This is a genomic window from Streptomyces sp. A5-4 (assembly GCF_051131715.1).
Taxonomy (GTDB): Bacteria; Actinomycetota; Actinomycetes; order Streptomycetales; family Streptomycetaceae; genus Streptomyces.
In genome coordinates this window covers 6,006,893-6,064,443 of record NZ_CP178591.1, presented here as the reverse complement: position 1 = coordinate 6,064,443, position 57,551 = coordinate 6,006,893, and the positions used below count along the sequence as shown (strand labels likewise).

The 57,551-nt window shown below is 65.7% G+C and carries 52 protein-coding genes and 2 pseudogenes (2 of these 54 running past the window's edge); 37 read left to right on the top strand and 17 right to left on the bottom strand.

The annotated features are described in order from the left end of the window. Positions 1–540: the beginning of a DEAD/DEAH box helicase gene (locus ACLLJJ_RS28560; protein ID WP_267838838.1), read on the bottom strand. The gene continues 1,080 nt to the left of window position 1, outside the view; 540 of the gene's 1,620 nt are visible here — the first part of the coding sequence; its start codon is at positions 538–540; its stop codon lies beyond the left edge, outside the window. 462 nt (positions 541–1,002) lie between these two features. Between ACLLJJ_RS28560 and ACLLJJ_RS28555 the strand changes: the two genes are divergently transcribed. From ACLLJJ_RS28555 to ACLLJJ_RS28530, 6 genes are all read left to right on the top strand, one after another. Further along, positions 1,003–2,172, top strand: a complete 1,170-nt coding sequence (locus ACLLJJ_RS28555; protein WP_434596634.1) for a cysteine desulfurase family protein — start codon at positions 1,003–1,005, stop codon at positions 2,170–2,172. Positions 2,173–2,228: 56 nt separating this feature from the next. Further along, a complete protein-coding gene (locus ACLLJJ_RS28550; protein WP_267838840.1) occupies positions 2,229–3,329 on the top strand; it encodes a DUF4007 family protein in 1,101 nt (366 codons plus the stop codon). Then, entirely contained in the window at positions 3,326–6,889 is a 3,564-nt protein-coding gene (locus ACLLJJ_RS28545; RefSeq protein ID WP_434596632.1) for an ATP-binding protein, read from the top strand. The genes ACLLJJ_RS28550 and ACLLJJ_RS28545 overlap by 4 nt, the downstream gene beginning before the upstream one ends. Positions 6,890–6,891: 2 nt before the next feature. Then, complete coding sequence (locus ACLLJJ_RS28540) at positions 6,892–7,728, top strand: phosphoadenosine phosphosulfate reductase family protein (protein ID WP_267838842.1); 837 nt, start codon at positions 6,892–6,894, stop codon at positions 7,726–7,728. 145 nt (positions 7,729–7,873) lie between these two features. Next, entirely contained in the window at positions 7,874–8,476 is a 603-nt protein-coding gene (locus ACLLJJ_RS28535; RefSeq protein ID WP_267838843.1) for a hypothetical protein, read from the top strand. A gap of 32 nt (positions 8,477–8,508) precedes the next feature. Continuing rightward, positions 8,509–9,801 (top strand): DNA sulfur modification protein DndB, encoded by a 1,293-nt coding sequence (locus ACLLJJ_RS28530; protein WP_267838844.1) that lies wholly within the window; start codon positions 8,509–8,511, stop codon positions 9,799–9,801. Positions 9,802–9,990: 189 nt separating this feature from the next. Here the strand turns inward: ACLLJJ_RS28530 and ACLLJJ_RS28525 are convergent, their stop codons facing one another. After that, positions 9,991–10,728 carry a class I SAM-dependent methyltransferase gene (locus ACLLJJ_RS28525; RefSeq protein ID WP_434596628.1) on the bottom strand — a complete coding sequence of 246 codons (738 nt, stop codon included), beginning with the start codon at positions 10,726–10,728 and terminating at the stop codon, positions 9,991–9,993. 82 nt (positions 10,729–10,810) lie between these two features. Between ACLLJJ_RS28525 and ACLLJJ_RS28520 the strand changes: the two genes are divergently transcribed. Beyond that, entirely contained in the window at positions 10,811–11,314 is a 504-nt protein-coding gene (locus ACLLJJ_RS28520; RefSeq protein ID WP_434596626.1) for a GNAT family N-acetyltransferase, read from the top strand. Positions 11,315–11,420: 106 nt separating this feature from the next. Here the strand turns inward: ACLLJJ_RS28520 and ACLLJJ_RS28515 are convergent. Next, a pseudogene (locus ACLLJJ_RS28515) lies at positions 11,421–11,645 on the bottom strand (IS701 family transposase); the annotation flags it as partial. 309 nt (positions 11,646–11,954) lie between these two features. Next, the gene (locus ACLLJJ_RS28510; protein ID WP_434587130.1) at positions 11,955–13,415 is read right to left on the bottom strand and encodes an NF041680 family putative transposase; all 1,461 of its coding nucleotides are present in this window, start codon (positions 13,413–13,415) and stop codon (positions 11,955–11,957) included. 210 nt (positions 13,416–13,625) lie between these two features. Between ACLLJJ_RS28510 and ACLLJJ_RS28505 the strand changes: the two genes are divergently transcribed. After that, positions 13,626–14,108: a hypothetical protein gene (locus ACLLJJ_RS28505; protein ID WP_434587132.1), complete on the top strand. Its 483-nt coding sequence runs from the start codon at positions 13,626–13,628 to the stop codon at positions 14,106–14,108. Between the two features lie 283 nt (positions 14,109–14,391). On the opposite strand, the gene ACLLJJ_RS28500 is transcribed toward ACLLJJ_RS28505, so the two are convergent. Then, positions 14,392–15,852 carry an NF041680 family putative transposase gene (locus ACLLJJ_RS28500; protein ID WP_434587130.1) on the bottom strand — a complete coding sequence of 487 codons (1,461 nt, stop codon included), beginning with the start codon at positions 15,850–15,852 and terminating at the stop codon, positions 14,392–14,394. Positions 15,853–16,062: 210 nt separating this feature from the next. On the opposite strand from ACLLJJ_RS28500, the gene ACLLJJ_RS28495 reads away from it, so the two are divergent. Continuing rightward, positions 16,063–16,545 carry a hypothetical protein gene (locus tag ACLLJJ_RS28495; RefSeq protein WP_434587132.1) on the top strand — a complete coding sequence of 161 codons (483 nt, stop codon included), beginning with the start codon at positions 16,063–16,065 and terminating at the stop codon, positions 16,543–16,545. Between the two features lie 17 nt (positions 16,546–16,562). On the opposite strand, the gene ACLLJJ_RS28490 is transcribed toward ACLLJJ_RS28495, so the two are convergent. Further along, complete coding sequence (locus ACLLJJ_RS28490; RefSeq protein ID WP_434596624.1) at positions 16,563–17,678, bottom strand: IS701 family transposase; 1,116 nt, start codon at positions 17,676–17,678, stop codon at positions 16,563–16,565. A gap of 1,028 nt (positions 17,679–18,706) precedes the next feature. Between ACLLJJ_RS28490 and ACLLJJ_RS28485 the strand changes: the two are divergent. Further along, positions 18,707–19,057: pseudogene (locus ACLLJJ_RS28485) on the top strand (phytanoyl-CoA dioxygenase); the annotation flags it as partial. 67 nt (positions 19,058–19,124) lie between these two features. Next, the gene (locus tag ACLLJJ_RS28480; protein WP_434600544.1) at positions 19,125–19,610 is read left to right on the top strand and encodes an HIT family protein; all 486 of its coding nucleotides are present in this window, start codon (positions 19,125–19,127) and stop codon (positions 19,608–19,610) included. Between the two features lie 313 nt (positions 19,611–19,923). Here ACLLJJ_RS28480 and ACLLJJ_RS28475 read toward each other — a convergent pair whose 3' ends face one another. Then, positions 19,924–20,727 (bottom strand): class I SAM-dependent methyltransferase, encoded by an 804-nt coding sequence (locus ACLLJJ_RS28475; RefSeq protein ID WP_267838848.1) that lies wholly within the window; start codon positions 20,725–20,727, stop codon positions 19,924–19,926. Positions 20,728–21,111: 384 nt separating this feature from the next. Here ACLLJJ_RS28475 and ACLLJJ_RS28470 point away from each other — a divergent pair, with 384 nt between their 5' ends. The 12 genes from ACLLJJ_RS28470 (at position 21,112) to ACLLJJ_RS28415 (ending at position 34,726) form a co-directional block, all read left to right on the top strand. Next, the gene (locus ACLLJJ_RS28470) at positions 21,112–21,555 is read left to right on the top strand and encodes an HIT family protein (RefSeq protein ID WP_267838849.1); all 444 of its coding nucleotides are present in this window, start codon (positions 21,112–21,114) and stop codon (positions 21,553–21,555) included. Between the two features lie 284 nt (positions 21,556–21,839). Then, positions 21,840–22,631, top strand: a complete 792-nt coding sequence (locus ACLLJJ_RS28465) for a methyltransferase domain-containing protein (protein WP_434600543.1) — start codon at positions 21,840–21,842, stop codon at positions 22,629–22,631. A gap of 1,089 nt (positions 22,632–23,720) precedes the next feature. Further along, positions 23,721–24,236 carry a hypothetical protein gene (locus ACLLJJ_RS28460; RefSeq protein ID WP_434596621.1) on the top strand — a complete coding sequence of 172 codons (516 nt, stop codon included), beginning with the start codon at positions 23,721–23,723 and terminating at the stop codon, positions 24,234–24,236. Positions 24,237–24,565: 329 nt separating this feature from the next. Then, on the top strand, positions 24,566–25,603 hold the full coding sequence (locus tag ACLLJJ_RS28455) for a beta-ketoacyl-ACP synthase III (RefSeq protein WP_434596619.1): 1,038 nt from the start codon (positions 24,566–24,568) through the stop codon (positions 25,601–25,603). A gap of 53 nt (positions 25,604–25,656) precedes the next feature. Beyond that, positions 25,657–25,887: an acyl carrier protein gene (locus ACLLJJ_RS28450; RefSeq protein ID WP_267838852.1), complete on the top strand. Its 231-nt coding sequence runs from the start codon at positions 25,657–25,659 to the stop codon at positions 25,885–25,887. A gap of 237 nt (positions 25,888–26,124) precedes the next feature. Beyond that, positions 26,125–26,862 (top strand): phytanoyl-CoA dioxygenase family protein, encoded by a 738-nt coding sequence (locus ACLLJJ_RS28445; protein WP_267838853.1) that lies wholly within the window; start codon positions 26,125–26,127, stop codon positions 26,860–26,862. Between the two features lie 14 nt (positions 26,863–26,876). Next, positions 26,877–28,880 (top strand): carbamoyltransferase family protein, encoded by a 2,004-nt coding sequence (locus ACLLJJ_RS28440; protein WP_267838854.1) that lies wholly within the window; start codon positions 26,877–26,879, stop codon positions 28,878–28,880. Next, positions 28,877–29,770, top strand: coding sequence for an acetaldehyde dehydrogenase (acetylating) (locus ACLLJJ_RS28435; RefSeq protein WP_434596616.1), 894 nt, complete (start codon positions 28,877–28,879; stop codon positions 29,768–29,770). Before ACLLJJ_RS28440 ends, ACLLJJ_RS28435 begins: the two co-directional genes overlap by 4 nt. Further along, entirely contained in the window at positions 29,767–30,846 is a 1,080-nt protein-coding gene (dmpG, locus tag ACLLJJ_RS28430) for a 4-hydroxy-2-oxovalerate aldolase (RefSeq protein WP_420833849.1), read from the top strand. Before ACLLJJ_RS28435 ends, dmpG begins: the two co-directional genes overlap by 4 nt. 79 nt (positions 30,847–30,925) lie before the next feature. Beyond that, positions 30,926–32,971, top strand: a complete 2,046-nt coding sequence (gene argS, locus ACLLJJ_RS28425; protein ID WP_267838856.1) for an arginine--tRNA ligase — start codon at positions 30,926–30,928, stop codon at positions 32,969–32,971. Between the two features lie 19 nt (positions 32,972–32,990). Continuing rightward, entirely contained in the window at positions 32,991–33,752 is a 762-nt protein-coding gene (locus ACLLJJ_RS28420; RefSeq protein WP_267838857.1) for an SDR family NAD(P)-dependent oxidoreductase, read from the top strand. Then, entirely contained in the window at positions 33,749–34,726 is a 978-nt protein-coding gene (locus ACLLJJ_RS28415) for an ornithine cyclodeaminase family protein (protein WP_434596613.1), read from the top strand. The genes ACLLJJ_RS28420 and ACLLJJ_RS28415 overlap by 4 nt, the downstream gene beginning before the upstream one ends. A 17-nt stretch (positions 34,727–34,743) precedes the next feature. Here the strand turns inward: ACLLJJ_RS28415 and ACLLJJ_RS28410 are convergent, their stop codons facing one another. The 7 genes from ACLLJJ_RS28410 to ACLLJJ_RS28380 form a co-directional block, all read right to left on the bottom strand. Continuing rightward, a complete protein-coding gene (locus ACLLJJ_RS28410) occupies positions 34,744–35,253 on the bottom strand; it encodes a MaoC family dehydratase (RefSeq protein WP_267838859.1) in 510 nt (169 codons plus the stop codon). Next, the gene (locus tag ACLLJJ_RS28405; protein ID WP_434596611.1) at positions 35,250–36,155 is read right to left on the bottom strand and encodes an HpcH/HpaI aldolase/citrate lyase family protein; all 906 of its coding nucleotides are present in this window, start codon (positions 36,153–36,155) and stop codon (positions 35,250–35,252) included. Before ACLLJJ_RS28405 ends, ACLLJJ_RS28410 begins: the two co-directional genes overlap by 4 nt. After that, positions 36,152–37,405 (bottom strand): aminotransferase class I/II-fold pyridoxal phosphate-dependent enzyme, encoded by a 1,254-nt coding sequence (locus ACLLJJ_RS28400; RefSeq protein WP_434596609.1) that lies wholly within the window; start codon positions 37,403–37,405, stop codon positions 36,152–36,154. The genes ACLLJJ_RS28405 and ACLLJJ_RS28400 overlap by 4 nt, the downstream gene beginning before the upstream one ends. Beyond that, positions 37,402–38,277: a cupin-like domain-containing protein gene (locus ACLLJJ_RS28395; protein ID WP_434596607.1), complete on the bottom strand. Its 876-nt coding sequence runs from the start codon at positions 38,275–38,277 to the stop codon at positions 37,402–37,404. The genes ACLLJJ_RS28400 and ACLLJJ_RS28395 overlap by 4 nt, the downstream gene beginning before the upstream one ends. Next, on the bottom strand, positions 38,274–39,548 hold the full coding sequence (locus ACLLJJ_RS28390; RefSeq protein WP_434596605.1) for a glycosyltransferase family 4 protein: 1,275 nt from the start codon (positions 39,546–39,548) through the stop codon (positions 38,274–38,276). Before ACLLJJ_RS28390 ends, ACLLJJ_RS28395 begins: the two co-directional genes overlap by 4 nt. After that, complete coding sequence (locus ACLLJJ_RS28385; protein ID WP_267838864.1) at positions 39,545–40,570, bottom strand: hypothetical protein; 1,026 nt, start codon at positions 40,568–40,570, stop codon at positions 39,545–39,547. Before ACLLJJ_RS28385 ends, ACLLJJ_RS28390 begins: the two co-directional genes overlap by 4 nt. A gap of 282 nt (positions 40,571–40,852) precedes the next feature. Further along, the gene (locus ACLLJJ_RS28380; RefSeq protein ID WP_434600542.1) at positions 40,853–41,860 is read right to left on the bottom strand and encodes a phosphotransferase; all 1,008 of its coding nucleotides are present in this window, start codon (positions 41,858–41,860) and stop codon (positions 40,853–40,855) included. A gap of 913 nt (positions 41,861–42,773) precedes the next feature. Here ACLLJJ_RS28380 and ACLLJJ_RS28375 point away from each other — a divergent pair. After that, a complete protein-coding gene (locus ACLLJJ_RS28375; protein ID WP_434596603.1) occupies positions 42,774–44,006 on the top strand; it encodes an XRE family transcriptional regulator in 1,233 nt (410 codons plus the stop codon). A 28-nt stretch (positions 44,007–44,034) separates the two neighbouring features. Here ACLLJJ_RS28375 and ACLLJJ_RS28370 read toward each other — a convergent pair whose 3' ends face one another. Both ACLLJJ_RS28370 and ACLLJJ_RS28365 read right to left on the bottom strand, forming a co-directional pair. After that, complete coding sequence (locus ACLLJJ_RS28370) at positions 44,035–44,763, bottom strand: HAD family hydrolase (RefSeq protein WP_267838866.1); 729 nt, start codon at positions 44,761–44,763, stop codon at positions 44,035–44,037. 2 nt (positions 44,764–44,765) lie between these two features. After that, positions 44,766–46,082, bottom strand: a complete 1,317-nt coding sequence (locus ACLLJJ_RS28365; RefSeq protein WP_434596601.1) for a helix-turn-helix domain-containing protein — start codon at positions 46,080–46,082, stop codon at positions 44,766–44,768. A gap of 493 nt (positions 46,083–46,575) precedes the next feature. Between ACLLJJ_RS28365 and ACLLJJ_RS28360 the strand changes: the two genes are divergently transcribed. The 9 genes from ACLLJJ_RS28360 (at position 46,576) to ACLLJJ_RS28320 (ending at position 54,141) form a co-directional block, all read left to right on the top strand. After that, positions 46,576–46,770 carry a hypothetical protein gene (locus tag ACLLJJ_RS28360; protein ID WP_434596599.1) on the top strand — a complete coding sequence of 65 codons (195 nt, stop codon included), beginning with the start codon at positions 46,576–46,578 and terminating at the stop codon, positions 46,768–46,770. 199 nt (positions 46,771–46,969) lie between these two features. Further along, positions 46,970–47,986, top strand: coding sequence for a hypothetical protein (locus ACLLJJ_RS28355; RefSeq protein WP_434596597.1), 1,017 nt, complete (start codon positions 46,970–46,972; stop codon positions 47,984–47,986). 78 nt (positions 47,987–48,064) lie between these two features. Further along, positions 48,065–49,600, top strand: coding sequence for an amino acid permease (locus tag ACLLJJ_RS28350; RefSeq protein ID WP_434596594.1), 1,536 nt, complete (start codon positions 48,065–48,067; stop codon positions 49,598–49,600). Beyond that, positions 49,600–51,045, top strand: coding sequence for a glutamine synthetase family protein (locus tag ACLLJJ_RS28345; RefSeq protein ID WP_434596592.1), 1,446 nt, complete (start codon positions 49,600–49,602; stop codon positions 51,043–51,045). The genes ACLLJJ_RS28350 and ACLLJJ_RS28345 overlap by 1 nt, the downstream gene beginning before the upstream one ends. 106 nt (positions 51,046–51,151) lie before the next feature. Further along, positions 51,152–51,625, top strand: coding sequence for a hypothetical protein (locus tag ACLLJJ_RS28340; protein ID WP_267838872.1), 474 nt, complete (start codon positions 51,152–51,154; stop codon positions 51,623–51,625). Positions 51,626–51,842: 217 nt separating this feature from the next. Continuing rightward, positions 51,843–52,871, top strand: a complete 1,029-nt coding sequence (locus ACLLJJ_RS28335) for a phosphotransferase enzyme family protein (RefSeq protein WP_434596590.1) — start codon at positions 51,843–51,845, stop codon at positions 52,869–52,871. A 22-nt stretch (positions 52,872–52,893) separates the two neighbouring features. Then, positions 52,894–53,328 (top strand): endonuclease/exonuclease/phosphatase family protein, encoded by a 435-nt coding sequence (locus tag ACLLJJ_RS28330; RefSeq protein ID WP_267838874.1) that lies wholly within the window; start codon positions 52,894–52,896, stop codon positions 53,326–53,328. Then, positions 53,325–53,462: a hypothetical protein gene (locus tag ACLLJJ_RS28325; protein ID WP_434596588.1), complete on the top strand. Its 138-nt coding sequence runs from the start codon at positions 53,325–53,327 to the stop codon at positions 53,460–53,462. Before ACLLJJ_RS28330 ends, ACLLJJ_RS28325 begins: the two co-directional genes overlap by 4 nt. Positions 53,463–54,006: 544 nt before the next feature. After that, positions 54,007–54,141 (top strand): hypothetical protein, encoded by a 135-nt coding sequence (locus tag ACLLJJ_RS28320; protein ID WP_434596587.1) that lies wholly within the window; start codon positions 54,007–54,009, stop codon positions 54,139–54,141. A gap of 72 nt (positions 54,142–54,213) precedes the next feature. Here the strand turns inward: ACLLJJ_RS28320 and ACLLJJ_RS28315 are convergent, their stop codons facing one another. Continuing rightward, positions 54,214–55,071, bottom strand: a complete 858-nt coding sequence (locus ACLLJJ_RS28315) for a GNAT family N-acetyltransferase (protein WP_434596585.1) — start codon at positions 55,069–55,071, stop codon at positions 54,214–54,216. 284 nt (positions 55,072–55,355) lie between these two features. Here ACLLJJ_RS28315 and ACLLJJ_RS28310 point away from each other — a divergent pair, with 284 nt between their 5' ends. The 4 genes from ACLLJJ_RS28310 to ACLLJJ_RS28295 all read left to right on the top strand — a co-directional run. After that, the gene (locus ACLLJJ_RS28310) at positions 55,356–56,051 is read left to right on the top strand and encodes a tetratricopeptide repeat protein (RefSeq protein WP_434596581.1); all 696 of its coding nucleotides are present in this window, start codon (positions 55,356–55,358) and stop codon (positions 56,049–56,051) included. An 88-nt stretch (positions 56,052–56,139) separates the two neighbouring features. Continuing rightward, complete coding sequence (locus ACLLJJ_RS28305) at positions 56,140–56,538, top strand: hypothetical protein (RefSeq protein WP_267838879.1); 399 nt, start codon at positions 56,140–56,142, stop codon at positions 56,536–56,538. Beyond that, entirely contained in the window at positions 56,535–56,969 is a 435-nt protein-coding gene (locus tag ACLLJJ_RS28300) for a hypothetical protein (protein WP_434596579.1), read from the top strand. Before ACLLJJ_RS28305 ends, ACLLJJ_RS28300 begins: the two co-directional genes overlap by 4 nt. A gap of 128 nt (positions 56,970–57,097) precedes the next feature. Continuing rightward, a protein-coding gene (locus tag ACLLJJ_RS28295) for a class I SAM-dependent methyltransferase (protein ID WP_434596577.1) crosses the window boundary here: on the top strand, positions 57,098–57,551 show its 5' portion. The gene runs 323 nt beyond the window's last position; the window shows 454 of its 777 coding nt (coding positions 1–454); it begins with the start codon at positions 57,098–57,100; the stop codon falls past the right edge of the window.

Here is a 57,551-nt window from a genome sequence, read left to right as displayed (position 1 = left end):
GTCGCAGATGATGTTCATGGCGGTTCGGGTCTTGCCGACACCCGTAGGCAGGTGCAGCACGACCCGGCGTTCTCCGGAGTAGAGCATGCGCTGGGCGCGGCCAGCAGCGAGCCGCTGGTGAGGGAACATCCCATATTGCGGTGTGATGAAGCTGCGGGAGGTGACTGGCACCTCGGGGGCCCTATCGACGACGAGGCCGAGGAAACCGAGAAGCGCGCGACGCTGCTCGAGCGACCAGGGGAGGGCCCCGAGGAAATCGCCCGGCCTCTCAGGCCCTTCGTGGCCGAGGCGCTGGGCGAGTTCTGTGCGCTTGCCCTCCGGTATGAACTCCAGGAGCTGCGCCCGCTCCAGCGGATCACCGATAAGCCGTTCGGGAGAGACGGCCGAGGCTGCGACCTTGCGCAGCGTCTCGTCCGTGCCCTGCCCCTGGTGTAGAAGGTCCAGCAGGTCACATGCGTGCTCGCCGAGAAGGTTCCGTACGTAGGAAAGTGGTGCGCTGGTCAAGACGGCCGCGAAGGCGATGCCCGGGGATTCGGTCATGTCGTGGCCCGGCCTGTCCGCATTGCGACGGCACCGTCAAGTTCTTCGACTCCCACCCTCAGCCCCTGATCCTCTACCCGCCCGTTGGAGCCGCAGCGCGCATCCAGCTCGCACCGCACATCGTGATCAAACTCTAGCCTCGCCCGCCCTCTGCGGGGGGCGGGTCCCCCAGAATTGCGGCCTCCTCGCCTCCCGAGTCGTGAGCCGCTCGAGGCTCCCATGCCGAACTCACCCGTCACGCAGGGTGGTTCGCGCCCGCAGGGAGATCCGCTACCACATGGGAACTAGTGTTCTATTCTGCCGTAGAGGGCTTTCTGCGACTACCTCAGTTCATGCCACCGCTCCACTCGCCCCCCTGCTCCGGTTAGGATCTCCATGCACTACTGGTGAAAGATCTCGCGCCGGACGAGATCCGCCACCAGTTGATGAAGAGTGATCAAGTCGAGCGAAGCGGGGTAGAGCGTGACGTACCAGACACCTGTCTCGGATCTGGCCTACCTTGATTACAACGCGACCGCGCCGACTCGCCCCGAAGCACTCGACGCCACCCTCGCCGCGATGCGCACTGTTGGTAACGCATCCAGTACGCACCGCTCCGGGCGGGACGCCTCCGACCGGGTCGACCTGGCACGCCGTCAGATTGCCGACCTTCTGAACTGCTCCCACGGTGAGATTGTCTTCACCTCTGGAGCAACCGAAGCAAACAACCTCGCTCTTCGGGCAGCGTTCGCCGCCGGGGGCAAGGTTGTGACGAGCGTGGTCGAGCATCCGGCTGTGCTGGAGACCGCCAAGGCCCTCACAGCCGAGAGGCCCGGCTCTCTGGTACTGCTGCCCGTCGACGAGGACGGCCTGGTGAACCTGGGAGCCTTCCGAGCGGCTCTGGCGACGGACGAAGTCGCGATCGTCTCATTGATGGCCGCCAACAACGAGACCGGTGTGCTCACGGATCTCGCTCCTATCGTCGAGGCCGCCCACGAGCTGGGAGTGCTTGTCCACACGGACGCCACGCAGCTCGTCGGCCGTCTCCCGATCGATCTCGCCGAGACGGACGTAGACCTCCTCTCCCTCTCCGCGCATAAATTCGGTGGCCCGCAGGGAGTGGGGGCACTGTTCGTGCGACGCGGCATCTCGCTGCCGTACCGCCCGCTGATCTTCGGAGGCGGTCAGGAGCGGGGCTGGCGGGCCGGGACCCTGAACGTGGCGGGTATCGCAGGCGCGGGTGCAGCCGCCGAGGCAGTTCGGGGAGCTCTGACCACCGAGGCGTCACGCATCGCTCAGCTGCGTGACGCACTGGAAGGCTCGCTCGTTGAACAGGTCAACGACTGCCGGATCAATGGCGTGCTCGGTCGGCGGCTGCCGGGAGTGACCAGCATCACTTTCCACGGAGCCCCGGCAGACGCGGTGCTCGCTGCAATGCCAGACGTGGCTGCGTCAGAGGGGAGTGCTTGCTCGTCCGGCGCGCCTAGCCCTAGCCATGTACTCCTGGCGATGGGGCGCAGCCGGGAAGAGGCCGACTCGACGGTCCGTTTCTCCCTCGGGTACGCCACGACCCCTCGCGACATCGACCGGGCTGCTTCATCAGCGGTGCGAGCCGTCCGGCAAGTGCGAGCCGCTCTCACGGCTCCGCTGTAGTACGGGCCCCGGCCTGAAGACCATCCACGCATTTACGGACACGGAGAAAGCCTCGCATGTCAGACAGCCGGCTCGCGGAAGCCGCCCATTCCTCCTTCGCGCGCCACGAGACGTTTGCGCCGCGGTTCGGGTGGCTCCATAAGGCGTACATGCAGGTGAAGTATCGCCCGGATACGTTTCTCACGGACGACGCCCCGGTTCTCCTCGGCGTCGGCAAGAACATGGCCATCTCCATGCGCTACTGGTCGCGGGCCTTCAAGCTGACCCGTGAGTTCTACGGTGACGACGGCAACTCCCGAGCGATGTTCTCGTATCCCACGTGGGAGGCGCGGTGGCTGCTTGATGAGGACGGAGCGGACCCGTACCTCGAGGAGCATGGCAGTCTGTGGCTGCTGCACTGGTGGCTGCTGTGCTCGCGGCCTGGGGCCAAGAGCTGGGCGCCTTCTTGGTACGTAGCCTTCCAGCTTGCGCCATTCGCGCGCTTTACGGCTCCGGATCTCACCCAGCTGATCGTTCGCCACGTGAACATGTCCTACGCCGAAGCGCCGGCTGAGACATCCATCGCGAAGGACGTCGATTGCATCACCAAGATGTACGTCCCCGCGAAGCGCTCCAAGGGTGGCGCCCCCGGCGCATTCGAGGACCTGCTTGCCTGCCCCTTCCGTGAGCTCGGCCTGATGGAGGCTGTGGACCACCCGACCTCTGGGCGCTCCGAGTGGGAGTTCACCACCGGATCGCGTATCTCCCTCCCGGACCGAGTGGTGGCGTACGCGTGTCTGGACTATGCCGCTCGCACCACGCGCGGCGCCGGGTCGATTTCTCTCGCCCGGCTCGCCAACGAGCACGGCGCGCCCGGCCGGGCGTTCCGCGTGCGTGAGCCCGACATCGCCGCGGCCCTGGAAAGGGTCGCTGCCACCACCCAGGGATTGCAAGTAGTCGAGGCAGTCGGTCAGCGCAGCCTGGCATTCACCTCCAACCCGATCGAGCTGGCCTGGGACGTCCTGGATGCCCAGTACGACAACGTCCGCCAGCGACCGGGCTTCCCTACCCGGGATGAATGGGCGCGCGCCTACCCCAAACTCGCCGAAGCTGAGGCGCGAGAACTCAAGCTTCAGGACGCCGTTGAGCAGCAGCTCACCCTCGAGGAGACCCAGTGACCACCGAGACCCCCACGCGGCCCGTTGCTGCCCGCAAGGGCACCGGCGGCCCTCAGTTCCCTGCCGGTGTCGAGCTGCTCGGCTCCCGTATGCGCTCCACCAACGTGGAGCGCGACGTGCTGGACGAACTGCACTCCCCCTACATCGGCGCGCGGGCCGTCGACGTGTTCGACCGCGTGGCCAACGCCCTCGGTGACCTGCGCCGGCCCCGGTCATGGTCGTTCACCGGCCCTTACGGTTCCGGCAAGTCCACCCTTGCCAACCTCATCGACGCGATCCTCGGTCACGATGAAAGCCGTCGGGCCGAGGCCCACGCAGCGCTGGCACAGGTCAGCCCCGGCCTGGCTATGCGACTCGCCGCCTCCCGGGACCAACTGGCGCCGAATGGCTTCCTGGGCGCTGTCGTGATGGCCCACCGTGAACCCCTTGTCACCACGCTGTCCCGAGCCTTGCAGACAGCAGCTCGGCGCCGCTGGCCGAACAGGACGCCCAAAGCGGTCTCCGCGGCGCTGGCACAGTGCGCCGATCCTTCTACCGCCACCCGCAAGGAAGTCCTCGCCGCCGTCACCGCGCTCTGCGCACAGCAACCGTTGCTGCTGATCATCGATGAGTTCGGCAAGACGCTTGAACACCTCGCCGGGCACAGTGAGTTCAGCGCCAAGAACGACCTGTTCTTGCTGCAGGATCTCGCGGAACAGAGTGCCGGCGACCGCGGCCTGCCGCTCTTCATGATGACGTTGCAGCACCTGTCGTTCATGGACTACGTGGCTCAGTCCAGTCAGCTGCAGACCCGCGAATGGGCAAAGATTCAGGGCCGGTTCGAAGACATCACCTTCGCCCCCCACTTGGGCGACTCGGTCCAGCTGATGCGCCGCCGGCTTGACCAGTCGGCGGTGGCGGAACCCGGCCGCAAGCTGATCCAGGCCCATGCCGAGGCGTCGGAAAAGGCTTGGCGTAATCACGGCCTGAACGACGTGGTGGACCTCAAGGTGCAGGACTTCGCAGACCTGTACCCGCTGCATCCGCTAACCGCAGTCGCAGCCCCATTCCTCGCGGCGCAGATCGGTCAGCATGACCGAAGCCTGTCCGGCTTCCTCAACAACGACGAACCTCACACGGTCCGCCGCTCGCTTGCATCCTTCTCTGCTGTCAAGCCACGCCGGGCCACGACCATCCAGCTACCCCAGCTGTACGACTTCTTCCTCGACTCCGGCCGGACCTCGCTCCTCGCTTCGACCAACGCCAGCCGTTGGATCGAGATCGAATCCCGGGTCACCGAGGCCAACGGCCTGTCCACTGCTGAACAGAACCTTCTGCGCACCGTGGGCATGCTGAACCTGATCGACTCCGACGGTGCGCTGCGAGCGACCGCAGCGATGATCTACTTTGCGCTGCATGAGCCGGCCGACGCCTCCAGTCCCGAGGCTTTCGCCGCTCTGGAGCAGCAGCTCAACGGCTTGGTGGAACGCGGCCTCCTGGTGCACCGCGTCTTCAATGGCGAGTACCGGGTTTGGCGCGGAAGTAATTTCGACATCGACACACGCCTCAAGGAAGCACTCGCCCACCTCGATGAGGCAGCCGTACTCCAGCGGCTCGGTGACTACCTTCCGCTGGCTGTCGCGGCAAGTCGGCACAGCCAGGTCACCGGGATGCTCCGCGCCTTGTTCGTCCGGATCACAGGTGCACAGACGAAGTCCGTTGACGGCCCGGACGAGCTCAGCGATCAGGCCGACGGTCTGCTTGTCTTCCATCTCGGCACCATCGAGGACCGCCCGCGCGTCGCTTCCTCGCTGCCCGTCGTCCTCGGAGTGACAGAGGAGCCGGATCTGGTTCTCCGGGCCGCGTTCCACCTCGTGGCGCTGGAGGAGCTGCAGGGCGACAAGACGCTGGACCCAGTGGCTCGACGAGAGATCTCCGAACGTACATCGGCTGCCAAGCGCGAGCTGCTCGAGCTGCTCAGCGCAGCATTCTTTCCCCTCACCCAGCGGGCCACTTGGCGTCTGTGGCGTTCAGGCTTCCCCGCTGACGCCGGCGACGGAGAGGTGATCGAGAGCCGTAGCCTGAGCGGCCTCGCATCCATCGCCTGTGACCGGGTGTTCTCCGCGACCCCGCACATCCGCAACGAGATGCTCGGCCGCCACGAGCTGACCAGCCAGGGGGCCAAGTCCCGCCGGGAACTCCTGACTGCCATGTTGACGAAGTCCGGGGAACGGCACCTGGGCATCGACAAGTACCCGGCCGAGCGGGCCATGTACAGCGGCGCACTGGAATACATGGGCCTGCACCGCGAGAACAGCGCTGTCACGGACGATTCCGCGACCTCTCTGCTGCCCTACGGCTTTTCACGGCCTGGCGCCTCTCACCCCCATGTTCTGGCGGTCTGGGATGCCTTGGAGACAGCGCTCTCGGATGCCCATACGCGCACCGATCTCGACAAGATCCACCGTGTGGTCATGGTGCCCCCCTATGGCGTCAAGGCCGGCGTCGTGCCCCTCCTGGTGGTGACCGCGCTCATCCTGCGCAGTCAGGACGTCGCTCTGTTCGAAGAAGGCTCCTACCTGCCGCGCCTGACAGCCGATGTGGTGGAGCGGATGGTCAAAGCTCCAGGCCGTTTCTCTGTGAAGGCAACGCCCCTTGGAGATGGCCTGCGGCAGAGCGTCGTCAAGAAGCTTTCGCTGGCGCTCGATGTCGAGGCGCCCCGCTCACAGGCGCTGCGCAACCCGGCCATCCTCGCCGTCACGCGGGCTCTGATCGAGCGGGTCATGGTGCTGACGCCCTATGCTCGCCGCACGCAGCGGATCAGCAAGGATGCCGTCGCGGTCCGCTCAGCGCTGTTCACCGCGCAGGACCCAGACGAGCTGCTCTTCCACACCCTGCCCAAGGCCCTTGGGCTGGACCCGATCGGTCCGGACGCGCGCAAGACCACCAGCGGCAACAAGGACTACGCTGAGCGACTCGCCGCCGCGGTCGAGGAGATCTCCGGCGCCGACCTGGCCCTGCGCGCTGAGGTCGTCGAGACCATCAGCCATGAGTTTCGACTGCCTTCCTCTCTGCCAGAGCTTCGACGGGCGCTCGCTTCCCGCCTCCAGGGGTTCGCTAGCGTTTCCCTTAGCCTTGAGCTGCGTGGGTTCGTCGCCATAGCGCTTAACGAGGGCCTCCCGGATTCGGACTGGCTCGACCCGATGATCGTGCGGCTGTCGCACTCCGCCCTCGGAGACTGGACCGACAACGACGTCTCCCTTTTCGCCCGACGGGTCAAGGAGATGGCCGCCGCTCTTGACCGCGTCAGCCACCTGTACAAGAACGGCGTGCCGTCCGACCAGGCGGACGAAGAGCTCGAAGCCCGTCTGCTCACCCTGACCGACAAGGACGGCGCCGAGCAGCGCACGCTGATCTACCTTCCCGAGCAGTCCCGGAAGGAAGCGGAAAGTCTGGCTGTCAGTGTCGTGGTGCAGGCTGAGAAGATGCTTGGCCCCGACGGCGCTCGGATCCTGCTCGCCGCCCTCGCACAGCGGGTGTCCGAGCCCGTTGCCGCTACTGCACTTGAGAGGACGGAGTGACCATGACCGATGCAACCACCCCGGTGAAGAAGGTCCGGCACGTTCTAGGTCTGTCCGGCGGAAAGGATTCCTCCGCCCTCGCCATCTATATGCGCGACCGCGTGCCGGAGATGGAGTATTTCTTCTGCGACACCGGCGCCGAGCTGCCGGAGACCTACGAGTACCTCAATAAGCTCGAGGCAGCTGTCGGAAAGCCGATCACGCGGCTGAACACTGACCGCGATTTCGACCACTGGCTCGAGGTCTACCAGGGCACTCTGCCGAGCCCTCAGATGCGCTGGTGCACCAAGAACCTGAAGATCAAGCCACTTGAGGAATGGGTCGGCGACGACGAGGTCATCTCCTACGTGGCCATCCGCGCCGACGAGAACCGGCTCGGATACGTCAGCACCAAGCCCAACATCACCGCGGTCTTCCCGTTTCGCGAGGATGGCATTGACCGTGAGGGCGTCGGCCGCATCCTCGACGAGGCCGGCACCGGCCTGCCGGGCTACTACGAGTGGCGCACCCGGTCAGGGTGCTACTTCTGCTTCTTCCAGCGCAAGCACGAGTGGGTCGGGCTCAAGGACCGGCACCCCGAACTCTTCGACAAGGCCGTGGCCTACGAGGAGAAAGTCCGCCACCAGGACACCGCCATGCAGGGCCGTGACTACACCTGGTCTCAAGGGGAGTCCCTACACCAGCTGATAGAACGCCGGGAAGACATTCAGGCCAAGCACGAAGCCAACCTCGCCCGGGCCGCCAAGCGGGTCAAGCCCAACCGACCGCTGCTGGAGGTCCTCTCGGATGCGCTCGACGCTGATGACGACGAGGCCGGCTGCTCCGTCTGCCACCTCTGACTGAGCCGTTCCTCGCAAGGGGTCCGGTTGATGACGAACCGTCATCAACCGGACCCTTTTTCGTCTCATCGCACCCGTTGTCAGTGCTGCGTGTAAAGATGTGTGCACTCATCACACACCGTCACCCAGCCGGAGCGCATCAGGAATGGCGACACCAGACACCGTCGCGCGGGCGGTCATCCGTCACCGCCTGGACGCCAGCCCTGCCCTGGAGATACAGCTCGGAATCACCCCGATGCTGGATGTGCCGGCCCACCAGCTTCTACAGGACGACCTGAAGCGCCACGCCTCCCCCTGGGAGAGGCTCACCGCGGTTGAGAGCATCGCCGATTCGATACCCGACGAGCCTGGTCTCTACATGTTCGTCTGGCGTCCGGCGATCAAGCTCGCCATGGCTGACGGATCCGAGGGTGGCTTCCACCACGTCCTCTACATCGGGCACGCGGGCGGAGCCGGCCAATTGGGCAACACCCTCAGGAATAGATTCAGGGACTACAGGAAGCACTTGCGGGGCAACCCTGAGGATCTCTGGACCAGGGAGCCACCGACGACCCGAGCAGGCCGACTCACTCACTATCTGGCCCTGCACCCGCTGGAGTTCTGGTTCGCCACCGTCGATGACCGGTCGAGGATCAAAAACCTGGAAGACCGCCTGATTCACCTGTACAACCCACCAATCAACATCCAAGGCGGCCCCAGGTTGCGCGGTCGGCTCAGCAGCATCCCCAAACCGGCACTTCGCTCCTAGTTTGAACCCGTTCCCTGACATCGAGGTACCTCATGCCGTCCAAGACGTTCGTTCCCGCTTTCGAAGCCAAGGTGGGTAACTGGACTTACTACTCCTGTCTGATGAGCTACGCCCAGGTGGCCCGCGAGATTAACTTCGCGCACGAGCTCGGGGGGAACCGCGATCTTGGCACGATGATTCAGCGTGGCGTCGGCACCCGCACGGAGAAGATCACCGACTACCTGCTCACTAACGAGAACCGTTTCCTCGGAGCCATCATCATCGCGGTGTGGGGTGGAGACCCCAACTACCTGTCCGTGGAGATGGATTCCGAGAATCAGGCTGTTCTCCAGGGGCTTGATCGAAACTTCGGCGTCCTCACCTTCGACGGCACCCAGCAGTTCTTCGCCCTCGACGGGCAGCACCGACTCAAAGCCATCAAGGACGCGATCAAGCAGAATCCGGAGCTGGGGAGCGAGGACATCAACGTCATCGTCGTGCCGCACTTCGACACCCCAGACGGACGGCGACGAACCCGACGTCTCTTCACCAACATCAACCGGAACGCCAAGAGCACCAACTCCCAGGAGAACATTGCTCTTGACGAGGATGACAGCTTCGCCATCCTCACTCGTCGCCTGCTCGACGATGACCCGTTCTTGAACCGCGACAAGGTCGTCCTCGTGTTCAGCAAAGTGGGCCAGGACGGTGAACTAGTCCTGGCACAGCGGTCTATCACCGCGACGAGCCCCGCGTGGAGCACCATCGGCGTGCTGTACGACATCACTAAGGAGATCGGTTTCGACCTTCCCTGCGCTAACGAGCAGTCGACGCAACGGGTCACCGACGAGCTTCTCGACCAAAGCTTCGAGCTCCTCTCTGCCCGCGTCCTGGAGCTCCTCGATGCGTGCGGCAATCTGCGACAGCGCTACCTCGCTTCTGTGACACCCAAGGACCTCCGAGCCCCGAAGGGCCGAGACGGCGCTGGACACCCGTTCATGCGGCCCGCAATCCAGGTCCAGGTGGCTCGGGCCGTGCGACACGTCCTGGAGCAGGAAACCTTGACGTGGCCCGAGGTCATGAAGCGCCTGGCGGCACTCGACTGGAAGATGACCTCAGCACCGTTCTCCTCCATGTGGATCGAGACGCCCGAGGGCACGAAGGCGAAGGGGAAGATGGCCAGTGGTAACACCCAGCTTCTTTACGATCTTCTTCTCGTTCACCTCGCCCCGCGCTCCAAGGCTCAGATCAGCAGGGCGTTGCGCTCATACGCAGACGTGATGAAGGCCAAGTACCCGGTGCCGGCTGAGGAACTGTTCGCGCTCCTCCCGGTCGATGCTGACTGAGTGAAGCACTGCAGCACCTGATGCCGACTTCCGAGGCGGGCCTGGTGCTGCCGTCGTCCACACCGGCTGATCTCACTCTTGGTCATACCGTGTCCGTGCTTGCGTCTAACAAGACGATCACGTGTCGCGGCTTGTGTGCGTCGGGGCGCGCAGCCGACGCACAATGACGCACGCCGACAACGCAGTTGCCTACGAAGAGAGTGCGATTAGCCGGTAGATCGGGTCGGGCCGGAGCACGTCCTGGTTCGGCAACGAAGACAAGCCCCTGCACAGCTTTGCGACCTGTGCGGGGCTGGCTTTACGGCTCCACGAGATGCGGCCTTCGGTGATCTGCTCACGCCACTGGCGTGGGCTCCAGCCCTGGCCGATCCCGGCGAACGTTGTATCGCCGGACATACTTAGTCCATGGTCGGCTGCAAGCGTCACCACGCGCTCGAAGCGGTCAGATGCGCCTGCTGCGTGCTTGTGCCTCATAGATGCTGTCATCGCGGCCACATCGCTCTCAGCATTGAAGGCGGCCTCGTCCTTATTCACGGTGGTGACCAGTACACCTCCGGCCCGCAGGACGCGGGCGCCCTCGGCGAGCACCGGCGCCACATCATCGAGGAGATGGAGCAACCAGATGAGCACTACCGCGTCCACCTCGGCCGACTTGATCGGCAGGCGCGTCGCGTCACCGAGCACCACACCGTGCGGCACCCGGGGCGAGGCCAGTGCGACCATGCCTCGCGAGCGGTCCACGCCGAGGACCGTTCGACCGTGGCGACCCAGCCGCCTCGTCACGATTCCCGTACCGCACGCAACATCCACCAGGGCAGACGTTCCAACGGGCAGCAGTCGCTCAACGGCCTCAGCAGTGGCCGCCGCCCGCGCTTCGCCGCCTCGGGAGGCGTCGTAGCCCCTAGCTTCACCGTCGTAGTCGATCACGGCCACAAACTTAACGAGATGCGCGGTTCGGCTCTAGTACTCCAGCTGTAGATCGTGATGATCAGTGGGGCAAAGTGGCAGTATGACTACGTACGAGACGATGCCGTTCCACCTTGAGACCGAGCGGCTGATACTGCGGCCGTGGGCCGAGTCGGACGCCGCTGAGTTCTGCGCCCTCCTCTCCGAACGCGGCAAGGGGACTCCCACGGTTGAGAACATCCGGACGTCCATCGCGGAGTTGCTCACCGCGACGGCGACCACGGGGATCGCCCTGCTGCCCATCCAGCGCCGCGACGAAGGCGACTTCATCGGCTACTGCGGGCTGATCATCGGTCGCTCCACGCTAGAGCAGCCTGAAATCGCGTACGAGCTGTTCCAGCATGCGCATGGGCGTGGCTACGCCACCGAGGCGGCCAGCGCGGTGCTCGATGCCGCTATCGCGACCGGGCGGGAACGGCTCTGGTCGACCGTCGGCGCGTGGAACACGCCGTCGCTCCGTGTCCTTGAGAAGCTCGGGTTCGAGCGGGATCACGTTTCCACGGAAGATAACGGTGAAGTGGTTTGGCTTACACGCTCGTTGCCGTAACGCGAGAGCACGCTCCCGGAGCTTCATGCTCACGTGATCGAGTACGCTCCGGCGGAGCGCCAGGCACGCCAAGACCGGTTGGTACTCCAGGTGTAGATCGTGATCTTCATGTCTGGGCTGCGGCTTGTCGACGGTAATGGCTAGCCTGTGATCGTGCCTGATGGCGGCGTCGCCAGTCGGACCAGCCGATCCGGTGCGCGAGGTCGTGCAGTGGCCGGACGGCGATGGTGAGGAACAGGTGCTGGATCTCGTTGCAGGTTAGTGGGGCCAGGTCGTCCGGACCAGCGCGCCGTGCGTGCTCGTCTGCGCGGACGACGGCGAGGAAGGCGTGAGTGCCTGTTTCTGAACCCAGAAGCCGCAGGTCAGCCCGCCAGTGTCCGAAACGCGAAGTTCGTCGAAGCGTTCGCCGAACGGTCACCGTGACCGTTCGGCGAACGGAACTGCTGGGGCGAGTGGGACGGGCGGGGCGTTGTCCATGGAGAACAAGCCCCAGAGGGCCGGCGAGTCGGTCGGCGGACCGACCCTGCTTGATCATTCTCAAGGTGGTGGCCACCACCTCGGCCCAGAACCCACCTTGGAGTCAGGCTACCGAAGCCGCCAGCTCCGAGGTTCAGAAACAGGCACTGAGCTTGGTCTTTATCTACCAAGATCTTCCAGGCTTGCCGATGGCCTTGAGGGTCTCGGGGCGTTTGACGGTCTTGCCGACGTCGTAGCGGGGTGCCCGGTGTTTGTTCTTCGCGCCGGGTGGCCGACCGGGGCCGACGCCTCGGGGTTTGGGAACACGGGCCGGGCAGGCGAGGTGAGCGCGGATGTTCCTGAACCCCCGGCGGACCCGGGCCGGGGTGAGCCGGTCGGAGATGGCGGGTTTCTCCCAGGGCCGGCGGAGGTCCGCGGCGAGGGGGCGAGCGAGCCGGAGCTGGGTGTGAGCGACGATCAGGAGCCAGGTCCAGCGGTCAGCGGCCTCGGGAGTGCGGAGTTTCGGCGTGGTCCAGCCGAGGGTTTGTTTCGCGAAGCGGAAGGTGTGCTCCAAGTCGAAGCGGCGGAGAAACACCTGCCAGAAGCGGTCCACGTCGTCGGGGGTGGCGTCGGTCTTGGAGGACCATAACCACACCGGCGGAGCATCCCGTTCCTTCGATAGATGCTCGACCTTCAAGCGCATCAACGTTCCCTCTACCAAAGGTAGTTCGCCATCATGGTCGAGCCAGGAGGAACGGTGGGTGAGCCTGGGATGGACCCGGTCCCAGGCCTGGGTTTCGGCCTTGCCGTAGTTGGTGGTGTGCGTGACTGTGGTGATCGCGGGCTCGGGCCAGGTCTCCGGCTTGGTGAAGCGGAATTCCGGGCCGTGCTTGGGCGGCCGACCGTTGACGCCGTGCATTCTCGGTGGTTTCGGCAGGCGCATCACGCGGTCGGAGCGGACTCGGCCGACCAGCTCGACCGGCAGATCGCGCAGGGCCCAGGCCAGGCGTGTGACGTCGTAGCCGGCATCACTCACGATCACGATGGCCGGGTCCCCGGCCCGCCACTGGCCTGCGGTGATGAGCTGCTCGACCACTCCTCGGAGCTGGGCGGCGGTGATTGCTGTCGCGTCGTCCGCTGGTCCGAGCCGGACTGCGTCCAGGATCGCGGTCCATGACGTGGCGCCCGGCTCCAGCACGGCGACGAAGGAGTAGGGCCAGCCCGGAATGAACTGCGAGGCCGTCTTCGCGCGGCCGTAGACGTGGCAGAACAGACGGTCCGCCGAGCACGGCGCGTCCGAGCGGAGCCACGGTGACACATCGACCGCTAGGACCAGGCGCCCGCCGTCGAAGCGCGGCAGCGGCAGTCCGGCCAGCGCGGCCCGCAGCCGTTCGGTGTCGATCCGGCCGTGGTTCAGGCCGCCGTACATCGCTCCGTGCCCACGACGGTGCTCGGGCAACAACGTCAAGTCCACCGGGGACTTCACCGCACCGTCCGCACACAGCACCGCGTCCACCAGCTCGAACAACGCGTCGCGCCGGGCGGTCAGACACTCGTAGAACTCACCCCGGAAGCGTGACGCTTCTGCGAACGCTTCCCTCCGGACAGCATCAGCCAGCAGACTCACCCTCACGGCCTTCGTCATGGTCACGTGCACCTTGGTCGGATCACATGATCAGACGAAGGCCGCCCCCACGTCCGGCGAATACCCAGGTGAGCGGTCCAGTTCGAGATGCCGTTCGAAGCTGGAACGGCCCGTCTCGTCCGATGTGTGGTGGACATGCCGGGCTGGCAGGTTTTCCCGAAGGGCGCTGAGACAGGTGAAGTAGGGTGCCGCCAACCAACTGGGGGCGGCATGAAGCAGCAGGCATCGACAGGTCCGCTTGCCCAGGACGGGGAAGGGCGACCGAGTCGCCTGCCGCGACGGGTGCTGTTCGTTGTGACGGTGTACCTCATCTGTTTCCTCTGGGGAACCGCCATGCACCTCGTGGATCTGGCAAGTGGTGGTCACAACAGCTATGCCTCTCCTGCACCAGCTCCCATCCGGGTCTACTTCGTCGCTCTGGTCCTGCTCGACCCTCTGGCGGCCGTTCTGCTGGCACGACTTCGGCCATTCGCCGTGATTGTGGCGTGCGCGGTCATGACCGTGGACGTGTCCGCCAACTACTACGTCAACTGGCCGCAGATCTCACAACACCCGGACTACCTGCTCCGGCCCCTCGGGTTGCTGCCGTTCACCCTGTTCGCGCTCTTCGTCGCTGGGACAGCGTCGCCCCTCTACCGGCACCTGGCCCGGATTGCCGGAGCACGGAAGCCGATAGACGACAACGCCGGTTGATGCAGTCCGTCCCATGCTCACCGCGAGCGACGACACCTAGTCTGGCAGCGAACTCCACAAGTCCCGAGAGAAGAGGCAACGACCGTTGCGACGGGGCGCGGAAGATAAAGAACAAGCTGAGCTTGAGATTTAACCCAGCGAATTCGAACACCTCTGACCGGCGGTTTCAGGCGTGATCAACGCACCCGAGACAGGTTCGAATCGGGCGAAAATGCCCGTCTGACCCGGCGGCAGGTTCTGTTCGATCGGCGAGGTTAAATCTCAAGCTCAGCTTGGTCTTTATCTACCAAGATCTTCCAGGCTTGCCGATGGCCTTGAGGGTCTCGGGGCGTTTGACGGTCTTGCCGACGTCGTAGCGGGGTGCCCGGTGTTTGTTCTTCGCGCCGGGTGGCCGACCGGGGCCGACGCCTCGGGGTTTGGGAACACGGGCCGGGCAGGCGAGGTGAGCGCGGATGTTCCTGAACCCCCGGCGGACCCGGGCCGGGGTGAGCCGGTCGGAGATGGCGGGTTTCTCCCAGGGCCGGCGGAGGTCCGCGGCGAGGGGGCGAGCGAGCCGGAGCTGGGTGTGAGCGACGATCAGGAGCCAGGTCCAGCGGTCAGCGGCCTCGGGAGTGCGGAGTTTCGGCGTGGTCCAGCCGAGGGTTTGTTTCGCGAAGCGGAAGGTGTGCTCCAAGTCGAAGCGGCGGAGAAACACCTGCCAGAAGCGGTCCACGTCGTCGGGGGTGGCGTCGGTCTTGGAGGACCATAACCACACCGGCGGAGCATCCCGTTCCTTCGATAGATGCTCGACCTTCAAGCGCATCAACGTTCCCTCTACCAAAGGTAGTTCGCCATCATGGTCGAGCCAGGAGGAACGGTGGGTGAGCCTGGGATGGACCCGGTCCCAGGCCTGGGTTTCGGCCTTGCCGTAGTTGGTGGTGTGCGTGACTGTGGTGATCGCGGGCTCGGGCCAGGTCTCCGGCTTGGTGAAGCGGAATTCCGGGCCGTGCTTGGGCGGCCGACCGTTGACGCCGTGCATTCTCGGTGGTTTCGGCAGGCGCATCACGCGGTCGGAGCGGACTCGGCCGACCAGCTCGACCGGCAGATCGCGCAGGGCCCAGGCCAGGCGTGTGACGTCGTAGCCGGCATCACTCACGATCACGATGGCCGGGTCCCCGGCCCGCCACTGGCCTGCGGTGATGAGCTGCTCGACCACTCCTCGGAGCTGGGCGGCGGTGATTGCTGTCGCGTCGTCCGCTGGTCCGAGCCGGACTGCGTCCAGGATCGCGGTCCATGACGTGGCGCCCGGCTCCAGCACGGCGACGAAGGAGTAGGGCCAGCCCGGAATGAACTGCGAGGCCGTCTTCGCGCGGCCGTAGACGTGGCAGAACAGACGGTCCGCCGAGCACGGCGCGTCCGAGCGGAGCCACGGTGACACATCGACCGCTAGGACCAGGCGCCCGCCGTCGAAGCGCGGCAGCGGCAGTCCGGCCAGCGCGGCCCGCAGCCGTTCGGTGTCGATCCGGCCGTGGTTCAGGCCGCCGTACATCGCTCCGTGCCCACGACGGTGCTCGGGCAACAACGTCAAGTCCACCGGGGACTTCACCGCACCGTCCGCACACAGCACCGCGTCCACCAGCTCGAACAACGCGTCGCGCCGGGCGGTCAGACACTCGTAGAACTCACCCCGGAAGCGTGACGCTTCTGCGAACGCTTCCCTCCGGACAGCATCAGCCAGCAGACTCACCCTCACGGCCTTCGTCATGGTCACGTGCACCTTGGTCGGATCACATGATCAGACGAAGGCCGCCCCCACGTCCGGCGAATACCCAGGTGAGCGGTCCAGTTCGAGATGCCGTTCGAAGCTGGAACGGCCCGTCTCGTCCGATGTGTGGTGGACATGCCGGGCTGGCAGGTTTTCCCGAAGGGCGCTGAGACAGGTGAAGTAGGGTGCCGCCAACCAACTGGGGGCGGCATGAAGCAGCAGGCATCGACAGGTCCGCTTGCCCAGGACGGGGAAGGGCGACCGAGTCGCCTGCCGCGACGGGTGCTGTTCGTTGTGACGGTGTACCTCATCTGTTTCCTCTGGGGAACCGCCATGCACCTCGTGGATCTGGCAAGTGGTGGTCACAACAGCTATGCCTCTCCTGCACCAGCTCCCATCCGGGTCTACTTCGTCGCTCTGGTCCTGCTCGACCCTCTGGCGGCCGTTCTGCTGGCACGACTTCGGCCATTCGCCGTGATTGTGGCGTGCGCGGTCATGACCGTGGACGTGTCCGCCAACTACTACGTCAACTGGCCGCAGATCTCACAACACCCGGACTACCTGCTCCGGCCCCTCGGGTTGCTGCCGTTCACCCTGTTCGCGCTCTTCGTCGCTGGGACAGCGTCGCCCCTCTACCGGCACCTGGCCCGGATTGCCGGAGCACGGAAGCCGATAGACGACAACGCCGGTTGATGCAGTCCGTCCCATGCTCACCGCGAGCGACGACACCTAGTCTGGCAGCGAACTCCACAAGTCCCGAGAGAAGAGGCAACGACCGTTGCGACGGGGCGCGGAAGATAAAGAACAAGCTGAGCGAGCATGGCGAGGGTGACCCAGCGGCTCCAGGACGGGTAGCGCCGGACCTGGTGTTCATCGAGTCCGGCCAGCCCCTTCCCGGTCTGGAAGGTCTCCTCCACCCGCCACCTGGATCCCGCCGTCCTGACCAGCGTGCGCAACGGAGCCGGCCCAATGGAATGGCAGCGATAGTAGGCGAGTTCGCCGGTGGTGCGGTTGCGCCGGATCAGCAGCTGACGGTGGCCCGGCGTCGGGTCGGTGAGGTCGATGACGGCCCAGTCGTAGTAGCGGTGCCCCTTCGCGCCGGGGCCGGCGGACAGCTTCTGCCAGGCCCGCTTCGGGATCTGGCCAGCCAGTACGCCGGCGCGAAACCTTCCCGCACCGGTGGCCACTTCGGCCGAGCAGGCAACTGCGAGGACATAGCCCAGGCCGCGTTCTTCCAGGGCCGCCCGCAGTTTCGGGTTGCCGCCGTAGACCTCATCGCCCGTCACCCAGTCGATATGGTGCCCGGCGTCCAGGAACCGTTCGATCATCGTGCGGGCCAGCTCCGGCTTGGTCGCGAAGACGGTGTCCTCGGCCAGCCCGGCCGCCCGACAGCGGTCCGGGTCCGAGGTCCATGAGCGTGGGACGTACAGCTCCCGGTCCACGGCCGCGTGTCCCCGTGCCCCGGCGTAGATGAGATAGACGGCGACCTGGGAGTTCTCGATCCGGCCGGCGGTTCCGGTGTACTGGCGCTGGACCCCTACGGTGCGGGTGCCCTTCTTCACGTCGCCGGTCTCGTCCACGACCAGGACCGCCTCCTCGTCGTGGAGATGCTCCACGACGTACTCGCGCACATCGTCACGCACCGCATCGGCGTCCCAGGATGCCCTGCACAGCAGATGCTGCATGCCGTGCGGGGACTTCTCCCCCGCCCACTCCGCGATCGTCCAGCAGTTCTTGCGGGGCAGGTCCGACAGCAGCCCCAGTATCAAACGCCCGGCCCGCAGCCGGGGTTCGACCCGGGCGAAGCGGCCCGCGATACGGCTCATGGTCACCTCGAACGCATCCCGCCAACGGCCTGGATCTATGCTGTGGCCTGCGGCCACCGTCTCATCGTCAGTCCACACAACACACGATGATCAACGGTGGCCGCACCCGTATCCGCACCGGCCCCGACCAGCAAGATCACGATCTACAGCTGGAGTACTAGCCGGGCGTTCGCGAAGTTCCCCATCTCGGCCTCCTTCGCCCCCACGTACCGACCTGGATACGACGGTGCCGACATGAGTGGGCCTCCCGATCTCGAAGTGTACGGCCGAGCCGAGCCGTCAAGGACGCCTTTGGCGTCGCCAAGGCGATGAGCTGTGCTCATCCTTGACTGCCCACCCCGTCCCTGAAGCTCGGCTGGCTATCGGGCTGCCGGCGAGGTGTGGCCTCTCCATGGGGACGACAGCGTCAACCCCGCCGTCCCCATGGCCCATTCCGTGACGCTGAGGGTGGGGAATAACGGCGTCGTTCACAACGGCGCCTCGTACGAACTCGCCCGTGCCATGCGGGATATCGTCCTCGGGCAGGATCCCCCGGTCCAGCTCACCGAGCGCGCCGTCACCTACCTCGCACAGCTCCGCGAAACCGCCGTCGACACCACCCACCCCGGCGGGACCGTCATCACGCGCGCCGGCGATGATGTCCGCTGGTGGACCTGGGCTGGGTTTCGCGCCAACGCCACACTGACCGCGACACTCGCCGGACTCACCGATGAAGGGCAGCGCTTCAACGAGCCGTATGTCCGCATGCGCCCCGACCTGACACCCCAGATGTGTGGGCGCCCTTCCGCCTCACCTGGCCCGCACGACCGTGGCCCAGCGCCTGACCGCCACCGATCGAGCCGCCTCCGTCCTGGGCGAACCCGTCCGCTTCTCTTCTTCTCTGGGCCACTAGACCGCGCTCGCGGCCAGCCGGGCGAGCTAGCACCGGGGAGGCCGTGGCCGAAGGAACAGTCCGAGGCCCGCAGACAGTCGTCGGCTCTCCGCCGGCTTCCGTCAGGGCTGTCGCAGCTCGCTCGGCTCGTATCGGAGTTGATAGTGTCGATGCTCCGACTCGAATCCGCGTGGGGTCGCATCTGACCGCGCCCTCTCACCTTGAGGCCGCCGGCGAGGCGGGGTTGGCCTCCGACCAACTCGGCGCCACGGACCTGTTCGAGGCGGCGGCAGAACTCCCGCAGGCCCTGGCGACAGGATGCGCGGGGGACGTCTATCTATGCCATCCGTTCCTGGTCCACGCAGCCCAGCCGCACCAGGGTCGGACACCGCGATTCATGGCGCAGCCACCGCTCTACCCGGCCGAGCCGTATCGGCTCACGCGTGAAGCCGGCGACTACTCACCGGTGGAGGTAGCAATCCGGCGTGGTCTGCAGCGGGGCGCATGACCGCCGACGAGTCAGGACAGCAGTTGCAGCGGTGGAGGAAGGGGCCCCCGTCCGGGCGGCCGACGAGATGCCGCACGATCGCTTCATGAATCGGTTGGCGGGCTCCGTCCCACCTCTGACAGGGTCAGACCCCATGGACTGCATCTTCTGCTGCCTGATCCGTGACGACTCAGCCCGGTGGGTGATCCGCGGTCCCGTGGCCACAGCATTCGCTCCGCTGAACCCCCTCGCGCCAGGGCACACCCTGGTGATTCCCACATCCCACTACGCGGACATCTTCGACACTCCGCCGGAGGTCCTGGCCCAAACCATGGGGCTGGTCCAGCGCCTTGCCGGGAAGATGCGGACCGCATTGAACGCCGGAGGCGTGAACATCCTCAGCGCCAGCGGCCCCGGCTCGGAGCAGTCAGTACCCCATTTGCACTTCCACGTGGTTCCGCGCTGGTCAGACGACAGTTTCTCCACCTGGCCGACGCAGCAGTCCCGGCACCGGATCGCCGACGACCCTGTCACACAGCTTGCCAACGCCATGACGGCCAATCACGCAACATGACCGCACCACAGAAGTTGGCTCTGTCGCTGATGTCGGGGCCACCGGGCCCTCACTCTGACGGCGCCTCGCCCCACAAATGAGTGGGTGGGACGAGGCAAAGCCCGCATACGCAGACAGCGATCTGCCTCGGTGACACGCGGCCGAGCCTGCTGTCAGGCATGGATGCGGGCGATCTGGCGGCCCACTTTGGGGTAGAGGTCGGCGTCCGCCGGCCGCGCCGGTCTCGGTCAGGACCACGGTGAGCGTCTTCTGGATAGCCGTCTCGATGAACTGCGTGGTGCGCTGCTCACCGTCGGATTCGCAACGAGGCGGCTCATGCTGTGCCGACCACGAGGATGTGCGCCGAGGCGTCGGTGAACACCCCGTGCTCGTCCGCGAGGCGGGCCGTCGCGATCGCGTCCGCGAAGAGCGCTCCCGCTGCCTCCTGGTCCGCGAAGCGGCCAGCCGCGACTACGTACGCCCACCCCGGGCCCTCGATTCCATGCACGCTCACACCGCTGAGCCCCGCCTCGCCAGCCTCCTGGGCAAGCTCGGCTGCGGTGTGGAAGTGCACCACCGTGAACCCCCTGCTGCCGTCGTAGGAGCCGGTACGGACCACCTGCGTGACCTCACCGGCCAGCAGCTCCGGGGACAGGCCCGCGCTGACGGTGTAGTCCTGCATCAAGGAGTAGCGGGAGATCCCCGCGGCTGCCACCACACCGCCCGGTGCCGCGACCCGACGAGCCTCCCGAAGCGCCGTGAGCCGGTCCGCGCGGTCCGCCAGGTGGTACAGCGGACCCAAGAGCAGGACCGCGTCGAAACTGTGGGACGGGAAGGCCAGATTGCGGGCGTCCCCGAGCTCGGCCGAACATCCCGGCGCGTGCGCGCGCGCCTGTTCCACATGCTTCGGTACAGGGTCCACGAGTATCACCTCGTAGCCGTCCTCGGTGAGCCAGCGGGCGTGCGTACCCGGGCCGCCGCCCACGTCCAGTACCCGGGCCGGCGCTGGAGGTAAGCGTCGGCGCAGCAGCTCCCGCGTCCGCTCGAACTCCAGGCGACCCGTCGCGGTGGCGTACAACCGGGACGCCTCGTCGTACTCCGTGTAGAAGTCGGTGATCCGCTCGTCGATGCTCGCCATACCTTGCGAGAGTAGGGCCCGGCCAAACGTCCTGCACCCGGATATCAGACTGCTGCGGGGCAAGAGCCGGGGCAGAGGATCCGGTGGCACCTGTACACCAGTACCCAGGACAGATCTCGGCGCCAGCGCCAATACTGGCTGTGACGTTGTTCAGCGGCTCCAGCATGCTGGCTTCGAGCGGCCCCACTTGGCGGGTCGCGCGGACGCATTGAGGGGTGGTGACGGGGCGAAGTGGCCCCGCCCTGGCTCTTGTGGTGAGACGGTTCCCGTGGTATCCGGCAGGGGTGGTGCTGTGCCAGACGCCGGGTGAAATTTGCTCGCGACTGTGTGCCGCTTCTGATGTTGTGAGCGGCACGAGGTACTCGGGCCTTGAGGGGGCAGGCTGTGACGGACGACGGATGCATCTTTTGTGCAATAGCGAGAGGTCAGGCGGACGCCAGCATCGTCCACGAAGATGAATCGGTGATCGCTTTCATGGATCTCCAGCCCGTCACCCCAGGCCACTTGCTGATCATCCCCAAGGCGCACGCTGTGGGACTGGAGGATCTCCAGGAGGACGTCGGCGTCCAGGTCTGGAAAGTGGCGCATCAGCTCGGACGTGCACTACGCCGATCAGGCTTGCCATGTGAGGGCGTCAACTTGTTCCTTGCGGACGGCGAAGCAGCCTTCCAGGAAGTTTTCCACGTTCACCTGCATGTCTTCCCCCGCTTCACAGGTGACCCATTTCGCATTGATGCTGACTGGCGCGTGCAGGAGCGAGACCAGCTTGACAAGACGGCTGCTGCCGTCCGTGGCGGCCTCGCTGCCCTCGACGCCAGGCAACGCTGACGACCATCGCTCTCCGGGCGGGACACAGTCTTCAGCCTGAGGCCAAGGAAGTTCATCGAGTGGTCCCTACACACGCCAATTCCCGGGGCCACTTCAAGACGCCTCGATGACAAAGGATCTTCACCAACCGGGGCCGTTTGGAGCCAATACGCCGGAGCCACGGAACGACGTCTCGGGCCAGCCAATATCCCGGAGCCGCGGAACATCGCTGCGCCCTATGGTGTGCAGCACCTGGCGCGTACATGCACTGGCGTGTCGTACGAGAAGGAGAGGCTTGCGTGCTGATGACCAACGAGACGCTGCACGACCGGTTTATAGAACTCGCTGAGCTTCCGGAGCGGGGCCGAGCGGTCGACTTAGGCTGTGGCGCGGGCCCGGCTTTGGCCGCCTTCGCGAGGCGTTTTCCGCAGGCGCACCTCACGGGCTTCGACCGGTCCGAGCAGGCTCTGGCCACGGCTCGCGAGCGTCTACAGAGCCACGCTGGCACAGTGAAGTTGGGCTCCGTGGATCTACGCGAGAAGCTCCCTCTCGCGGACGGCAGCGTAGACGCGGTCGTCTCATCCAACCTTCTCGAGTGCCTGCCCGACCCGGCTCAGCTCCTGAACGAGGTGTGGCGGGTGCTGCGGCCGGGTGGTCGCGCGGTGCTGTCCCATTCCGACTTCGACTCGCTCGTGATCGCCGGTGCTCCCGTCGACCTCGACCGCAAGATCGGCCACGCCTTCGCCGATGACGCGCCCTCATGGATGGATAGCTCGGATGGGAGGATCGGGCGCAAGCTGCCCGGTTTGATCCAGGCATCACCGCTTGCCCGGACCCATGTAGAGACCGTAGTGACCTCCTCAACTGAATTGTCCGGCCATGCCGCTCGCCGGGTAGGCGATATCCGTGGAGCGTTGCAGTCGACCGCCAAGCGAGGACACGGCACATTGAGTCCGGACGAGATCGACGACTGGTACACCGCGGTTCAACAGGCCGCCGCCACTGGGCGCTTCTTCTTCGCCGAAACGGCAGTGCTTGTTGCAGCTCACCGCATGTCGGGGGCGCCTGAACTTGGGCTCAGTCAAGATTTCCGTTAAGCCGATCACGCTTCAGTGCGCCGGTGACGCTCTGTCGCTGGCAGCGCGACACTCGCTGAGTGTGACGAACTGCTGAAGACGGTGCCGCACCTGAGCGAGGTGTTGCGCATCGTGACCGCAACCCGGAGGGGGCGGCTCCGGTGCTGTGTCCGGACTGCGGAGCGCCGGCGATACGGCGTCACAGCGGGTACCGGCGCCGCCTTGCGGACGGCGCCATCTGCGGCCGACGAGCAGACTGGGCTCGAGCACCGTCTGGACCGGCGGTTCCTCGACGTGCGGCTCCGCCCGCAGGGGCAGCTGTTGTTCGCCCTGCAGACCACCCTCGAGCAGGGCATGCCCGAGCGGTCCTATGCGGTGTCTGCCTGCAGCTTGCAGGTGGCCTTCCGTCTGCGGCGTGGTCCGTCACCGGCCCGTTGAGTGGGAGTAGTGACTCGAGGGGCACGCCGCCGTTCCAGGCACCGAACAGGTCACGGTTGATCGCGATAATGTCGTGCTTCGACGGGGATGTTGGCCCACTTCACCAAGTCTCGGGCTGAGGCGATGGCTTCTCCGAAGATGTCGAGTTCGACTGCTCTGGCACCTCGTTGGGCGAAGGCGATCGTCGCGCCGAGGGTGACATTGCAGGTGGTGGACCTCGCAGCGTTCCAGGTCTCCCAAGTCTTCCCATTCGACAGGAGCGAGCCAGCGGGATGGGGCGGCGGCTTCGTCGCCCAGGAGGCCGTAGTACCTGCTGGCGATGGGGCAGGTGCGCACGCGTCCCAGTCGAGCTCGTTGGTGCGCATCACGCCCCGGTGCTCGATGTCGAGTTCACCTGATGTCTCAGTCACGCAGTCATCCGATCGCCGGCCCACGACTGCGCGTATTACCTCGGTGATATAACACTTGAAATGGTGCGCTTGCGCTCAACTGTGCACCCTTACCGGCATGTTCATTGCACTACCGAAGTTGAACGTTGGATGGATTGGCGCCCTGCAGACAACACCACGGCAAGTGGGGCGTGGACATCCGTAGCAATGTGGGCCACCTCGATCGGCCTGATCGCGTCAGCACCCGTGACACTTCTGGCCGACTCTCGAGAAGGAGCACAGCGTGATCACGTTGACGCACCAGTGGCTTCCGCGCCGCATACCGGACGACATCGACGTGCGAAGAATCTACGGCTTCTGCTTTGACGCTGTTGGCCGCGTACTACTCGGAGTTGAGGGCAGCGGCGAGAGCAGCGAAGAGCACCATATGCCCGGAGGCACACCTGAACCCGAGGGGTATGACTGCCTTGCAACGCTAGTCAGCGAGTGCCGGCGCGAGTTTCGGGTCAGCATTGACAGACCCGTCTATCTGGGTTATCGGAAGGTGCGCGACGAGGCAGCGCGCTTGACGTACGCCGAGTTGTTGCTAGCTGCGCGCATCACGACCTTTCACCGCCAAGGCCCCGATTCCGGCCGCTGTCGTAGATTGCGGAGATTGCTAACTCCTCTGAACTCCGCTTCTGGCCGCCTTGGTTGGGGCTCGACGGGACTCCAGGAGATCGCTGCCGCTACGGCTGTCGCAACGAGTGTCTTCGGCCTCGACCTGACGGTTCCGCAGGGCGAGGTCTATCGGAACTGAGCCGTCCGCCCCCACAGCCGCGAAGCTGCGTCAGTCACAGTGATCCACTTCACAATCACAACGAGTGCGGGATGGACTACGGAGAGGTGCGTATGGGGAGTTCTTCTTCGCAGAGACAGCGGTAACCGTCTCTGCTCAGCGCTTATGACGCCCTCGCCGTACCCCAGGGGCATGGAGGGTGGCAGGTGCTGTTTGAGCGAACTTCACGATTGCACGGTGCTAGAGAGAACGCGCACATACACTGACTCGCGCGATCACCAACTGACCAGCGGAGGAAGCGTCTTGCGGCTGCTCTTTGGGAAGGTTCACTACTCGGACACGAGCCTCTGATGGCTGACATAGTGCCGCAGGCCGGACGACCAGGCCACGCAGCGGTCATCTGCGGCCTTGGCTACTGGTTGCCGCCGAAGGTTGTGACTAACGAAGACCTCCACGCCCGTTTGGGCACCTCGGCAGAGTGGATCTACAGCAGAACCGGGATCTCCTCTCGTCATGTGGTGCCCCCAGGCATGGCTACATCCGACCTGGCCGTGGAAGCGGGTGCCCGAGCCTTGACGTCTGCTGGCGGCGTTGAGGTTCAAGCACTGATACTGGCCACAACGACCCCTGACCGATCATGCCCAGCCACAGCTCCCGAGGTCGCATCGCGGTTGGGGATGACCGGGATCGCCGCCTTCGACGTCTCTGCAGTCTGCACTGGATTCTTATACGGGCTTGCGACAGCCGCAGGATTCATCGCCGCCGGCCTTGCTGAACGAGTCCTACTCATCGCAGCAGACACCTTTTCAACTCTCCTGGATCCCACAGATCGCACCACTGTTCCGATCTTCGGAGACGGCGCCGGCGCGCTCGTGCTGCGCCGAGGCACCGACGATGAGCCTGGAGCAATCGGGAAGATGGTGCTGGGCAGCGATGGCGAGCTCAGCGACCTGATTGCCGTCGAGGCAGCCGGATCTCAACAGCGGTCCACCGCCGTGCGGGAGGGGTACTTCCGGATGCAGGGACGTGAGGTCTTCCGTCATGCCGTGGAGCGGATGAGCATTGCGGCGACCGGCGCCGTTGAAGCCGCTGGATGGCGACTCGACGAGATCGACAGACTGGTCGCGCATCAGGCCAATGCACGGATTACTTCATTCGTCGCATCAGAGTTGGGCATCCCCCCGGACCGCCAAGTCCAGAACATCGAGCATGTGGGCAACACCGCTGCGGCATCGGTCCCCGTCTTGTTGGCCGAAGCGACGACCAGAGGCCACCTAGCCCCAGGGCACCGAGTCCTGCTCACTGCCTTTGGCGGCGGGCTGACATGGGGTGCCACCACTGTGGTGTGGCCCAAACTCGAGTGCGTCCCCCTTGGCAGCGAGTTGTAGTCGTCCCGCCCGACACTCACACATCTGTCACCGTCAGCCCCCGGGAGAAGCCCGTGTACGACACCCTCAAGAACATCTTGATTCATGATCTCCACCTCATGGAGGAGGACATACGGCCAGAGGCCAGCCGCGAGGAGGCCGGGTTGGACTCTCTCGCCATGGTTGAGTTGTCCATGATGCTCAGCAAGCGGCTCGGCATTGAGATCAGTGATGACGAGTTGCTCGACGCCGCGACGGTCGCCGACCTCGCTCACTTGATAGGCCAGCGGAGCACACGAGTCTGACCAGGAAATTCAGTTCTCCTATGGCGCCTCCTGCCCCACTCGCTCCGTGCCCTTGCCAGGGAACCGGCAGCTCCGGCCGCAATATCACTGGCGTGATGTGCCAAGCTCCTCATCTGAGCGCAGAGTTGGGCACCAGCTACGCCCGACCGGCCGAATCTGATCCATGGACTCCTCACTGAACACCCTTTATAGAAAAGCCAGTTGATCGTTGGAGGGACCATCAGTAATCTCAGCCGCATGACGCTCAAGGCTCTCACTGCCGATCAGATCGATCAGTTCAACCGTGACGGGTACTGCATCGTTCCGTCCCTTTTGAGCCCAAGCGATCTCAGCTACATCAAGGACTACTACGCGCGTGCCGCAACGGCGCAGACATCAGCGGTCCCAGGAAGCACTGCCTGGGACCAGGATGAGAACTCGGCACCAGTACTCCGTAGGGCGCCGGCCCCTTTCGATAATGACTCCGGCTTCCGAGCGATATTCAGCTCCCCTCGCGTGCTCGACCACGTGGAGGATCTGATCGGACCCAGCATCTACCTCCACTCCTCGAAGCTCATCTTCAAGCCAGCGAGAAGTGGCCGACGTAAGCCCATGCACCAGGATCTGGCGTACTGGACTGACATGTCGGCCCGACAGGTCACACTTTGGTGCGCGATAGATCCTGCGACGCCAGAGCGCGGCGGGATCGAGATCTTGCCCGGCTCGCATAGACGACTTCTCCCGCATGAAGACCTGGACGATTATCAGGTGCGAGAGGAGGAGCTGGATCTGAGTCAGGTTCGCCCGGCCATCATGCAGCCCGGTGACGCACTGTTCCTGGATGTCATGACCGTTCACGCCAGTGCACAGAATCGTTCCGACCATGACAGGCTCGCCGCCGTCGTGAATTACTACTCGCAGCCGAAGAGTGCAACACAGACATCGCGCTACGGCTCGACGCTCCCTCTTCGTGCCCCGCATCACCAACTGTCCTAGGCGGTAATGCCCTCGTGTCCAGCCACGCCAAAGAAAGCGGCCCCGTCGTTCTCGGGATTTCGTGCAGCCACGACGCTTCGGCCTGCCTGATGCGCGGCGGTGAGATTGTCGCTGCCATCCAGCTCGAACGCCTCACCCGAGTCAAACGTGACGGCCGCCCGTTCCTCAATTCGCGTGCCGCCGCAGACTATTGTCTGGATGCGGCCGGCCTGAGTCCTGATGACGTCGACTTGTTCGCGTTCAACACTCAGAACCTCGTGCCCACTCAGGTGGGATTGAATTTCCCGTTCGCCGATGAGAGTTTTGACCTTTTCGACCCCGTCGGGGAACGCTCGGTATTCGTCTCCCATCACTTGGCCCACGCATTCGCCACATTCTTCTCCAGCCCCTTCGATCACTCAGCCGTGTGGGTGGTGGATGGTTCTGGAGGGAGCGTGATCGGCGCCGATGACCTTCTCCTGCGCGGTCCGGAGTTCGCCGCGTACGTGAACAGGACTTTGCCTGTTCCGCGGCCCCCCTATCACGTCGAGTCGGCTTATGTGTTCGACCGCTCCGGCTATCGCCTGGTCGATCGCGGTGTAGCGGCGTCTTTCCATCCCATGTGCGGTTCGTCATCCCTGGGAGAGACCTACGCGTCTGTATCCCAGTACGTCTTCGGCGACTGGCAGGAGGGAGGAAAACTGATGGGCCTCGCCCCGTACGGCGAGGCTTCCAGGTTTGGAGAGAGTCTGCTCACACAAGATGAATCGGGAATATCCCGCTTTACGAGCGAATGGAAGCAGCGGCTATCGCGAGCCAACCGGCGCGGCACGCCCATGGAGTATCGAGATCTTGCCGCGAGAGTGCAGGCTGATCTGGAGGTCGCACTCGTCGAGCGTGCTTCACGAGTCCTGGCTCTGACAGGCGAGGTCGACCTTGCCTACGCCGGCGGTGTGGCGCTTAACAGCGTCGCGAACCAGCGCATCGTTCACGAGTCCGGGGTGCAACGCTTGTACACGATGCCGGCCAGCCACGATGCCGGGGTTTCCATCGGTGTCGCGGCCGCGGCTCACTATCTGCTGACTGGTGACACTAAGGGGACCTCTGTCAGCCATGACTTCCTTGGCAGGTCCTACCAGGCCGAGGAGCTCGACGCGGCTTTGAACCAGTGGAGCGGTTTCCTCCGCACTGGCGTATATGACCAGCGGCAGATCGTCGAGCGCCTTGCGCAGGGGCAGGTGATCGGCTGGTTCGAGGGTGGTTCGGAGTTTGGGCCTCGTGCGCTGGGCCACCGCTCCATCGTGGCCGCTCCCTTCGAGCGTGACATGTGGGAGCACCTCAACTGCTCCATCAAATACCGGGAGGAGTTCCGGCCCTACGCGCCAGTCGTGCCCGTCGAAGTCGCCGACAGGTTCTTCGACATGGGACCGGACAAAGCGAGCCCCTATATGCTGAGGGTTGTGCGGGTGCGTCCGGAGTGGCGTGATCGGCTGGGTGCCGTGACGCACGTCGATGGATCTGCACGCGTACAGACCGTCGACCGCATCCGTAATCCACGATGGCATGCCCTGCTCACTGCGTTCGGTGAACGCACTGGGCTACCGGTGCTGGTCAACACGAGCATGAACGTCCGCGGTGAACCTATCGCCGAGACGCCGTCGCAGGCGATCGACGTTTTGCTGTCCACTCAGATGGACGCGCTGGTGATCGAGGACCGCCTCGTAGTCCCAGTCAACCCAGATTCCGCCGGCGTTGAGGCGTCTAGGCTGATCCGCGCTCCGGGCGTGGAACTGTCGGCAACCGTGGGCAAGAACGGGCCTGAGTACCGGCTGACCAGCCAGGCCCGGAGCGGCCTGGTCAAGGAGATCCCGCTACCCGTCTTCCTGCTGCTGGCGGACGCTGACGGAGCGACCTCACTTCATGATCTGCTCAAGCTGCACTGCTCGGAGCCAGAGCAACGGGCCGCGGCCGTGCGTATCGTCCACGGCCTACTCGCGGACCGGGTGCTGCTCACCGACGAGCAGGACGGCCGCTCATGACCCGGCATGTATTGGACGTCGCCGTCCTCGGCGCCGGGATGATCGGCATCGACCTGGTTACAAGGATCAAGCAGTCCCCGTTCCTCGACTGCCGGCTGGTGGTCGGGCGCGATGATCAGGCCCGCGGCTTGCGGCTCGCAGCCAGTCTCGGCTGCCCTACCTCAGCTGACGGGATCGACGCGTTGGTCAACGCTCCCCGCCCGTTCGACATCGTCTTCGATGCGACTAATGCGATGTCGCATGCCGAGCACTGGGCCCGCCTCCAACCCCTGGGGACGATGCTTGTCGATCTCACTCCCAGCAGGGTCGGGCACATGGTCATCCCCATGGTGAACGGGACCGACGCGCTGATGCACGGCAACGTCAACCTGATCAGTTGCGGCGGCCAGGCATCCATCCCCATCCTGCATGCGCTCACCCGACGGTACTCACCGGACTACATCGAGGTGGTCACCACCGCCGCCAGCCCCAGCGTGGGCCGAGCCACCCGCCTCAACCTGGATGAGTACATCGCGACGACCCAGGACGCCATCCGTGCCCTTACCGGCGTGCGCGACGTAAAGGCGATCGTCAACCTCAGTCCGGCTCGGCCCCCGGCAACGTTCAGGGTGGCCATGTCCGTGCTGGCCCCTGGGGCTGCCATCGAGCCTGTCCGTGAGCTCGTTGCCGCCGCGGCTGACGAGGTCCGCACTTACGCTCCCGGATACAAGGTCACAGCCTGCACAGTGACCGACGGACGGGTCTTCATCGCAGTCGAAGTGACAGCTACAGGCGATCGAATACCCCGATATGCCGGGAACCTGGACATCATCAACTCAGCTGCCGTCCTGATCGCCGAACAGCGCGCCGCGAACCAGGAACTGGTGAGCGTGACAAAGGAGTTGTTGTGAGTCAGGTCACGGGCAACGTCACGATTGATCCGCAGCGGGTACTGGTCCACGATCCCACTCTGCGGGACGGCCATCACGCTGTACGCCACCAACTCGACCGTGACCAAATACACGGCTACGCCGCGGCGGCCGACGCCGCCGGCGTCCCCGTGGTCGAGGTAGGCCACGGTAACGGTCTCGGTGCGTCCTCCCTCCAGGTCGGCCGAGCCAAGCTCAGCGACGACGAGATGCTGTCGACCGCGCGGGAGGCCATGCCGAACAGCCGGATGGCGGTCTTCATGCTGCCCGGCTGGGGGACCACCGCGGACCTGCAGAAGGCCGTGGCACACGGCGCTGACGTAGTCCGCATCGCCGCCCACTGCACCGAGAGCAACCTCACGGAACGCCATCTGGGCTTTCTCCGGGAAGCAGGCGTGGAGGCACACGGCGTACTACTGATGAGTCACATGGCCAGCCCTGAGCGACTGGCCGAGGAGTGCGCTCTTCTCGTGAAATACGGCGCGCAAGCTGTGGGCATCCTCGACTCGTCCGGCCACTACCTTCCCCCCGACGTGACCCAGCGGATCACCGCTATCGCTGAGGCCGTGGACGTGCCCATGATCTTCCACGGGCACAACAATCTGGGCATGGCCATGGCCAACTCGGTGGCTGCGGTGCAGGCTGGGGCGAGGATCATCGACGGCTGCGCCCGGGGCTTCGGCGCTGGAGCCGGCAACACCCAGCTGGAAGTCCTGGTGCCCGTGCTGGAGCGGATGGGCTTTCCGACCGGCATCGACCTGTACGCGCTCCTGGACGCGGCCGACCTGGCTGAGCGAGAGCTCATGTCGGCGCCGCCGACAGTCGACTCTGTGAGCATAGTCAGCGGCCTGGCTGGGGTATTCTCGGGCTTCAAAAACCGTGTGCTTGACACCTCTGCCCGCTGGGGTGTCGATCCGCGCGATGTCTTCTTCGAGCTGGGCAGGCGGCAGGTGGTCGCCGGCCAGGAGGATCTCATCGTCGATATCGTCATGGAACTGCGGAACGACACCACGAAGCGCGAGAATGACGGGCCACCGCGGGGAACGGCCCGGAGCTGACCAGCCCGAACTTCAGGGCCCGGCCAGACCGGGAACCCCCTCCGACACCGACTATTGCCACGCTGCGAGAATCGATCACATGAACGAGTTGGCCAAGCAGAACGAAATCCGTCGTCAAGAACTGATGGCACTGCGTGATGCCGTCGTGGAACGACGACGGAAGTCGACTCCTCCAGCCGCCGGGGAGTATCCGCTGGCCAACCTCAGGGCACGTATCACTCAGGCGCTGCGCGATACGTCGGGGCTCGCCGAGATCTCCTGGGAGATCGACATCCTCGACCGTGCGCGGTTCGGCGCGGACGTGGCGTTGCGGCTGACCAGCCTGCTCAAGGACGGCGGCCCCAAGCAATACATCACCACGCATGTGCCGTGGATCATCGAGGCGCTTCGCTCTCCCGCGCTCAGCGATGTCGTGAGCGAGGTCAGCCACAAGGGTATCTACGTCAATGTCCGACTCACCGACAGCTGGTACCTGAGCGCCGTGCAGTCGGTCATCGACCTGGACAGCCGGTTCGGCCTGAACGACAGCTGGTCCGATCGCACGCAGATCGTTGACTACTCATCGCCCAACGTGGCCAAGACGCTCCACGCGGGCCACCTCCGCTCCACCATGATCGGCCACGTGCTGAGCAATCTTTACGATGCTTGCGGGGCACTGGTCTACCGGCTCAATCACATCAACGACTTCGGCGGATTCGGCTTCATGCTGGAGGGCTATCGCCGGTTCGAGTCCCTCTTCCCGGAGGGGATGCGGAACAACGACCGGCTGCTGGCGATCTACTCCATCAGGCGCACGATGGAGCGGGCCGTGGCCGCCGGGACGGATCTGGAAGGACTGCCCGAGGCAGACCGGGAGGTCATCGCCACGTACTTCCCAGGAGTCGCCGAGGCTGACGAGCTCCGGAAAACGTACGCGGGCCTCGTCGCCGCCTCCGACGCACGGTTTCACCGGCTGGAAGAGGGGGACGCAGACGAGGTCGCCCTCTGGCTGCGCATGGTGGAGTGGAGCCTGGAGGATTTTCAGTCCTTCTACTCTGCGCTGGACATCGACATCGACTTCATCATCGGCGAGAGCTTCTACCTCGACGCCGGAAACATGGTGGTCGATGAGGCTGTCCGTAGCGGTACGGCCTTCGAGCTCACCAAGGAGATGGTGAACCACCAGGTCGCCGAGCTCGACCGCGCGGTCGAAGAAGGGGAGATGACCCCCGAAGCGCAGGTCAAGGCCGCTGCTTCGCTGGAGAAGGACATCGGCGCGATCGTGGTGCAGTTGCCCGGGGGCGAGCGGCTGGTGACCCGTCGTTCCGACGGCCGCAGCATCTATGCCACCCGTGACCTTGGGGCGATCAAGCTGCGGCGTGACATCTTCGACCCGACCGACATCAACTACGTGGTGGGGCAGGAGCAGCGCGTTCACTTCTCGCGGCTGTTCCAGGCTGCCGAAGTTATCGGCCTGGCTACCCCCGACGAGCTGAAGCTCAAGCACACGTACTTCGGTTTCTACGTCGATGCCGAGACCGGCAAGAAGCTGTCCAGCCGAGACAGCGTCGCCGGCGTCAACGACCTGCTCGCCGAGTCCGTCACGTACTACCGTGCGAAGACGGCCGAGAGCGGCGGCATGACTGAAGAAGAGATGGATCAGGCTGCCCGCCAGCTCGCTGTCGGCTCAGTGGTCTTCAACGACCTCAAGAGCGACATGAAGGGCACTGTCAGCATTGCCAGGGGCGAACTGACCCCCACGATTACCGCGTTCGAGAAGTCGGGCGGACCCTACGTCGTCTATTCCGCCTGCCGGGCCAGGGCCATTCTGCGCAAGTACAACCAACCGTTGCCCGAGGCTGCCGACATCGCCTCCTTCGACGTCAGCGACCAGGAGTCCCTCCTGATCTTGAGGCTCATGGAGTTCCCTGAGAAGGTTGCCAAGGCAGCCGACGAGGGCAACTCGGCAATCCTGGTGCGGCACCTGCTCGACCTCGCCGGAATCTACAACTCCTACTACGCCAGCTCCCCTGTACTCCAGGGTGGCCAGGCGAATGAGTTCCGACTGCTTATCACCAAGTCCGTGCAGTCGGTCTTGGTCAACGGGTTGAGCCTCTGTCACGTGGAGTGCCCGCCCAAAATCTGATGAGAGGCAGGCATAGTCCATGGGAAGACTGGCTGGGAGGCGCGCCATCGTCACCGGCGGTGCCAATGGCATCGGGCGAGCGATCGCGACAGCGTTTGCTCGTGAAGGCAGCGATGTCTTCTTCACCGCGCTGAGTGATGAGAATGCGGCAGAGTCGACCCTCACCGAACTACGCGGCCATGGCGTGCGGGCGGACTACATACTGTTGGACGCCGTCGACCTTGACGGCGTCCAACAGTTGATGGACGCGGCGTCCAGGGCGCTAGGGCTTCCCGACGTCCTGGTGAACAATGCGGCCACAGCCACCCGGACCGCGTTTCTGGACCTGACACCGGACGAGTACGAGCGCGTCATGGCGGTCAATCTCCGGTTCCCGTTCTTCGCCACGCAGGCGTTCGCCGCCCAACTGCGCGCCGCTGGTGTGCCAGGCAGCGTCATCAACATCAGCTCGCTGAGCGCCAATAGCGCCGTGAGCGCCATGGCGCATTACCAGAGCAGCAAGGCCGGCCTGTCGATGTTGACCCGTGGCGCGGCCTACGAACTGGCGCCGTTGGGTATCCGTGTCAACACCATCTCCCCCGGGCTTACTGCAACCAAGGCGAACTCCAACCAGTGGCAGAACGACCCCGAGCTCTGGCAAGAGCGAGGGAAGGACATCCCGCTCGGGCGGCCGGGACGTCCTGAGGATCTGGCCGGCGCCGCAGTCTTCCTGGCGTCCGCCGAGTCAGAGTGGATGACGGGCGGCGACATCGCGGTGGATGGTGGCGAGGTAGCGCTGTGACCAACTGGGCACCGTTGATGATCGACGGCTCAGAGCTCGAGCGAGCCGATCTGCTTTCTGCGGTCATCGACGCGTTGGGCGAGGCATTCCTCGCACTGAGGGCTGGACAGGCGCAGACCGCTCCGCGGACCCTGTTGCAGAGTGGACCAGAGCCGTCGGCCCAATTGCTGGTCAGCCCTGCTACCTGGGAGCAGCGCGGGGTTGCCGGCCTGAAGATCACCACCCTCACCCCGGGGAACCCGAGCCGCGGGCTTCCCCTTATTCACGGCATCGTCGCCCTGATCGATCTGGAGACCGGCCGGGTCGTTGCTCTCCTCGATGGCGCTGCGCTAACGGCCGTCCGTACGGGAGCGGTCGCAGGTCTGGCGACCAGGCTATGTTCACCGCCTGAAGCCGGAGACCTGGCCATCATCGGCGCGGGAGTACAGGCCCGTGCCCTGCTGCGGGCGATGGCAGCGGTTCGCCCCATTCGCTCTGTCCGGCTGCACTCCCGGACCAGGGCCGGGGCTGAGATGTTCGCCGGCTGGATCCGGGAGAGGCTCGGCACGGATGTCTGCGTCGCGGTGTGCGACGACGCGCAGACAGCCGTCCGAGACGCCGAGATCATTTGCACAGCCACATCCACCGCCGGCGACATGCCCCTGGTAAAGGCTGAATGGGTAACCTCTGGCGCCCACCTCAACGTCATTGGTGGCAGCCACGAGGATGCTGTCGAGGTCGCGCCTGCGCTGCTCGTGAAGGCCTTCCTGGCTGTGGAGCAGCAGGCCGCCGCGCTGGAGGATGCCGGCGAGATCCGGTCCGCGCTCGCCGACGGCCTCATCGACAGTAGCCATCTCCACGACCTGGCCGCTCTGCTGGACGGCGAGGCCGCACCAGCCCCCGGACAAACCACTTTGTTCCGCGGAGTCGGTATGGCGATCGAGGACACGGCCGCCGCGTCTGCCCTGTACGACGCTCTACGCGCTGGTGGGTAGAGCCCGGCCCGGCCGGGTCAGCCACCCGGCCGGGCCGGGCGGGCGTCTCTGGACCACACCAGGAAAGATCTCTCGAACACGATGACGGATTCCCCGGTGGACTTCGTGCCGGTTGTTTCGACGGTGACGATCCCCTGTCCCAGACGGGACCGCGACCAGCGTTTGGAGAGGATGCGGCTTGTCGCGTACAGGGTGTCGCCGACGAACACCGGATCGGCTAGCCGTACCCGGTCCCAACCCAGATTGGCCACAGCGCGTGCTGATAGCGCCTGTACCGTCATTCCGCCGACCAAGGCCAGCGTGATTGAACTGTTGACCAGGATTCGGCCGTAATCGGTGCCCTCTGCGTAAGCCTGGTCAAAGTGAAGCGGGTGCTGGTTCATCAGCAAGAGGGTGAGCCATGTGTTGTCGGCTTCCGAGATCGTCCGGCCCGGCCAGTGCTTGATGACCATGTCGGGTTCGAAGTCCTCGTAGTCGCCACCATGCTCTTCGACGTACTCGTTCTCGCCAACGCGCCGGAGAGTCACGCGTGCTCCTCTTTCTGTTCCTGGTTCGTCTCCAGCCCTGCTGCAGGGGTGGACCCGAATCGAGCGGTCCATGCCTCGCCGCCGGCCAAGGCCGCACGGGCCTTCCGGACGAACGGGGGGCCGACCATCCGTCCATCGAGCAAGGCGATGCCGTCACCTGCCGCACACACCGCGTCCATCACTCGTCGGGCGGCCTGCAGTTCAGCCTCGTCCGGCCGGAACGCCCGGTTGATGGCGGCGAGTTCCTTGGGGTGGACGGTGCCCTTCCCGTGAAAGCCGAGGGACTGTGCGTGTTCGATCTCATCGTGCAGGACCGATGGGCTGGCCAGCTGGAAGTTCCCGGTATCGATACAGGCAATACCGTGACGGGCGCAGGCAAGCGCCATCGCCTGCCGGGCAGAGAGTAGTCCGGCTTGGTTGATCTCGATGCCGAGTGTGGCCGCCAGGTCCGCCGAGCCGAGAATCAGCCCGTCGCTCGCTGCGGCGATCCCGTCGATCGCGTCGACCGCCTCGATGGTCTCGACGGTCACGTAGATCTGCGGGTGCCAAGAGGCCGAGGCCAATGCCTCGCGCAACAGCACGGGTTCGGCCGGGAACCTGACCATGGTCATGAAGATGAACCCGGGCCTGGTCCGGCCCGCGGTGAGCATCTCGATGTCGTGCACCGCCTCGATCGATCCCAGAGGGTTGATGCGGACGGCGAGGTTTGTGGCATCTGGCGACTGGTCGAGTGCCCGCCGACAGATCTCCCGGGCGTCCTGCTTGGCCGGTCCGGGGACCGAGTCCTCCAGGTCGATCAGATGGACGTCGGCGTCGTACGACCAAGCCCCCACCACTCGGTCCAGGGAGAGAGCCGGGGTGTACAGGATGCTACGCAGAATGGCGTGTGCGATCTCGGTCATGCACCAGTCTCCGGCCGTACAGGGGTCGCCGACGGGGCCCCGACCTCTTCGAGGACAGCGCACAGCTCGCTAACCTGCCGGTCGGTGTGGCCGGCTCGCAGCATGACTCGCAGCCCCGCTGTGCCGCGGGCGACGATGGGGAAGAACACCGGCGAGACGTAGAAGCCGGCCTCGAACACCCGTCGGCCCGCCTCGATCACCTCCGAGTCGTCCATCGGCACCAACCGGATCGGGAAGGTGTTCCCGGACTGTGAGGTCGCGATACGGGAGTCGAAGAGCGCGATCCTGTCCTGCAACCGCCGCTGGAGCGTAATCAGTTCGTCGGTCCGGTGGATCTCCGCTGAGGCCAGGCCGGCACCTACCGCTGCGGTGTTCAACGGCTGCGAATAGCTGAGGGCGCCGGCGAAACGCTCGATGATGCGCAGCGTCTCCTGCGGGTGCCCGTTGAGGAGGATGGCCGCGCCGCTGGTGCCGAATGCCTTGTTCAGAGTCGTCACCGTGATCGTGCGGTCGTCCAGCGCCGGGCTGGTCGAGCGAACGTAACCGATCCCGCGCGTTCCGAACGCCGAGACGGAATGGGAGTCGTCGTAGAACACCTGAAGGCCATAGCGGTCCTGCAGGTCGGCCAGTTCCTTGACCGGGGCGTACCCGCCCAAGCTGTCACTGCCGTCACAGATGTACCAGACCCTGGCGTACTCCTTGCAGCGGTCCTCGATGAAGTCCAGATCGTGGTGCCGACAGGTGACGATCTCGGTTTCGTCGGCGCACAGGGGCTTGGCCTGAGCCATCGAGACATGGCAGTTCTTGTCGAAGATCATCAAGGGCCGGATGCCGTCGCCGACATGCCCCGAGGCGATCAGCGGGAGCAGGCCGGCGCTCGCCACGCTGGCGGAAACGGCGGAGACCGCGTCGGCGGCGAACAGTTCGCCGAGCGAGGTCTCAAGTTCCAGCAGGGCCGGTATCTGCACGCGGCTGCGCGGAATGCAGTGGTCCAGCACGCCGTAGGTGCGCAGCGCGGCGACGGCGCCCTCGATCACCTTGGGATGGGAATCGAGATCCAGGTATGAGCAGCAGCTGAAGTTGACGAACTCGTGTCCCACTCCGGTCCGCAGGATGCCGTCGTCGAGTTCAGCAACAATTCCAGCCAGGCCGTTGCGTTCCGAGATTTTCCAAAAGGAATTTCCGATGTCAACCGACTTCGCGTTGTTGCGGAATCGGTTGGTCGGCTGGGGCGTCTTCAGTCCGGTCACTTCTTGCCGCCCACAGGTGTCTGCTCGGGCTGATAGTCGTAGAAACCCTTCAGCTTGCGGAACGCGGTCTTGTAGAGCGAGTCGGCCAACATAAGAGGGCGACGGAATATCTTTGCGCTGCCCAGCCAGAAGTTTATGTTGATATTTACTCGGTCAAGTCCGTCGACTTGGTGCCACCAGCCCATGGGGAGGTACAGCATCTGGCCCGGCTCCAGGACAATGTCTCGACGCTGCGCAAGCGCGGCCGCCAGCCGGGGAAAACGTTTGACGTCGGGGTTGTCGACCCTGATGGCCTCTGAAGTGTTGGCGTAGCCGCGCAGAACCGACCGGACGTAGTAGTTTTTGAATCCCGGAGGCATCACAATGAAACGCTTGCGGCCCTCGAGTTGGAAGTTGAAGTTCTCGAACTCGTCGAAGTGGCTGCGTCCGCGAAGTCCGTCGTAATTCGCCCAGATATTGGCCGAGTTCAATGGAGCCTGATAATCGAACATCTTTCCGGTGTCGAACCCGAGTAGCTCGTTGATGACTTCCGGCTGATTCTTGATGTTCGAAACGATGCGATACCTGCCGTCCATATTCGACTTGTAGGGTTCACTTTCGAAAAAATCGCGAAGAGGGATCTTCGTGACCTCGGCGCGCGTTTCGTTCTCCTTGGTGCGATCCTTCGCGAACAGAGCCACGTTGGTGTTGCCGAGTTTCTCAATTACGGCGCTCCGGTAGAAGCCGGGCTCTGCCGGCGGGAAGACATCGACGACCGCAGGAACGTCGGCCCTGATGATGGCGTCGGGTCCCCAGGCCAGGAATTCGTCCAGGCTGAGTCGAGGGAACGGAACGCTTTCGATACCGAGGAACGCGGAAGCTGTGTCGTTCATGAGGGGATCCTCTCTGCGCTGGTGGAGGGACGGAGTGGGGCTTCAGTCTTGGAGTCCAGCCATGCCGCGTAGTCGTCATCGACGAAAGCGGCCACACGGGCGACGTCCGCCCGTTGATCGGCGTCCAGGTCGTCTGTGGACCAGGCGCGCTGGTCGGTGCAGAAATCGAAGAGATCCTCCGGGCTCACCCCGAGACCGGGCTTGGACCGGGCGGGCCTGGACATCACCTCGGCGCGGGCGAGGGCGATTTCGGCACGCCACTCCCGGCGCTCGGCGAAGCCGTCGATCCGGTGCCGGGCCCGTTGGCCGTAGTCCCGGCGCAGGTCCCGCGAGCGCACGAGCTCCAGGCAGGCATCCACGCACTGCCGCGGAGTGCTGACCAGCAAAGCACTGTCGGGCGTGAGCAGGTCACGCACCCCGCCGACCGGGAAGGCCACGCACGGCAGTCCGGCCAGCATCGCCTCCTGGAGAGCCTTCTCGCTGGTTGCGTAGGTGTACGGGTTGAGCGGGTAGCAGAAGATGTCCAGACGGTTCAGAAACGCGGCGGGGTCGGGCTGGAAGCCCAGGAAGCGCACTCGCTGGCCGAGGCCGAGCCGGTCAGCTTCCGCACGGTAGGTGTCCAGTGGACCGTCGCCAGCGAACTCGAAGTCGACCTCAGGCGCGGCTTGAATGACCCGTGCAGCGATCTCCAACATGGCGGCGTGCATCTTGATCGGCTCGACCGTACCGAGGTAGCCGATGGTGATCCTGCCGCCATGGCCCTTGCCGACGCGGGGAGTGCCGCTCAGGGGCGTGCCTGTCCCTAGACCGGCCTCGGAGAATACGCAGCGCGCGGGGGGGAGCCCGGCAAGCCGACGGTTCCTCTCAAACTGCGGGTTCGCTGCCGCACTCGGGGTGGTGACGGTGCAGCCGTCAACGCGGGAGAGCAAACTCGCGCTGGGACACATCCGGGGTGCGTCGAAATGGCCCCGGGAGTGAAGGATGATTCTGCTGGCCGACAAGTCGGTGTTCACCAGGAAGTCGTTGACGTAGGGGTTGTTCCACCATTCGACCTGCACGATGTCCGCAGCCGCCGCAGCGATGCAGGTTGCCTCTACCCCAGCGACGACCTCAACGCCTGCTCGTTCAAACGTCGCCCTGTGTTCCGGTTGAGGTGGAACCAATGAGGCCACGGCCGGAGTCACGTCGGCGGGGCCGCCGACGCACATCCGCAGCAGCCCCATGCTGGCGCCGCCGTTGGTCAGTTCCTTGATGACATGGAGCACCTTCATCTGGCTGCACCTCCGGCACGCCAGCGGTCCAGCAGAGTGGCTCGGTCGTATGGGAAGCCGCCGAACAGCTGCTCATTGATCTCCAGGGATTCCTCATCGGCGAGCAACAGGAACTGGAACAGGCGGTCGTCAAGCATCGTCTCCCATCGGTTGAGGACCTCCATGCCCTGTGCACGGCCGTCATGGTGCAGGCCGTCGAACGAGCTTCCTTGGCCGTACGCACTCACTCTGTTCAGTCCGCTATCGGAGTGCTGCAGCTCAAGGGTCTGGGAGATTCTTCGCCGCTCGGCAGCGTCGCTGAACCAGGAGTTGAAGGCGACGTACGTGTATCCAAAGGAGCTGGTCTCGAGGTAGCCAGCGTAACGTTTCCACAGGTCCAGGAGATCGCGGATGCGGTAGCGATAGGCGAAGGCGGGGTCGGACTGCGCCTGCCGGGCGATGGAGGCTGCTGTGTTGGGGAAGTCCCGGAGGACCACGACAACGTCGCAGCGGTGCGCTACATGCGCGTTGTGGTGGAGGGGGAACGTTGCCGGATCGAGATTTTCATAGCCGACTATCAGGGTGCGTTCCTGAGAGCCGATGGCCATGCGAGTGTACTTGTCACGGTCAACGGTCAGGAGATTTCCATCTGTCTCGAACAGGGAAATCTCAGCGCTGTTCAGGTAACGGACTTCTGAGTCGTCGAAGTGGCCGCGCAGCCATTCCGAGATCGCGTGGTTCGCACCGCGGCGCAAGCCGAAAATGAAGATGGCGCGGTCGAATAGAGGTTCAGGTGCAGGTTCTGAGTGGGGTTTCTGGTCAGCCGCTATGGTTGCAGCCAGCTTCCGAATGTGCTCGGCGGACAGCTGACGAGCCCTCGCATGTTCCAACGCCGTGTCTTGAAATCTTATCGCCGCTTTGAGGGGTGGCAAGTCAGTCAAAACAGTTTCGCGGTCACCAAAGCGCCGCAGTACACGTTCCAGCGCAATAGGGGAAAGGAGCAGGGTCAGTGCGTGAACGGCGCGTTCACGCTCGTCGTCCACACGATTCCGCTCAAGTTCTGCTTGCTCGAATCGCCTATTCGACTGAGTGAACATATTCTCCCCTAGCGCAAGGACTGATTTGAAGGAAATTGAGATGCCGGGACGATTCCCTGGAAGTGCGGCTTCGACTATGGAATGTGCCATTTGTAGTCAATATCGCCTCTGCGGAATCTGTCGAAGCGACTAAGGGCCTCTGAGACCTTCTCGGGTTGGTGCCGAGCCTTCCTGGCGTAGGTTGTGATCATCTGGACTTCTCGAAGGTCCCGACGGGGCCCGTCGCACTCAATCCGGTTCCGGCGCATGCTCGTTCGAACAGCTTGAGCATCTGAGACTCGGTGCAACCCCCGTGGGTCGGCGCGCCAGTGAGGCCGGAGTCGCGACCGTCGGCGTCCTCGCCAACGTGCGGTGGCTTGTCTGCATTGCGCTACACCGTCCCAGGAGTGACTGATCGGACACATGCTGGTACAGACCGTATGCATGATCCACCGCTCGTTGAACAGGGAATGCGAAAATCTGCGCGATCTTTTCCCTTGCCCCAGCCGCTCGGGCATGCGGGGTACAGGGTTGCTGGGCAACTGGCCCTGCTCCCCCTCGATTTGCTCCGTCCCCACATGGCCAGGAATGTGTGCTGCCGGAGCGCCCAGTGGGTCCGAGAGGCACACGGTGACAGCCAGAAGCCGTCAGGCATGAGGCCGCAAGATCATCCAGTGGATCTCCGGAGCCGCAGAACTCGTAGTCCAACAGCCACACCCGCGGCTGCCCAGGATTGACAAGCACGTTGGGAGGGGTAGCGTCCCCATGGCAGGGAACTCGCACCGGGTCCTGTATCGCCCTGCGAAGTGCCTGGGTGCTGGCTGGCGCATGAGAGGCGAGAGCTTTGCCCAACTCGGCTTGCAGCTCGCTGGTTTGAGGCGGCGGGTCATCAGGCCACGGGCCAGGAAGACCTACGGAGGAAACCATCACCTCCAGCATTACTTGCATCCACCTGGCATGGTTGCCGGCCGCTGGGTCGTCGAGCCTCACGCCAGGGAGCTCCCGCAAGACCAATGTCGGTGGATTGCGGCGATGCCCCAACATGTGCGGAGTATGGCCGTCCGGCACCTGCTGCAATGCGCGCAGCTCCCGCCCATACGGGCGTAGAGCGGCGTACCGCTTGACGTACCTTGCAGCCTTCGTCCCCGCGCTTCCCGCTCCTGGTACGTGCCAGAGCGAACGTCCCGACAGGTCAACATGGACGGGTATCCATCCTGCGGCACGCTCTTCCTCGCTCGAGATTTCCACCGAGCCCATGTCCACAGGAAGCTCCTCGACTACGCATTTGATGCAAGAAGGAAAATTCCACTGGTGCAATAACGGCTATCCACATGGCCGCAGAGGTTCAGCACGCTACGGCAACTTTGCCTGATCTGATGTGAGTTGGCACATCACGCCTGTGATATCACTCTGATAATTCGTCGTACCGTGAAGGCGTACGCCAGCTTGGCGAGCCGAGGTCGGCACCGGTTCCGCTGGCCGGAGTCGCATTAGCCCGTGGCTGCAAGACCAAGCCAGTGAGTTCGAGTGGGGCCTGTAGGCCATCGAGCATGCAAACGATCTTGTCGATGTTCGTGAGGCGACGCGCACCCGATTCCAGCATCGACAGGAACCCCTGGCTCAACCCGGTTAGCGTGGCTATGTCTTCTTGACGGAGGTTGCCGATCTGACGTACGAGGGTGCACAGAGTTCCGAAGTCCCGAGTCGCTAGCGCCTCCTGGACGCGCACATCCGTCCATACTTCCGGCAGCACGCGAAGTGGCACCAGGGGTGAATCTCCAGGGGTCCGAAGGCATCCACTGCACCGGGTCTCACGGTTGTAGCGGCTGAGACGACAGCCGCACCGAGAGCATCGACGGTCGCGCTCAGCGATCACACCGACCCCGGCAATACGCTCTCTCGGCACAATCGTCATCCCCTCGTCGCTGTCAACCAGGCAGGCTTGCGTTGAGCCGGCAACGCTCGCTCCCCTGGCAGCCGCGAGCTCAGGCGGGGGACGAACGCCTCCTCACGATCGACACTCTGTAGCCGGACGGTTACCTTCGAAAGGGTGGACATGGGCGGCACTCTTTGTGTCCCCCTCTGTCCTCACGGTCTGCAGGTGTGGCGCTAGGCATGCGTGCAAGACTCGCTAGGAAGGGACGTCTGACGGCTTCGTGGAGGGCACAACATGATCGACGACCGCCCCCACTGGGCGCAGCGCATGGAGTCCGAGCGCGCCGCTCGCGGCTGGAGCCCTCTCGACGCCGCCCGCGCCATGCGCGCCCATTCAAGCCACGAGCTGCCAGACGAACGGACAGTCGCTCGATCGTGGCGCCGCTGGGAGGCCGGCGCGGTCGAGCCCCGAGACCACAAAGCTCTGATCGCGGCCGTCTTCGGCACAACCACCCACGCGTTCTTTCCGGTGGACCATCGCCGGGATGGAAACACCGAGGTGCTGGACGTCTCAGGCATGGACACCGTCGAGATCGTGGCCCGATTGCGGGCGTCGGATATCGACGAAGCCACCCTGGACGCGCTCCGCATCACGGTCGACAGGCTTTGCACGGAGTACGCCTACATGCCTGGCGATCAGTTGCTAGTCGAGGGCCGGGCGTGGCTCAACCGAGTCGTCAGCATGCAGCACCAGCGACTCACGCTCGCGCAGCACCGTGACGTGCTCTTCCTCGCGGGGATGCTCACCTTGCTCGTGGGATGCGTGGAGTACGACGGTGGAGGTGTGACCCGCGGCCACGCGGAGGCCACCCGGCAAGCAGCCCTGTCGATTGGCCACGAGGTCGGACACGCTGGAATTCAGGGGTGGGCTCACGAAATGCGCGCATGGTTCGCCCTCACGAACGGAGACATGCGCGGTGTAATCGCCGCCGCCGACGCCGGTCTTGCTGCCGCACCCGGCGAATCCGTGGCTGTCCAGTTGCTGGCACAGAAGGCCAAGGCATGGGCAAGGATCGGAGATCGGCGTCAGACGGAAGTCGCACTCGATGCCGGCCGGACTCTCCTTGAGTCCATGCCTTATCCGGAGAATGTGCAGAACCACTTCGTGGTAGACCCGAACAAGTGGGACTTCTACTCCATGGACTGCTATCGCAAGGTCGGCGACAACCAGATCGCCGAGACTCTGGCCCGTGAAGTCCTACGGGCCGGGGTGGATTTTGACGGGACAGAGCGTTCCCCCATGCGCAATGCCGAGGCCCGCATCACCCTGGGAGTCGTTGCGGCGCGGGAAGGTGATCTAGGAGCTGCCCTCACGTACGGCGAACAGGCATTGCGTAGTGATCGACGGTCGCTGCCTTCGCTGAGCATGGTCGCTGGCGACCTGGCTGCTGTCCTCACCCAGCGGTACACCAGTGATCCGCAAGCGCGCGAGTTCGTTCAGTACATGCGTGCTCTGGGCTCTCGCTGACACCACTTGGCTCTGACGCCAACTCGCTTCAACTGCGCGCAGCGGTGAGGGACTTCACTTGCTCCAACACCTGGGCTGTGTCCTCAAGGCTTTCGAGTACAGCATCTGCGCCCGCTGCGGTCAGTTCGTCGACAGTGGTCTTGCCGGAGGCAACACCGATGATGAGGGCTCCGCCTTCGATGCCTGTGCGGACGTCCTCGAGGGAATCTCCGATGATCACCGTGTTGGCGCAGGTGAAGGTCGTGCCGTGCGTAGCCTGCGCGCGCTTCTGGGCGATGCCGACGAGGGCGGGACGGTGGTCATCGTCGGAGGCGAATCCACCGATCTCGGGATCGAGGTAGCGTTCGAGGCCGAAGGCCGCGAGCTTCCGGAGCGCGTTCGGCTTGAGGTTGCCGGTGACGACCGTCGGCACCCAGCCCTCGTGATCGTGTACGACCTGGAGCGCGGCCACCGCTCCAGGCATGAGGACACCTTGGTTTCGGAGGTCGTCAGTGTGAGCTGCAAGCCGCTTCGGCAGTAGCTCCACCATGCGCGGCAACAGGTCAGGCACCGCCGCCTCCGGCACGCCGTTGTCCAGGAGCAGGGACCGGATCGCGAGGGGCATGGTGACGCCGGTGCCGCGGGCCGGCAGGTGTTCGGCGGGGCGGCCGACGACTTCGGCGAAGGTCTCGCGGTAGACCTGCCGGTCGATGTCGCCGACGTACAGCAGCGTGCGGTCGATGTCCCACAGCACGAGGACCTGCTGGGCCTGGGTCACGTTCAGCTCCTTGCACCCGTCACGAGAGCGGCACGGTCGATCAGCTCCCGAGCGTACGGGCTCCGCCGGACCGGGGCGAGCTCGCCGACCATGCCGTCGATGTGCTCGTTGAGGCGGGCCGATTGGAGCTGTTCGGCAAGGTCGAGCGCCTGGTGTGCCGTGGCGCAGCCTGCTTCGAGCTCGCCCTTCCGGAGGTAGGCGGACGCCGCGCGGGTAAGAAACAGGGCGTTGGTGCGCTGGTCTGCCGGGTTGAGGGCCTTTCGCGCCTCGGTGAAGCTGACGGCGGCGTGGGGCGCATCGTCCAGGTCGAGATAGGCGCTGCCGGTCTGGCCGTGGATCTCGCCTTCGTTGATCCAGTACAGCCAGTGGGGGTCGGACTCGGAGCGCCCCTGTGCGCAGAGTTCGGCTGCCTCGCCGAGCGCGATGAGGACTGCCTGCCGTTCGCCGAGCTTGGCGTGCCCGCGTGCCTGCCGGGTCAGCAGCATCGCCTCCAGGGCGGGGGTGCCCAGGGTCCTGATCTGCTCGCGGGCGGCTCGTGCCGCGGTGACGGCGTTGCGTGGCTGTCCGGTGGAGTAGCCGTGGATGGCCAGGTAGGACAGGGCTCCGGCGCCCAGGCGGTCGTCGCCGGAGACCTTGGCCGCGCGGAGCGCGGCGAGCAGGTAGCTCTGGGCGTGGTTGTGGCGCCCGGAGTCGAAGGCGAACCAGCCGGTCTGCGTAGCGGTGTCGGCGACGATGGCGGCCAGGCGGCGGCCGATGACCTCGGTGTATGACGCCTTCTGCAGAAGGCGTTTGAGGAGTTCGAGGTGCGCGTCGCCGAGCTCGGTGAGGGTGCCGCTGCCGGCACTGGCGTCCATGATGCGCAGGCGGTCGGTGGTCGCCTGCAGGTTGTCCAATAAGTCTGAGGTGAGCTGGCTGCCGTCCGCAGCGCGTTGAAGGGGCTCTGCCTCGGCGGTTCCCCAGTAGTGGACGAAGGCGGTGAGCGCGATGCCGCTCACCGTGAGGAACTGCCGGCGGTCAATCACGTCGCCTCCAACCGCGTTGTCCAAGGCCGCCACCATACGGGCCGCGGTCCAGGGCAGGGTTGGATCGAGATCTCCGGCCGACTGGTCCGCAGGCCGCTGAAGTGCTCTGCCCGCTGACCGTGGGAGCGGGAGCTGTACGAGCTCGGCGGGTGCGCCGATGCCTGCGACAAATTCGATGATCTTGTCGATGTTGGTGAGGCGGCGGCTGCCCGACTCCAGCATGGACAAGAACGCCTGGCTCAGTCCCGTGAGCTGGGCCATGTCCTCCTGGCGCAGCGAGCCTCGCTGTCTGATCAAACGGCTGGCCTTGCCGAAGTCAAGCCCTGCAAAGGCCTGTCGGACATCGACGTCTTGCCACACCCGCTCCGGTACGGCGGGTAACGCAGGGGCGGAAGGGATGCGAGATCGCGCGCAAGCGGAGCAGAGGGCGTCCGGGTTGTACTGGCTGAGCCGGCAGCCGCAGTCGTCGCACTGTCGCAGCGCCTGCTGGGCCACCTGTACCTCCCCTAACGAAAGTGCGCCGACCGCCGGCGTAGCCCGCCGAAAACCGAGATCACCTCAGTGATATCACCGGCGGAATGTGCGCACCGGGCGTTTCCCGGTCAGCCTTGTGCCTCAATCAGCCTCTGTTCAGGGCCGATTACCACTCGCAGCACGAGCTCGTCCGGTCCTGTGTACCTCTCGCACCGGTTCGGCGGCAATGTCGTCGGGAATGGGCTTGGGCTCCGCTGCGGGGGACTTGGGCCGGGAACGAGCCGCATCACCGACGGTTCGGAAGGGGGACGCATCCATGGCGGTCAGCATCTCCGCTGTCGTGCTGCTCGCGGTCCTCGTCTTCCTCTTCGTCAAGAAGGGCGGACTGAAAGCCGGACACGCCGTCGTGTGCGTGCTCCTGGGGTTCTACCTGGCCAGCTCTTCGATGGCCCCCGCGATCGCCGAGGTCGCGACGAACGTCGCGCGCCTGATCAGTGGGATCAAGTTCTAGACCGGGCGCTGGCAGTCCTGTGGCTCTCTCCGGCCGCGCAGCGATCCTGTCCGGCACCAACGCCCCTCTCTCTGCCGAGGAAGCATTCGATGACCGAGAAAAGTATGACGCACCCTTGTGCCGCGATCGAGAGCACGAGGTTTCAGCTTTCCCGGCCCTCGACTGCGACCGGCGACCACCCCGGTCACGGGGCGCACTGATGCGCCCCGTGTACCACCCGGCCGGCACCGATGAAGCCCTCGGTATGGCCATGGTCGAGTTGCAGGCCGGCCGGTGGAGACCGGCGCGTGACTTGCTGGCGGCAACTGGTGGGCAGTGGGGGCTGCGGACGTCGCGTACGCAGGTGCTGGCGGTCACCGCTGCCCACTCCGACGTGATGGGCGTGTGGCTGGCTGAGGAGCCGCACAGTTACGACGCGCAGGTGATGCGTTGCCGAGTGTCGGTGGAGCGAGCCCTGCGCGCCCATCACCAGCAGCACGCAGGCGCTGCGGCATTGGAGGAGGCTGCACGGCATGCCTCGCTGATGATGGCGCACCGGGAGCCGCGGGATCCGGTTCCCTGGATCTGCTTGCTCGCCCTCGCACAGATCGATGGACGCCAGGTGCGGCGGGAGCACCGTGAGGTCTCGGCAGAGCCGATGCTGCCGAGCGGGCCGTGGGGGCTGCTGCACGGGATCAACCAGCGCGACCCGTACAACCGGGAGGCGTATCACCGGGTACTGCAGTTCATACTGGCCCGCCCCGTCCCACCGGCGGCCTCACTCGCCGCGGTCTTCGACTTCGGCCGATGGGTGGCCTCGTGGTCGCCGGCGGGTTCCCCGTTGCTGCTGTTGCCGCTGTATGCGCTCGTTGAGCAGTGCCGGCAGCAGTCCCTCCAGCACCGTGCCGATCCGCTGTGGCGTCGGCAGTGGGCGCAGGAGCCGACGATCGCGTACACGGTCAAGGCGTTCCACCACTGGTTCGAGCAGACGGACACCGCGCCGCGCTCGGTGACAGACCTGCACCACCTGGCGTACGCCTTGTGGGCCGGCCACCGGTTCGTGGAGGCCGCCGAGGTGTTCACAGCCGTGGGCACCTACGCCTCGCGGGAGCCGTGGGCGTCCGTCCATGAGGACCCGAACCATCCCGACGGCGGCGAGGCTCTGCTGCTGCGGGCCCGCCGGGAGTCACTGTCCTTCGCACGCACCCACGCACCTCGCGCCGGACCGGTGCGCTGACCGTCGCGCACAGCAAACACGACTTGGCATGCACCTGACTTTTCGTACTCGTTCCACCCACTCCATGGAGGATGTCCAGTGTTACGAACACGCCCGACTCGCCGCGCGGCGGGCGCCCAGGCAGATGACGCGTTCCTTCGGGAACTGGGCTACGAGCCGGTGCTGGCCCGCCGCATGGGCCCGTTCGGCAACTTCGCCATCAGCTTCTCGGTGATCTCCGTGCTGAGCGGCTGCATGACCCTGTACGGCTTCGGTCTCGCGACCGGGGGTCCCGCCGTGATGATGTGGGGCTGGATCGCCGTCGGCGCCATGGTGATGCTCGTCGGAGCCGGCCTCGCTGAGGTCACCTCCGCGTACCCCACCTCCGGCGCCCTCTACTACCAGGCCGAGCAGCTCGGCGGGCGCAAGTGGGGCTGGTACACGGGCTGGCTCAACCTGCTGGGCCTGCTCGGTGCGATCGCCGGCATCGACTACGGTGCCGCGCTCTTCACCGGCGCCTTCTTGAACCTGCAGTTCGGCTTCGTCCCCACGCCGGGCAAGATCATGGCGATCTACTTCTGCATCCTCGCGCTGCACGCCACCCTCAACCTCTTCGGTGTCCGGCTCGTGAGCATCCTGAACTCCATCAGCGTGTGGTGGCACCTGGGCGGGGTCGCCGCCATCGTCGGCGCGCTGGCGATCGTCCCGTCGCACCACCAGTCCCCGTCCTTCGTGTTCGGGGAGTTCGTCAACAACACCGGCTGGTCCAGCTCGCTGTACGTGGTGCTGATCGGGCTGCTGCTCGCGCAATACACCTTCAGCGGGTACGACGCCTCCGCCCACCTGTCGGAGGAGACCACCAACGCGCAGGTCTCCGCCTCCCGCGGGATCATGCGGGCGATCGGCTGGTCGTGGCTGGCCGGGTTCGTGCTGCTCGCCGGGCTGACCTTCGCCATCCAGGACTACGCCGCCACCCAGGCCAGCGCCACCGGGGTGCCGCCGGCACAAATCTTCCTCGACGCCCTCGGCGTCGCCGGCGCGAAGGCCCTGCTCCTGGTGGTGATCGTCGCGCAGCTGTTCTGTGGCAACGCCGAGACGGCCGCCGCCAGCCGGATGGTGTTCGCCTTCTCCCGCGATGGCGCGCTGCCCGGGTCGCGGCTGTGGCGTCACGTCGATGCCCGTACCGGCACCCCGACCCGCGCCGTGTGGCTGGCGGTCGGCGTTGCCGCGGTCCTGGCGCTGCCGTCGCTGTACAGCCCGACCGCGTACGCCGCCGTCACCGCGATCAACGTCATCGGGATCACGCCCGCGTACGCCATCCCGATCTATCTGCGGATCCGCAACCGCCACCGGTTCCAGCCCGGCCCCTGGAACCTGGGCCGGTGGGGCGTGCCCGTCGGCATAGTCGCCGTGGCCTGGGTGGTCTTTGTGACCGTGCTGTTCTGCCTCCCCCAGACCCGGCCCGACTCCGGGCTCTTCTCCGTGACGACATTCAACTACGCGCCCATCGCCCTGCTGGTCGTCCTCGCCCTGGCCACCCTGTGGTGGCGCATCGCGGGACGGGACTACAAGGTGCCGACCGCGGCAGCCGACGCCGGTTCGGGCATGGCCAGGATCCAGGAAGAGGTCATCTGATGACCGGCATCCCCACCCCGGCCAGCACGACGTCGCGCCCGAGCAGCCCGGCGCAGCCCGACACCCAGACCGCGTCCACCGGCCAGCGGCGGCCGGCCCGGGCGTTCAGCGTCGACGAGCTGCGCAAGGCCGTCGCAGCCGGTGTGATCGACACCGTTCTCCTCGCCGTGCCGGACTTGCAGGGCCGCCTCAAGGGCAAACGGTACGGGGCGCGGCACTTCCTCGACCGTGTCCTCGACGGCGGTGCCGAGATGTGCGCGTACATCCTGGCCACCGACGCCGACATGACGCCGTCCGACGGCTTCGCACTCACGTCCTGGGCGAGCGGGTATGAGGACCTGACCGTTGTGCCGGATCCCTCGACGCTGCGAATCCTGCCGTGGATGCCACGCACCGTGCTCGTCCTCGGCAACGCCGTCGACCTCGACGAGGATCCCATCGACGTCGCACCCCGGCAGATCCTGCGCCACCAGCTGACCCGCCTGGCCGCCCATGGACTGCACGCCCAGGCCGGACTGGAGACCGAGTTCGTGCTCTACCACGGCAGCCACACCCCTTCCGCCCGGGTCGGCCACGGGGGACTCGTGCCTGTTACCGCGGAGAACCTGGACTACGCCCTCGACCACACCCCGGAGGCCGACCGGTTCTTCCGGCGCCTCCAGGGCTCGCTGGCCAAGGCGGGCATGCCGGTGGAGGCGGTCAAGACGGAAGGCGCGCCGGGCCAGGTGGAGATCACCTTCCCCTACGGTCCCGCGCTGCCCGCGTGCGACAACCACCTCGTCTTCAAGCACGCTGTGCGCACCCTGGCCGGCCGCTCCAGCATGACGGCCACCTTCATGGCCTCCCCCCAGACCGGCCTGGTCAGCGGCCTGCACCTGCACATCTCCCTCACGCGCAGCGGCAACCCCATGATCGCCAATCCGGACGGACGGCTCTCGGAGATTGGCGAGCAGGCCGTCGCCGGGCTCCTGGTCACCCTGCCCGGGCTCGCACCGCTGTACGCGCCGAACACCAACTCGTACAAGCGCTACGTGCCCAGCTCGTTCGCCCCCACCCGAATGACGTGGGGCTGGGACAACCGGACGTGCGCGGTACGCATCGCCGGCCACGGAACGGGTCTGCACTTGGAGGTCCGCGTACCGGGAGCCGACGCCAACCCCTACCTCGCCCTGTCCGCAGCCATCGCGGCAATCACCCACGGCATCGAACGGCAACTCATCCCGCCGGCGCCCTGCACCGCCAACGCCTACGAGGCCGCCGACGCACCCCTGCTGCCCCTGACCCTCGGCCAGTCCCGCTCCGCCTTCCGGCACAGCCCCGTTGCCCAGGAAGCATTCGGGAAGGTGGTGGTCGATCACTACGCCCACCTCGCGCAGCTCGAACTCGACCACCACCGCGGCACGGTCACCGACGCGGAGCAGGCTCGCTGGTTCATCCGCGCCTGACCGCGCGCCACCGAGACCAGGCCCCGGCCGGGAGAGTTCCCCCCTCGGCCGGGGCCTGCCCAACCAGCATGCCGAGCCACCACCACCGCTACGGAAGGCCAGTCCCATGTCCACACGGCCCGCCACGGCCGCCTCTCATCCGACCCCCGCGCAGGTGAAGATCGCCGGAAAGCTCGCCCAGGGCATGAGCACCGCCAAGGCGGCGGCTGAACTGGGCCTGTCCGAGGGCACCATCGCGATCCAGATGTCGCACGGCAACCGGCGGGCCGGTGTACGGCACCGCCACGCCCTGCTCCACGCCTGCTACGTCACCGAACAGCTGCCCCGACCAGAACAGACGGGGCCACCGCCCGGCGGCGTTGACGACACCGAGACCAAGATCCTCTGGTCCCTCGCCCTGGACGGCACGTACGCCGAGATCGCACAGCACGTCGGCCTGTCTCACGACGCGATGAAGAAGAGGATCCGGGCGCTCCGCAGGCGTTGGGGGGCCGAGCACGACCCGCATCTGATAATGCTCGGCTGGCAGTTCGGGGTGCTTAACGCATCCAACGGAACCGGTGGGCGCCACGTCGCATGACCGGCCTCCGGCGGCGCTGTGACCGCTGGCAAGCTACACCCGCACAGCAAGACAACACTACGCACTCCCCACATCACCCAACGTGATCAACCTGGGTGGCGGCTGGCCAACCTGAAGGGCGTACCGGCATGACCGACATCCCCGCGAGGATCGAAGACCTCCGGGCACACTACAACCAGCGCCGCATGCACTCGCCGTCCAGGAGGCGGTGACCGTCATGGGGGAAATGAACTGGGAGGACGAGATGACGGCAGAGGTGCTGGCCGACCGGTACGGCATCGAGGCCGAGTCCGTCGAGCAAGTACCGATGGGCACCGACACCGTCAACTGGCGCGTGGTGACGTCCTGTGGGCAGCGGTTCTACGTCAAGGAGTACCCGGCGACGGCCGATCTGGAAGCGGTCCGTGCGGCATGGGACATGTCGGAGTTCTGCCGGGCCGCTCGGCTGCCGGTACCGCGGGTATGGCCCGACCGAGACGGCAATCTGCTCAGCATGGCCGACGGCAGCCCATGGGCCGTGGTCGAGGAGGCTCCTGGGAAGGTCGCGACCTCCGCGATGACGGTGGCACTCGCGGAGCACACCGGCATGGTCCTGGGCCGGATGCACCGGGTCCTGGCCGCCTATCCTCTCCCCCGCCGCCGCCAGCAAGTCCGATGGCGCACGGGGTCCGTCGAAGATGCCCTGTCCAAGTGCGACACGGTCCTGGACACCGCCCACCTCCAGCAGGCCGACAACCTCGACCAGCTCCGGGACCAGATCGCCCAGCGGCGCGAGGACCTGCACACCCAGGTCGGCCAGCTGAGGGCCCACCTGCCCGGGGACCTCGTCGAGCAGGCCCTGCACGCCGATTTCAGCCGCACGAACCTGCTCGTCCAAGCCGACGTCGTCACCGGCGTCATCGACTTCCGAGCCGCCAGAGCGGTACCCGCCTGGGAGCTCGGGCGGGCGGCGTGCGACCCGCGCACCCTCGCCAACTCCGACCAGTGGGCCGACTGCGTGCTGGCGATGGCAGCCGCCTACCGGTCCGAGAACCCGACAATGCCGGTTGCCGAAATTCGGCATTGCGCGCGGATCGCGCTGCTGTACATGCTATTCAGCTTCTACGGCGCCACCATCCTCGAGTACGACCTCCCGGACGAAGCCGAGGCGGACCTGCGACGGTACTGGTCGGAGCGGCAGACAAGCATCCGGCGGCTGATCGAGGGCCTGGCGGATCTCGAAGACGCACTGGCCGGACCCTCATGACCAGACGCCCGGAGGCCCTCCGATGCTGCTCACCGTCCTGATACAGAACACCTGCGAAGGCGGCCACGCCCGATGGCCTCTTCTCTCCGAACGGATCTCGGCGGCTCGGCCCGATATCGCGCTGTTGCAGGAGCTGCAGGGCTGGAGCTCCGCGGGCCACCGCCAGACCGTACGCGCCGAGCAGGACCTCGACATGGAAGCCCTGCTCGCCCCGTCCCGAAGCGGACTGGGCACCGGCGTCCTCTACCGCCGCGCGACCGTGAGCCGACGTGTCTACTGGAACACCGACTACGCGGCCGATGAAACCCACCACGGCCTCGGCACCGCCGGCTTCGACATACCCGGCCTGCCCATTCCGCTGACCGTCACCCCGGTGCACTTCATTACCAGCGCACGGGCGACGAGACGCTGCTGCGCCCCACGGGCACGGATGACCGGATCGACCAGATCTGGGTGAGCGTCCCCCTGGTCCCCGCCCTCATCTCCTACCGTCTGCTCGACGCACCGTCGGGCGCGAGTGATCACCACGGCGTGGCGATCACCCTCGACACCGACCTGATCAACACCGACCATCCCTGGACGTACCGCTGAACCCCAGCCCACCGCCCCAGAGGCAAGGAGAAACGTCTGTGCACGACTTCTGGGAGACCCACCACTGGCCGGACGGTGCGCACCGCGCCCACTGGCACCTGACCTTCGAAGGGCAGGACGACGTCCACCGCTTCGTACGCGACCACCGGCCACTGCTCGACGACTATCCGCAGCTGACGCCCGTGCCGGTCGAATGGCTGCACGCCACCCTCCAGTCCATCGGCCCCGTCACACCCGAACAGGCCCTGGCGCTCACCGACGCCGCCCATGCCGCTGTCGGCGGAATGGAAGCTTTCGATATCGAGGTCGGCCCGCCCAGACCATCCACAACGGCCTCGTCGCCTCCCTCTACCCCGAGGAAGCACTCTCCAACCTGTATGGGGCGCTGCGCGACGCCACCGAGGGCGTCCTCGGCGCCGGCGCCCTCGGATCCCGGCCGCAGCGGCCGTGGCCTCACATATCGCTCGCGTACTCGAACTGCCGTTGGCAGGACGAGGACTTCCGCAGAACCCTGGTCAAGGACGTGAGACCCAAGCGTGCCCGGATGACCGTTGCCCAGGTCTCGCTCGTCGACCAACAGCAGGAATGGCGCACCCGGTACTCCTGGACCACGATCTCCACGATCCCGCTCGCCACGGCGTCCGACCGCGGCGCCGGCGACAGCGGAGCGGGCCGGTGAAACGGTTCACTCCCAGCGCTGCCCGCCACCGGGGCCCTCAGGAGTTCTTCGCCAGACCCCCGGCGCGGCACGCTAGAAGTCGTACAGCGCGAAGTCAGCAATCGGGCGGTACCCAATCCGCTGATAGAGGCCGTTACTGGTGGGGTTGGCCAAGTCCGCAAACAGCAGGACCTCCGCCGCGCCCGCGGCTAGAGCGGCCCGACTCACCTCGACTGTCGCGGCGCCCGCGTAACCGCGGCCGCGCAGGTGGGCCGGGGTATAGACGGGGGCCACCCGGATCTGGCCCGCGACCATGGGGGTCCTGCCCGCCATGGACACGGGGGTGCCGGCCGGGGTCTCCCAGAGCGTGACGCGTCCGTGGGCGATGCGCGTGTCCGCCCACGAGCTGCTGTTGTCCACAGAAGGGGTTCCTCCGATGTCGGTGACGAACTCGCGATGCCAGAGCATGAGTTGCTCGCGGTCCTGCTCGCCCGCCACTCGCCCCCGGCCCTCAGGGAACGGCTCCGGCGGCGTGAGCGTGCCCAGGCGGTACAAGCGCTCCCGCTCGTGCAGCGTCGTTATTGCGCCCGTGTGCCGCTGCCAAGCCTCGGCGAAGGATGTGGCGGTGTCGTGATCCGCGTTGACGCCGGGGAGGCGGTGGCCGAGGTCGGCCAGGTGGGCGGCGAGGCTGTCGGCCTCTTGGGGGGTGAGGGGGGTGAGGGTCAGCCGGCGCGGCGGGGTACGGAAGAAGGTCGCACGGACCTCGCCCGCTCGCTCCAGCAGGCCGAAGATGGGGGCGTCGGTGCCGTACGCGTCCGCCCCGCGTGTACTCAGTGCCTCGGTCACCGTCAGCGGGACGGTGTGCAGGACGGGACGCGAATGCAGGAAGTCTCCGGCGCGAGCGAGAAAGTCGTCGAGATTTTCGGTGAGGTACCAGTCATCCGGATTCATGCCTCACAATCCCGCGTGCCGTCGGCATGCGCGCGAGGTTTTCCACTGAGAGGCGCGAAGACGTCCGCCGCCAAGAAGGCTCCCCCGCCGACGGCCACAGCGCCTGGGAGATCTCCTGGACACCGATCGCTGTACTCCCCCTCGGCCGCGGGAACTGAAGTCTCACCGGCAGGCAGAAGCAACCGCAGATGATGCTCACACCGCCTCTGGAAGAGACCCTTGCGCAGGCCGAACAAGCATGACACCTGGGCCAGTTCGGCGAGTCAGAACGGCTGTACGACAGCGTGGTCACCGCGCTCGCCGCAGTCGCGGACACCGATGAAGACATCTGCCGGGTGCTGCACGGGTTCGCGCTGACGCTGTACGGCCTCGAACGGTACGCCGAGGGCGAGTACCACCTGCGCAGGGCTCTGACGGGCCGGGGCAAGGCGTTCGGCTCGAGCGCGCCGGAGACCATCGACACGCTGGCGCGCCTGGCCGAGGCCATCGGCGAGCAGGGCCGCTGGATCGAGGCGGAAGCCCTGGCCCGCGAGGCATTCCGCCTCGGCCAGAGCGCGCTCGGAGTCGGCCACGACGTCACCCCCGGGGCCCTGCTGGCGAGCGCCTGGGTGACGGTGTCCTCGGGCATCCCGCACGCGGACACGGCGGCCCGTGCCGTCGTCATGGCCCTGGAGGGTTCCACCCACGCCGCCTCCGCCCGCAACCTCCTCGTCGTCGCCCTCCGCAAGAGCGGCCGGTACGAGGAGGCCGAAGACGTGGCCCGCGAGACGCTCGTCATGCGCGTGGAGCAGCTGGGCCCTGATCATCCGCACACCCTGCTCCTGCGTTCCGATCTCGCGCTCACCCTGCACGCCGCCGGCCGCACGACCGAGGCCCTGGCCTTGGCGGAGGAAGGCCTGGCTGCTGGCGAGCGAGCCCTGGGGCTGCACGCCCCCTGCACGGCGCGGCTACGCAAGGCCCACGAGACGATCGCCGCCTGAGCGTCCGCCCGCGTTCGGTCATCGTCCGGTGTCGGCCGAACTGATCGAACCCGAAGTCTGTGCGCCAGTCCAGTGGCAGACTCCCCCCATGGCCACCATCGACATAACGGGACTCGAACCTGCCGCCGTTGTTGCCGCCCTGTACAACCACGCCCGGCCAGTCGGGCTGGGCGTGGCGGCCGATGGCAGTGCTAGGCAGCTGAATGTCGACGAGGCGCGGCGGCTGCTCGATGAGGTGCCGACGATCTCTGTGCGGCAGGCGCCGCCCTCGGACGTGCCGTATGCCGACATCTTCGGCAACCTATTCATCAATTACCTTCAGGGCCGCCCTCTGTACGTCTCGATCACCGGCTCCGCACTGGACACAGGCCGCTACGACCGGGATCACGGCGACGGCGCCGGCGAGCGCATCGTGGAAGACCTGAAGCAGACCCGTGAAGCAACGACTTCGGCAGACTTGGACGCGGCTACGGGAGCAGAAGCATGAGGACCGGCACCCTGGCCTTCAGCCACCAAGTGGACGTCGCCGCTTACCATTCCCTGCCCATACTCCCCACCTGGCACCCCTGCAACAAGTATCACGGGCACGACTATCGGATCACCATGGAATTGACCGCACCGGCCGGCCTCGTCACCGCTGACGCAGCCGACCAGCTGCGAGTGGCCGCCGCCGAACTCGTCAGACCCGGTGGACCGCTTCACATGGAAGAGCTGGGGTACCTGGACGGCGGGGAGTTCGATCCTCGCGCAGACAGCCAGTGGCTCGCCGGCTGGGTGCACCGGTGGGTGGCCGCGCGCCTACCAGAAGCCCTGAGTACCTACCTGGTGATCCAAGTTCAGGCTCCCGCAGTTGACCGCATCCCCATGGTCCACCGGGGCAGCGCAATCCCGGTGGAACACAACGGGCAGCCGGTCTGAGACACCCCTGGCAAGGGCCGGGACTCGTACCGCCACCTCGCCCTGATCGCGCAGGGCTTTGCCGAGAGGCCCAATTCGGCGATGCCGCCCCGCTCGAGACCGAACAGAACTGCGAGAGGATCACACCCATGGGCACGTTCGCATCCGCCGCCCCCTACTACGCCCTATTCCGGCCCGGCTACCCGGACGCCCTCTACCAACACTTGCGAACGCAGTTCGGCCTCAATGGAAGCCAGCACATGCTCGACCTCGGATGCGGGCCGGGAACCATCGCGCTGCCCCTGGCTGCGCACGTGGCCGTCGTACACGCCGTGGACCCCGAACCGGCGATGCTCGCCGAAGGCATCCGTCTCGCCCACGAGCAGGGCGCGGCGAACATCGCCTGGCGGGCCGGGGACTCGACCATGCTGAACCGTATGGGGCTGCCGACGATCGCGCTGTGCACCATGGGCAAGGCCATCCACTGGATGGACCAGCGAAAGGTCCTCGCCGACCTCGACCACATCATCGCACCGGCAGGCGGTCTCGCGTTCGTCTCCGGGGCTGCTCTGTACGAGCGGCCGACCTGGCTCGAGGTCATCG

Coding starts and splice junctions, on each gene's coding strand:
- ACLLJJ_RS28550 (WP_267838840.1), top strand. CDS start 2,229: ATGTCAGACAGCCGGCTCGCGGAAGCCGCCCATTCCTCCTTCGCGCGC.
- ACLLJJ_RS28540 (WP_267838842.1), top strand. CDS start 6,892: ATGACCGATGCAACCACCCCGGTGAAGAAGGTCCGGCACGTTCTAGGT.
- ACLLJJ_RS28535 (WP_267838843.1), top strand. CDS start 7,874: ATGGCGACACCAGACACCGTCGCGCGGGCGGTCATCCGTCACCGCCTG.
- ACLLJJ_RS28530 (WP_267838844.1), top strand. CDS start 8,509: ATGCCGTCCAAGACGTTCGTTCCCGCTTTCGAAGCCAAGGTGGGTAAC.
- ACLLJJ_RS28520 (WP_434596626.1), top strand. CDS start 10,811: ATGACTACGTACGAGACGATGCCGTTCCACCTTGAGACCGAGCGGCTG.
- ACLLJJ_RS28510 (WP_434587130.1), bottom strand. CDS start 13,415: ATGACGAAGGCCGTGAGGGTGAGTCTGCTGGCTGATGCTGTCCGGAGG.
- ACLLJJ_RS28505 (WP_434587132.1), top strand. CDS start 13,626: ATGAAGCAGCAGGCATCGACAGGTCCGCTTGCCCAGGACGGGGAAGGG.
- ACLLJJ_RS28500 (WP_434587130.1), bottom strand. CDS start 15,852: ATGACGAAGGCCGTGAGGGTGAGTCTGCTGGCTGATGCTGTCCGGAGG.
- ACLLJJ_RS28495 (WP_434587132.1), top strand. CDS start 16,063: ATGAAGCAGCAGGCATCGACAGGTCCGCTTGCCCAGGACGGGGAAGGG.
- ACLLJJ_RS28490 (WP_434596624.1), bottom strand. CDS start 17,678: ATGAGCCGTATCGCGGGCCGCTTCGCCCGGGTCGAACCCCGGCTGCGG.
- ACLLJJ_RS28480 (WP_434600544.1), top strand. CDS start 19,125: ATGCCGCACGATCGCTTCATGAATCGGTTGGCGGGCTCCGTCCCACCT.
- ACLLJJ_RS28475 (WP_267838848.1), bottom strand. CDS start 20,727: ATGGCGAGCATCGACGAGCGGATCACCGACTTCTACACGGAGTACGAC.
- ACLLJJ_RS28465 (WP_434600543.1), top strand. CDS start 21,840: ATGACCAACGAGACGCTGCACGACCGGTTTATAGAACTCGCTGAGCTT.
- ACLLJJ_RS28455 (WP_434596619.1), top strand. CDS start 24,566: ATGGCTGACATAGTGCCGCAGGCCGGACGACCAGGCCACGCAGCGGTC.
- ACLLJJ_RS28445 (WP_267838853.1), top strand. CDS start 26,125: ATGACGCTCAAGGCTCTCACTGCCGATCAGATCGATCAGTTCAACCGT.
- ACLLJJ_RS28435 (WP_434596616.1), top strand. CDS start 28,877: ATGACCCGGCATGTATTGGACGTCGCCGTCCTCGGCGCCGGGATGATC.
- argS (WP_267838856.1), top strand. CDS start 30,926: ATGAACGAGTTGGCCAAGCAGAACGAAATCCGTCGTCAAGAACTGATG.
- ACLLJJ_RS28420 (WP_267838857.1), top strand. CDS start 32,991: ATGGGAAGACTGGCTGGGAGGCGCGCCATCGTCACCGGCGGTGCCAAT.
- ACLLJJ_RS28405 (WP_434596611.1), bottom strand. CDS start 36,155: ATGACCGAGATCGCACACGCCATTCTGCGTAGCATCCTGTACACCCCG.
- ACLLJJ_RS28395 (WP_434596607.1), bottom strand. CDS start 38,277: ATGAACGACACAGCTTCCGCGTTCCTCGGTATCGAAAGCGTTCCGTTC.
- ACLLJJ_RS28390 (WP_434596605.1), bottom strand. CDS start 39,548: ATGAAGGTGCTCCATGTCATCAAGGAACTGACCAACGGCGGCGCCAGC.
- ACLLJJ_RS28380 (WP_434600542.1), bottom strand. CDS start 41,860: ATGGGCTCGGTGGAAATCTCGAGCGAGGAAGAGCGTGCCGCAGGATGG.
- ACLLJJ_RS28375 (WP_434596603.1), top strand. CDS start 42,774: ATGATCGACGACCGCCCCCACTGGGCGCAGCGCATGGAGTCCGAGCGC.
- ACLLJJ_RS28360 (WP_434596599.1), top strand. CDS start 46,576: ATGGCGGTCAGCATCTCCGCTGTCGTGCTGCTCGCGGTCCTCGTCTTC.
- ACLLJJ_RS28355 (WP_434596597.1), top strand. CDS start 46,970: ATGCGCCCCGTGTACCACCCGGCCGGCACCGATGAAGCCCTCGGTATG.
- ACLLJJ_RS28345 (WP_434596592.1), top strand. CDS start 49,600: ATGACCGGCATCCCCACCCCGGCCAGCACGACGTCGCGCCCGAGCAGC.
- ACLLJJ_RS28340 (WP_267838872.1), top strand. CDS start 51,152: ATGTCCACACGGCCCGCCACGGCCGCCTCTCATCCGACCCCCGCGCAG.
- ACLLJJ_RS28335 (WP_434596590.1), top strand. CDS start 51,843: ATGGGGGAAATGAACTGGGAGGACGAGATGACGGCAGAGGTGCTGGCC.
- ACLLJJ_RS28330 (WP_267838874.1), top strand. CDS start 52,894: ATGCTGCTCACCGTCCTGATACAGAACACCTGCGAAGGCGGCCACGCC.
- ACLLJJ_RS28320 (WP_434596587.1), top strand. CDS start 54,007: ATGACCGTTGCCCAGGTCTCGCTCGTCGACCAACAGCAGGAATGGCGC.
- ACLLJJ_RS28315 (WP_434596585.1), bottom strand. CDS start 55,071: ATGAATCCGGATGACTGGTACCTCACCGAAAATCTCGACGACTTTCTC.
- ACLLJJ_RS28305 (WP_267838879.1), top strand. CDS start 56,140: ATGGCCACCATCGACATAACGGGACTCGAACCTGCCGCCGTTGTTGCC.
- ACLLJJ_RS28300 (WP_434596579.1), top strand. CDS start 56,535: ATGAGGACCGGCACCCTGGCCTTCAGCCACCAAGTGGACGTCGCCGCT.